Annotated in this window: 52 protein-coding genes (2 of these 52 cut by a window edge); 22 read left to right on the top strand and 30 right to left on the bottom strand. The window is 64.6% G+C overall.

The window, feature by feature from the left end; all coding sequences use genetic code 11:
• The 8 genes from rseP to U0C82_RS11275 all read right to left on the bottom strand — a co-directional run.
• Positions 1 to 369, bottom strand: the beginning of a protein-coding gene (gene rseP, locus U0C82_RS11310; RefSeq protein WP_322187217.1) for an RIP metalloprotease RseP. Its footprint begins 777 nt before the window's first position; 369 of the gene's 1,146 nt are visible here — the first part of the coding sequence; the start codon lies at positions 367 to 369; its stop codon lies off the left edge, out of view.
• 277 nt (positions 370 to 646) lie between these two features.
• Complete coding sequence (locus U0C82_RS11305) at positions 647 to 1,501, bottom strand: phosphatidate cytidylyltransferase (protein ID WP_322187216.1); 855 nt, start codon at positions 1,499 to 1,501, stop codon at positions 647 to 649.
• Between the two features lie 10 nt (positions 1,502 to 1,511).
• A complete protein-coding gene (locus tag U0C82_RS11300; RefSeq protein ID WP_322187215.1) occupies positions 1,512 to 2,249 on the bottom strand; it encodes an isoprenyl transferase in 738 nt (245 codons plus the stop codon).
• A 29-nt stretch (positions 2,250 to 2,278) separates the two neighbouring features.
• On the bottom strand, positions 2,279 to 2,836 hold the full coding sequence (gene frr / locus U0C82_RS11295) for a ribosome recycling factor (protein WP_322187214.1): 558 nt from the start codon (positions 2,834 to 2,836) through the stop codon (positions 2,279 to 2,281).
• Between the two features lie 47 nt (positions 2,837 to 2,883).
• Positions 2,884 to 3,603, bottom strand: a complete 720-nt coding sequence (gene pyrH / locus U0C82_RS11290; protein ID WP_322187213.1) for a UMP kinase — start codon at positions 3,601 to 3,603, stop codon at positions 2,884 to 2,886.
• Positions 3,604 to 3,794: 191 nt separating this feature from the next.
• The gene (gene tsf, locus U0C82_RS11285) at positions 3,795 to 4,718 is read right to left on the bottom strand and encodes a translation elongation factor Ts (protein WP_322187212.1); all 924 of its coding nucleotides are present in this window, start codon (positions 4,716 to 4,718) and stop codon (positions 3,795 to 3,797) included.
• A 147-nt stretch (positions 4,719 to 4,865) separates the two neighbouring features.
• On the bottom strand, positions 4,866 to 5,681 hold the full coding sequence (gene rpsB, locus U0C82_RS11280) for a 30S ribosomal protein S2 (RefSeq protein WP_322187211.1): 816 nt from the start codon (positions 5,679 to 5,681) through the stop codon (positions 4,866 to 4,868).
• A 189-nt stretch (positions 5,682 to 5,870) separates the two neighbouring features.
• Positions 5,871 to 6,785, bottom strand: coding sequence for an EipB family protein (locus U0C82_RS11275; protein ID WP_322187210.1), 915 nt, complete (start codon positions 6,783 to 6,785; stop codon positions 5,871 to 5,873).
• Positions 6,786 to 6,907: 122 nt separating this feature from the next.
• Between U0C82_RS11275 and U0C82_RS11270 the strand changes: the two genes are divergently transcribed.
• The 3 genes from U0C82_RS11270 to U0C82_RS11260 all read left to right on the top strand — a co-directional run bounded on the left by U0C82_RS11270 (position 6,908) and on the right by U0C82_RS11260 (position 9,466).
• On the top strand, positions 6,908 to 7,375 hold the full coding sequence (locus U0C82_RS11270; protein WP_322187209.1) for a RidA family protein: 468 nt from the start codon (positions 6,908 to 6,910) through the stop codon (positions 7,373 to 7,375).
• A 2-nt stretch (positions 7,376 to 7,377) separates the two neighbouring features.
• Positions 7,378 to 8,100 carry a glycerophosphodiester phosphodiesterase family protein gene (locus U0C82_RS11265; protein WP_322187208.1) on the top strand — a complete coding sequence of 241 codons (723 nt, stop codon included), beginning with the start codon at positions 7,378 to 7,380 and terminating at the stop codon, positions 8,098 to 8,100.
• 181 nt (positions 8,101 to 8,281) lie between these two features.
• Positions 8,282 to 9,466 (top strand): GNAT family N-acetyltransferase, encoded by a 1,185-nt coding sequence (locus tag U0C82_RS11260; RefSeq protein WP_322187207.1) that lies wholly within the window; start codon positions 8,282 to 8,284, stop codon positions 9,464 to 9,466.
• 288 nt (positions 9,467 to 9,754) lie between these two features.
• Here the strand turns inward: U0C82_RS11260 and U0C82_RS11255 are convergent, their stop codons facing one another.
• The gene (locus U0C82_RS11255) at positions 9,755 to 10,423 is read right to left on the bottom strand and encodes an outer membrane protein (RefSeq protein ID WP_322187205.1); all 669 of its coding nucleotides are present in this window, start codon (positions 10,421 to 10,423) and stop codon (positions 9,755 to 9,757) included.
• Between the two features lie 164 nt (positions 10,424 to 10,587).
• Positions 10,588 to 11,370, bottom strand: a complete 783-nt coding sequence (locus tag U0C82_RS11250) for a phosphatase domain-containing protein (RefSeq protein ID WP_322187204.1) — start codon at positions 11,368 to 11,370, stop codon at positions 10,588 to 10,590.
• 319 nt (positions 11,371 to 11,689) lie between these two features.
• Between U0C82_RS11250 and U0C82_RS11245 the strand changes: the two genes are divergently transcribed.
• Positions 11,690 to 12,109, top strand: a complete 420-nt coding sequence (locus tag U0C82_RS11245) for an HIT family protein (RefSeq protein WP_322187203.1) — start codon at positions 11,690 to 11,692, stop codon at positions 12,107 to 12,109.
• Between the two features lie 3 nt (positions 12,110 to 12,112).
• On the opposite strand, the gene U0C82_RS11240 is transcribed toward U0C82_RS11245, so the two are convergent.
• Both U0C82_RS11240 and U0C82_RS11235 read right to left on the bottom strand, forming a co-directional pair.
• Positions 12,113 to 12,481, bottom strand: a complete 369-nt coding sequence (locus tag U0C82_RS11240; RefSeq protein WP_322187202.1) for an AzlD domain-containing protein — start codon at positions 12,479 to 12,481, stop codon at positions 12,113 to 12,115.
• Positions 12,478 to 13,227 (bottom strand): AzlC family ABC transporter permease, encoded by a 750-nt coding sequence (locus tag U0C82_RS11235; RefSeq protein ID WP_322187201.1) that lies wholly within the window; start codon positions 13,225 to 13,227, stop codon positions 12,478 to 12,480. The genes U0C82_RS11240 and U0C82_RS11235 overlap by 4 nt, the downstream gene beginning before the upstream one ends.
• Positions 13,228 to 13,649: 422 nt before the next feature.
• Here U0C82_RS11235 and clpS point away from each other — a divergent pair, with 422 nt between their 5' ends.
• Together clpS and clpA are read left to right on the top strand one after the other, a co-directional pair.
• Positions 13,650 to 13,976, top strand: coding sequence for an ATP-dependent Clp protease adapter ClpS (clpS, locus tag U0C82_RS11230; RefSeq protein WP_322187200.1), 327 nt, complete (start codon positions 13,650 to 13,652; stop codon positions 13,974 to 13,976).
• Positions 13,977 to 13,984: 8 nt separating this feature from the next.
• Entirely contained in the window at positions 13,985 to 16,474 is a 2,490-nt protein-coding gene (clpA, locus tag U0C82_RS11225) for an ATP-dependent Clp protease ATP-binding subunit ClpA (RefSeq protein WP_322187199.1), read from the top strand.
• Positions 16,475 to 16,656: 182 nt separating this feature from the next.
• Here clpA and U0C82_RS11220 read toward each other — a convergent pair whose 3' ends face one another.
• The 4 genes from U0C82_RS11220 to pcsA form a co-directional block, all read right to left on the bottom strand.
• Positions 16,657 to 17,814, bottom strand: a complete 1,158-nt coding sequence (locus tag U0C82_RS11220; RefSeq protein WP_322187198.1) for a Gfo/Idh/MocA family protein — start codon at positions 17,812 to 17,814, stop codon at positions 16,657 to 16,659.
• Between the two features lie 337 nt (positions 17,815 to 18,151).
• Complete coding sequence (gene glgX, locus U0C82_RS11215; protein WP_322187432.1) at positions 18,152 to 20,404, bottom strand: glycogen debranching protein GlgX; 2,253 nt, start codon at positions 20,402 to 20,404, stop codon at positions 18,152 to 18,154.
• Positions 20,405 to 20,561: 157 nt separating this feature from the next.
• Complete coding sequence (locus U0C82_RS11210; protein WP_322187197.1) at positions 20,562 to 21,539, bottom strand: quinone oxidoreductase family protein; 978 nt, start codon at positions 21,537 to 21,539, stop codon at positions 20,562 to 20,564.
• Positions 21,536 to 22,291, bottom strand: coding sequence for a phosphatidylcholine synthase (pcsA, locus tag U0C82_RS11205; protein WP_322187196.1), 756 nt, complete (start codon positions 22,289 to 22,291; stop codon positions 21,536 to 21,538). Before pcsA ends, U0C82_RS11210 begins: the two co-directional genes overlap by 4 nt.
• A 183-nt stretch (positions 22,292 to 22,474) precedes the next feature.
• Between pcsA and U0C82_RS11200 the strand changes: the two genes are divergently transcribed.
• Positions 22,475 to 23,698, top strand: a complete 1,224-nt coding sequence (locus U0C82_RS11200; RefSeq protein ID WP_322187195.1) for a UbiH/UbiF family hydroxylase — start codon at positions 22,475 to 22,477, stop codon at positions 23,696 to 23,698.
• Here U0C82_RS11200 and U0C82_RS11195 read toward each other — a convergent pair.
• On the bottom strand, positions 23,651 to 24,613 hold the full coding sequence (locus U0C82_RS11195; protein ID WP_322187193.1) for an AEC family transporter: 963 nt from the start codon (positions 24,611 to 24,613) through the stop codon (positions 23,651 to 23,653). The two genes, U0C82_RS11200 and U0C82_RS11195, sit on opposite strands and share 48 nt — an antisense overlap.
• 119 nt (positions 24,614 to 24,732) lie before the next feature.
• Between U0C82_RS11195 and hspQ the strand changes: the two genes are divergently transcribed.
• The 4 genes from hspQ to U0C82_RS11175 all read left to right on the top strand — a co-directional run bounded on the left by hspQ (position 24,733) and on the right by U0C82_RS11175 (position 27,974).
• Positions 24,733 to 25,056, top strand: a complete 324-nt coding sequence (hspQ, locus tag U0C82_RS11190; protein ID WP_322187192.1) for a heat shock protein HspQ — start codon at positions 24,733 to 24,735, stop codon at positions 25,054 to 25,056.
• Between the two features lie 200 nt (positions 25,057 to 25,256).
• Complete coding sequence (locus tag U0C82_RS11185) at positions 25,257 to 25,844, top strand: PilZ domain-containing protein (RefSeq protein ID WP_322187191.1); 588 nt, start codon at positions 25,257 to 25,259, stop codon at positions 25,842 to 25,844.
• Positions 25,845 to 26,238: 394 nt separating this feature from the next.
• Positions 26,239 to 26,769 (top strand): DUF421 domain-containing protein, encoded by a 531-nt coding sequence (locus tag U0C82_RS11180; protein WP_322187189.1) that lies wholly within the window; start codon positions 26,239 to 26,241, stop codon positions 26,767 to 26,769.
• 599 nt (positions 26,770 to 27,368) lie between these two features.
• Positions 27,369 to 27,974 carry a transglutaminase-like cysteine peptidase gene (locus U0C82_RS11175; protein ID WP_322187187.1) on the top strand — a complete coding sequence of 202 codons (606 nt, stop codon included), beginning with the start codon at positions 27,369 to 27,371 and terminating at the stop codon, positions 27,972 to 27,974.
• A gap of 168 nt (positions 27,975 to 28,142) precedes the next feature.
• Here the strand turns inward: U0C82_RS11175 and U0C82_RS11170 are convergent, their stop codons facing one another.
• The 4 genes from U0C82_RS11170 to U0C82_RS11155 form a co-directional block, all read right to left on the bottom strand.
• Positions 28,143 to 28,352: a DUF3126 family protein gene (locus U0C82_RS11170; protein ID WP_322187186.1), complete on the bottom strand. Its 210-nt coding sequence runs from the start codon at positions 28,350 to 28,352 to the stop codon at positions 28,143 to 28,145.
• A gap of 155 nt (positions 28,353 to 28,507) precedes the next feature.
• Positions 28,508 to 29,296, bottom strand: a complete 789-nt coding sequence (gene murI, locus U0C82_RS11165; RefSeq protein WP_322187185.1) for a glutamate racemase — start codon at positions 29,294 to 29,296, stop codon at positions 28,508 to 28,510.
• Entirely contained in the window at positions 29,293 to 30,102 is an 810-nt protein-coding gene (locus U0C82_RS11160; RefSeq protein ID WP_416186664.1) for an RNA methyltransferase, read from the bottom strand. Before U0C82_RS11160 ends, murI begins: the two co-directional genes overlap by 4 nt.
• Before the next feature lie 178 nt (positions 30,103 to 30,280).
• Entirely contained in the window at positions 30,281 to 31,786 is a 1,506-nt protein-coding gene (locus U0C82_RS11155) for a carboxylesterase/lipase family protein (protein ID WP_322187183.1), read from the bottom strand.
• A 150-nt stretch (positions 31,787 to 31,936) separates the two neighbouring features.
• Between U0C82_RS11155 and U0C82_RS11150 the strand changes: the two genes are divergently transcribed.
• Both U0C82_RS11150 and U0C82_RS11145 read left to right on the top strand, forming a co-directional pair.
• Complete coding sequence (locus tag U0C82_RS11150; RefSeq protein ID WP_322187182.1) at positions 31,937 to 33,154, top strand: NADP-dependent isocitrate dehydrogenase; 1,218 nt, start codon at positions 31,937 to 31,939, stop codon at positions 33,152 to 33,154.
• 181 nt (positions 33,155 to 33,335) lie between these two features.
• A complete protein-coding gene (locus tag U0C82_RS11145; RefSeq protein WP_322187181.1) occupies positions 33,336 to 33,707 on the top strand; it encodes a PRC-barrel domain-containing protein in 372 nt (123 codons plus the stop codon).
• Between the two features lie 123 nt (positions 33,708 to 33,830).
• On the opposite strand, the gene alaS is transcribed toward U0C82_RS11145, so the two are convergent.
• From alaS to U0C82_RS11125, 4 genes are all read right to left on the bottom strand, one after another.
• Positions 33,831 to 36,509, bottom strand: coding sequence for an alanine--tRNA ligase (gene alaS / locus U0C82_RS11140; RefSeq protein ID WP_322187180.1), 2,679 nt, complete (start codon positions 36,507 to 36,509; stop codon positions 33,831 to 33,833).
• Positions 36,510 to 36,647: 138 nt separating this feature from the next.
• Complete coding sequence (gene recA, locus U0C82_RS11135) at positions 36,648 to 37,721, bottom strand: recombinase RecA (protein WP_322187179.1); 1,074 nt, start codon at positions 37,719 to 37,721, stop codon at positions 36,648 to 36,650.
• Positions 37,722 to 38,039: 318 nt separating this feature from the next.
• A complete protein-coding gene (cckA, locus tag U0C82_RS11130) occupies positions 38,040 to 40,502 on the bottom strand; it encodes a cell cycle histidine kinase CckA (protein WP_322187178.1) in 2,463 nt (820 codons plus the stop codon).
• Positions 40,503 to 40,528: 26 nt separating this feature from the next.
• A complete protein-coding gene (locus U0C82_RS11125; RefSeq protein WP_322187177.1) occupies positions 40,529 to 40,828 on the bottom strand; it encodes a hypothetical protein in 300 nt (99 codons plus the stop codon).
• Here U0C82_RS11125 and U0C82_RS11120 point away from each other — a divergent pair.
• The gene (locus U0C82_RS11120; protein ID WP_322187176.1) at positions 40,806 to 41,168 is read left to right on the top strand and encodes a flagellar biosynthetic protein FliO; all 363 of its coding nucleotides are present in this window, start codon (positions 40,806 to 40,808) and stop codon (positions 41,166 to 41,168) included. The two genes, U0C82_RS11125 and U0C82_RS11120, sit on opposite strands and share 23 nt — an antisense overlap.
• A gap of 264 nt (positions 41,169 to 41,432) precedes the next feature.
• Here U0C82_RS11120 and dksA read toward each other — a convergent pair whose 3' ends face one another.
• Positions 41,433 to 41,849, bottom strand: a complete 417-nt coding sequence (dksA, locus tag U0C82_RS11115; RefSeq protein ID WP_322187175.1) for an RNA polymerase-binding protein DksA — start codon at positions 41,847 to 41,849, stop codon at positions 41,433 to 41,435.
• Between the two features lie 325 nt (positions 41,850 to 42,174).
• Between dksA and U0C82_RS11110 the strand changes: the two genes are divergently transcribed.
• Positions 42,175 to 43,215, top strand: coding sequence for a cysteine synthase A (locus U0C82_RS11110; protein ID WP_322187174.1), 1,041 nt, complete (start codon positions 42,175 to 42,177; stop codon positions 43,213 to 43,215).
• Between the two features lie 80 nt (positions 43,216 to 43,295).
• A complete protein-coding gene (locus tag U0C82_RS11105) occupies positions 43,296 to 43,985 on the top strand; it encodes an alanyl-tRNA editing protein (RefSeq protein WP_322187431.1) in 690 nt (229 codons plus the stop codon).
• A gap of 61 nt (positions 43,986 to 44,046) precedes the next feature.
• Here U0C82_RS11105 and ilvN read toward each other — a convergent pair whose 3' ends face one another.
• Entirely contained in the window at positions 44,047 to 44,619 is a 573-nt protein-coding gene (gene ilvN / locus U0C82_RS11100) for an acetolactate synthase small subunit (protein ID WP_322187173.1), read from the bottom strand.
• A 150-nt stretch (positions 44,620 to 44,769) separates the two neighbouring features.
• Here ilvN and U0C82_RS11095 point away from each other — a divergent pair, with 150 nt between their 5' ends.
• The gene (locus tag U0C82_RS11095; RefSeq protein WP_322187172.1) at positions 44,770 to 46,257 is read left to right on the top strand and encodes a hypothetical protein; all 1,488 of its coding nucleotides are present in this window, start codon (positions 44,770 to 44,772) and stop codon (positions 46,255 to 46,257) included.
• Between the two features lie 136 nt (positions 46,258 to 46,393).
• Here U0C82_RS11095 and murJ read toward each other — a convergent pair whose 3' ends face one another.
• From murJ to U0C82_RS11080, 3 genes are all read right to left on the bottom strand, one after another.
• Positions 46,394 to 48,001, bottom strand: coding sequence for a murein biosynthesis integral membrane protein MurJ (gene murJ, locus U0C82_RS11090; RefSeq protein ID WP_322187171.1), 1,608 nt, complete (start codon positions 47,999 to 48,001; stop codon positions 46,394 to 46,396).
• A complete protein-coding gene (locus U0C82_RS11085; RefSeq protein ID WP_322187170.1) occupies positions 47,998 to 50,892 on the bottom strand; it encodes a [protein-PII] uridylyltransferase in 2,895 nt (964 codons plus the stop codon). Before U0C82_RS11085 ends, murJ begins: the two co-directional genes overlap by 4 nt.
• 159 nt (positions 50,893 to 51,051) lie before the next feature.
• A complete protein-coding gene (locus tag U0C82_RS11080) occupies positions 51,052 to 51,873 on the bottom strand; it encodes a GGDEF domain-containing protein (RefSeq protein WP_322187169.1) in 822 nt (273 codons plus the stop codon).
• Positions 51,874 to 52,420: 547 nt separating this feature from the next.
• Here U0C82_RS11080 and metX point away from each other — a divergent pair.
• The 5 genes from metX to U0C82_RS11055 form a co-directional block, all read left to right on the top strand.
• Positions 52,421 to 53,608 (top strand): homoserine O-acetyltransferase MetX, encoded by a 1,188-nt coding sequence (gene metX, locus U0C82_RS11075; RefSeq protein WP_322187168.1) that lies wholly within the window; start codon positions 52,421 to 52,423, stop codon positions 53,606 to 53,608.
• Entirely contained in the window at positions 53,605 to 54,258 is a 654-nt protein-coding gene (gene metW / locus U0C82_RS11070; RefSeq protein ID WP_322187167.1) for a methionine biosynthesis protein MetW, read from the top strand. The genes metX and metW overlap by 4 nt, the downstream gene beginning before the upstream one ends.
• A 120-nt stretch (positions 54,259 to 54,378) precedes the next feature.
• Positions 54,379 to 55,749 carry a sensor histidine kinase gene (locus tag U0C82_RS11065; protein WP_322187166.1) on the top strand — a complete coding sequence of 457 codons (1,371 nt, stop codon included), beginning with the start codon at positions 54,379 to 54,381 and terminating at the stop codon, positions 55,747 to 55,749.
• Positions 55,746 to 56,387 (top strand): response regulator transcription factor, encoded by a 642-nt coding sequence (locus U0C82_RS11060; RefSeq protein ID WP_322187165.1) that lies wholly within the window; start codon positions 55,746 to 55,748, stop codon positions 56,385 to 56,387. The genes U0C82_RS11065 and U0C82_RS11060 overlap by 4 nt, the downstream gene beginning before the upstream one ends.
• Before the next feature lie 616 nt (positions 56,388 to 57,003).
• Positions 57,004 to 57,233, top strand: partial view of a PQQ-dependent catabolism-associated beta-propeller protein gene (locus U0C82_RS11055; protein WP_322187164.1) — the 5' end (the start) only. Its footprint extends 748 nt past the window's final position; only the first 230 of its 978 coding nucleotides appear in the window; it begins with the start codon at positions 57,004 to 57,006; the stop codon falls past the right edge of the window.

Raw genomic sequence — 57,233 nt, 5'->3', positions numbered from 1 at the left:
GGCAGCGACCGTGGCCGCGCGGCGCGAAACCGAGGCGGTCGGGAAGGCTTCCCGCTTCTCCTCCGCGCTCATCTGATCGACGGCGCCGCGATCGGGAGTCGAGGCGGCGTTCTCGTCACCGAGGAACTTGACGTAGCCACCGAGCGGGATCGCGCTCAGCTTCCAGCGCGTTCCATGCTTGTCGTTGAAACCGATGATTTCGGGGCCGAAGCCGACCGAGAAGGCCAGTGAGCGGATGCCGCACCAGCGCGCGACGAGATAATGGCCGAGTTCGTGGAAGAAGACGATGATCGTCAACACGAACAGGAACGGGAGGACGTAGATGAGACCGCCGCTCCACAAGCTCCCGAAACCAAATCCGCTTTCCATCGACGACCCCTCGCGCGCGGCATCCGCCGGGCCCGGCGCTGGGCACGAGGCTCGACGAACGCATATCCATCAGGGCCTTTAATGCCTCAAACTGGCCGCCATGATGGCGATCGGTTCGCCGAACCGGGCGATTAAGCCGAAACGTTGCAGGGAAGCATCGCTCGGCGGGCGCCGCGATGATCAAACGGAGGACGAGCGAGCCCCAAGACGCCTGTCGGCGAGCGGGCCGACCGCTTCGCGGCCCGCCCACGAACCCGGGCACATCATGCCGGCTTGGTCAGCGCGCGAACAGCCCTTGCGCCGGCTCGAAGAACGCGCCGTTGAACGCGCCGACCAAGTAGGCCGCCGCGACAGCGAAGACGAGCGCGTCGATCCGGTCCATCACGCCGCCATGTCCGGGAATGATCCGGCCGGAATCCTTCACCCCGAAACGCCGCTTCATCCAGGATTCGAAAAGGTCTCCGATCTGGCCGAGCACCGACAGTCCGGAGGCGAGGAACAGCAGCCCCAGGCTGAAGCCGGGCGCGAACACGGCGAGATAAAGACCGGCGAACACGACGCCGGCGACGAGGCCGCCGAGCGCGCCGGAGATCGTCTTGTTGGGCGAGACCGAGCGCATCAGCTTCGGCCCGCCGAGGCTGCGTCCGGTGAAATAGGCGAAGATGTCCGTCGCCCAGACGACGACCGTGACGAAGCCCAGCGCGATCAGGCCGGTCCAGTCGTCCGATCTCAAGAAGCCGAGCGGCAGGGATGCGACCGCGGCATAGAAAAGGCCGCCGAGCGTCCAGTAGGCGCGCTTCTCGAAGCGATCGACGAATGCGATGAACGCCATGCCCGCCGCCAGCACGCCGAGCGCAAGTCCGTTCAGCCCGAAGACGAAAAGAAGAAGCGTGAGATAGAGACAGCGTTTGGCGAACGGGTGGATGGCGCCGCCGCGGCGCGAGGATCTCGTCATCCGCGACCATTCGTCGAAGACGATCACGCCGATGGCGGCGCACAGGATCCGGAAGGGAAACCCGCCGAGGATCGTCAGTGCGATGACGAGGATCGCCAAAAGCAACGCGGAAAGAAACCGCGCCTTCAAGTCGCCCCAGCTCTTCATCGCCCTGAGGCGGTTGCGCAAATCTGCCATTCGTATCGAACTAGGACGCGATTTCGCGGGACAAACCCCCGAACCGGCGATCGCGCGAGCGATATTCGTCGATCGCGCCTTCCAGCGCACTCTTGTCGAACTCCGGCCAGTTCATCGGCACGAAGACGAATTCGGAATAGGCTGCCTGCCAGAGGAGAAAATTGGACAGGCGGATTTCGCCGCTCGTGCGGATGATGAGGTCCGGATCGGGAATGCCCGCAGTGTCGAGATGCGCGGTGATCGCCTCGTCATTGAGGGAACTCGCCTCGAGTTCGCCGCAGGCGACCTTCGTGGCGATCCGCTTCACCGCTCTCGCGATCTCGTCGCGCGCGCCATAGTTGAAGGCGACGATCAGCGTCTGGCGCTCATTGTGGCAGGTCAGGTTTTCCGCCTCTTCCAGAAGCGACAGGATATCGGGCTCGAGATTGTCCCGCGCCCCGACGATGCGGACCTTGACGCCTTCCTTGTGGAGATCGGCAAGATCCCGGCGGATGAACATTTTCAGGAGACCGAGCAGCTCGTCCACCTCTTCGGCCGGGCGCTGCCAGTTTTCCGAGGAGAAGGCGAACAGGGTCAGATATTCCACGCCGAGCTCGCCGGCGGCACGCACGGTGGCCCGCACGGCTTCCACGCCGCGCCGGTGACCGACGCTGCGCGGAAGACCCCGAGCGCGCGCCCAGCGTCCATTGCCGTCCATGATGATGGCGATGTGTCGGGGATGTCGCACCGGGGCAGACCCTTCTTCCATAAACAGATCCTCGTGCTCGCCGCGCCCTTCTAGACCTGCATGATCTCTTGTTCCTTGGTGCCGAGCGTGCGGTCGATGTCGCTCACGGCCTCGTCCGTCATCTTCTGGACACGGTCGGACATCTGCCGGTTGTCGTCCTGGCCGATATCGCCGTCCTTCTCCATCTTCTTCAAGGTCTCCATGGCATCGCGGCGAACGTGCCGAACGGCGACCTTGGCGCTCTCGGCATATTGCTGGGCAACCTTCACCAACTCCTTACGGCGCTGCTCGTTCAGTTCGGGAAGCGGGATGCGCAGCGTGGTGCCGTCGGTGATGGGATTGAGGCCGAGATTGCTCTCGCGGATCGCCCGCTCGACCTTGCCCACCATCTGCTTGTCCCACACCGTCACGGACACCATGCGCGGCTCGGGGATGGATATGTTGGCGACCTGATTGATCGGCGTCGGCGAACCATAGGCGTCGACCATCACCGGATCGAGCAGGTTGGGAGACGCCCGTCCCGTGCGAAGGCCCGCAAGATCGCTCTTGAACGACTGGATCGCTCCGTCCATGCGTCGTTTCAGGTCGTTGAAATCAAATTCGGCCATCATGCCGCTCCCATGCTTTTTTCAGATCGGGGGTCGCGTTTCCACCGTCAGTCGCTGACGACGGTCGCACGTCCTGTCCCGGACAATATCCTCGCCAATTCGCCCTTCTCGTGGATCGAGAAGACGACGATCGGAATCTTGTTTTCGCGCGTCAACGCGACGGCCGCGACATCCATGACCGCAAGGCCGCGTCCCAGAACGTCGTCATGGGTCAGCTTTTCATAGCGCGTGGCATTGGGGTTCTTCTTCGGATCTTCCGAATAGATCCCGTCCACCTGGGTCGCCTTGAAGAGCGCGGCGGCGCCCATTTCCGCGGCGCGCAGCGCACCGGCGGAATCGGTCGTGAAGAACGGATTTCCGGTTCCACCCGCGAAGATCACGACCTTGCCGGATGCCTGGTGCGCAAGCGCCTTGAGTTGCGAGAAGCTCTCGCAGATCTCCGGCATCGCGATCGCCGACAGGACCACGGCGTCGACCCCCAGCTTCACCAGGGACGTGCGCAGGGCAAGCGCGTTGATGATCGTCGCCAGCATGCCCATGTGGTCGCCGGTCACCCGGTCGCCGCCCTTGGAGGCGACGGCGACGCCCCGGAAGATGTTGCCGCCGCCCACGACGACCGAGATATCGACGCCGAGCTGCCGCGCTTCCCTGATGTCGCCGGCGATCCGATCGGCCACCGACACGTCGATGCCGAACCCCTGATCCCCCATCAGGGCCTCGCCGGATACTTTCAGAAGGATCCGCCGATATCTGATGCCAGGGGTCATGGTTCACTCGCTTGATCGATGGCAATGGAACGGCGCGCCGCACTGCGGAGCCGGACCGATCATCCATCCTGGATTAGGTCGCACTTGTCGCGGGTTCCGCCCTGAGGTGGAACGGTCCCTGCGATACATTAAGGGCGCCCGCTTGTGAAGCGGACGCCCTTTGAACTCACGATAATTCGCCGATCTTGCAATCAGCGACCGGCGGCTGCGGCAACCTCCGCCGCGAAGTCGCTTTCCTCGCGCTCGACGCCCTCGCCGAGGGCGAAGCGGACATAGCCGGTGATCGTCGCCGTGCCGCCGGCGTCCTTGGCCGCTGCCTCAAGCGCCTTTTCGACGGTGAGGTCGGGGTTCAGGACGAATGCCTGCTTCAGCAGCGCGACCTCCTCGTAGAACTTGCGCATGCGGCCCTCGACCATCTTCTCGATGATGCTCTCGGGCTTGCCGGATTCGCGTGCCTGATCGGAGAAGATCGCCTTCTCGCGCTCGGCGACGCTCGCATCGACCTGGTCGGGCGACAAAGCGAGCGGGTTGGTCGCCGCGACATGCATCGCCACCTGACGGCCGAACGCCAGCATCTTCTCCTTGTCGCCATCGGTCTCGATGGCAACGAGGACGCCGAGCTTGCCGAGGCCGTCCGCGACCTGATTGTGGATGTAGGTCGCGACCGCGCCGTTGGTGGCGCTGAGCTGAGCCGTACGACGCAGCTGCAGGTTCTCGCCGATCGTGCCGATCCGGTCCTTGATCGTGTCGGAAACGCTCTTGCCGGCGTCGGGATAGGTTGCACCGGACACGGCTTCGAGCGAGCCGTCCGTCGACAGCGCGACGCCGGCGATGGTGCGCACCAGCGTCTGGAATTCGTCGTTACGCGCAACGAAGTCGGTCTCGGAGTTGAGCTCGACGACGACGGCCGTGCCGGCTTCGGACGCGACGCCGATCAGGCCTTCGGCCGCGGTCCGGCCGGACTTCTTGTCGGCCTTGGCGATACCCTTGGTGCGCAACCAGTCGATGGCTGCTTCCATATCGCCATTGTTCTCGTTCAGCGCGGTCTTGCAGTCCATCATGCCTGCGCCGGTCTTCTCGCGCAGCTCTTTTACCATGGAAGCGGAAATAGCCATCTCATAGTCCTTGTGTCGATATGAATGACGCACCGCGTCGGTTGAACGGGTGCGCCGGAAATGTGCCTCTGTCTGTCCGGCCGCGCGAAGCGACCCTGGCCCCCGTCCATCTCGGGACGGGAGCCCTGGTTCATGTGCCTGCCGCGATCAGCTGGCGCGGGCTTCGGCCGGCTGCTCTGCGGATGCCTCGGCAGGCGCCTCGTCGGCAGGGGCCTCGTCGAGCACCTCGACCGGGGCCTCCTCCATGGAACCGATGTCCATGCCGCTGTCGCCCTGCTGGCGCGCGATGCCGTCGACGGCGGCGCGGGCGATCAGGTCGCAGTAGAGCGCGATGGCGCGCGAGGCGTCGTCATTGCCCGGAATCGGATAGTCGACGCGAGCCGGATCACAGTTCGAATCGACGATGGCGACGACCGGGATCTTCAAGCGGCGCGCTTCGTCGATCGCGATCGACTCCTTGTTGGTGTCGATGATGAACATCATGTCGGGCACGCCGCCCATGTCGCGGATACCGCCGAGAGCGCGCTCGAGCTTGTCGCGCTCGCGGGTCAGCGTCAGGCGTTCCTTCTTGGTGAAGCCCGAGGCTTCGCCGGACAGAAGCTCGTCGAGCTTGCGAAGGCGCTGGATCGAATGGGAGATCGTCTTCCAGTTCGTCATCATGCCGCCGAGCCAGCGGGCATTCACATAGTACTGGGCCGAACGGGTCGCCGCATCCGCGATGATGTCCGAAGCCTGGCGCTTGGTGCCGACGAACAGCACGCGGCCGCCGCGGGCGACCGTGTCGGACACGGCCTGCAGGGCGCGGTGCAGAAGCGGAACCGTCTGCGCCAGATCGAGAATGTGGATATTGTTGCGCGCACCGAAGATGTACGGCGACATTTTCGGGTTCCAGCGATGAGTCTGGTGACCGAAGTGAACGCCTGCCTCGAGCAGCTGGCGCATGGAATATTCTGGAAGTGCCATTTCTTTGCCTTTTCCGGTTTGACCTAGCACGGGAGCAAGCGAAGGGTTCGCCACCGGTGGAAGGGAGCGGCTTCTGCAAGCCGTTCAAATCCGTTCCCGTGTGTGGAATGAGCGCGCCGGTACAGCATCCAGCCCGATAAGGCAAGTCGCATGCCGCTATGGCGCACGGCCTACCTGGGCTCTGACGGCCTAGTTTTCAACAGCGGGAGGCCCGCAATCGGGGGCCTGGAGAGCCGTGAACTCGGTCATCGAGCCGGTGAGGCTGTAACCTTCGAAATTCAGCGTGAGCTGGTCGGAGACGCCGTTTTCGTAGAGCGTGTAGCTCGTCGAGAAGTCGGGGCCGCCGTCCGGCGTGCCGTCCCGGTCATAGTAGGATTCGCTGACGCGCCAGCGCTCGAGACCGGCGAGTTCGGCCGCACCGGGCTTCGGTGGCGCCGTCCCGGACGTCTCGGGCGATGCATCCGCCCCGTCCTCTGCGCGCGCCTCGCCCGGATCGGCGGCGCCTCCCGCGTCGCCGGGATCCGCGCTCACGTCGGAGATGATGGAGGTCGAGCGGGTCTGGCGTTCGGCCTCCGGATCACCGTCGAAGATTTCCGCCTCGTAGACGAACGCGCCCTGCTTTGCCGCATCGATGAGGTTTCGCGTATGGCCGATCGGGAAGGATGCGGCCGGAATCTCCACCGTCTTGTCGTCCGGCTTGTCGTAGGCGACCCGCGTCATGCCCTCCCCCGTCACGGCCTCGCCCACCGAGGCCTGGTCGGCAAGTCCGTCCACCGTCGAGACGTTCGAGAAGGCGAGCCTCGCACCGTCCAGCGCTTCTTCGAGCTCGATCCGCTGATCGACGACGATCAGTTCCTGATTGCCGACGAAGCGCGCGACGAAGCGATATTCCAGCTGGTAGGCATCGCAGGCCTCGCGCGTCATCTCGACCACGATGCGCCCGTCGACCGTCTCGAAATCGCCGCTCGGCTCACCGCTGAGTGCGAGATCGTAGACCGCGCGGTGGGTGAAGAGATCGGCGCTCAGGGCACTGCCCGAGGGGCCCGCAATGGCTGTCGACACGCCCAGAAGCACGCAGGACGCTCGCTCGCACAGTCTCTTCATTCGTCTTCACTCTTTCGCCGGAAACGCGCTTCGGTTACGCCTCCTCGAAGACGAAACAACCGGGCCCCTGGCGAAAGACCTTACAGGGGTTCGGTGCAATGCGACAGAAGAAGGCGCTTGTCATGGCTCATAAAATCGAAACACGGCTCGAAGAGGCCGGAATCACCCTGCCGGCCGCGGCGGCCCCGGCGGCGAACTACGTCTCCTATGTCCGCTACGGCTCACTGATTCAGACCTCCGGCCAGCTGCCGATGGAAAACGGCGCGCTCGCCGTCACCGGCAAGCTCGGCGGTTCGGTCTCGCTCGATGACGGCCAGCGCGCCGCAAAGCTGTGCGCGATCAACATCCTCGCCCAGGCGAAAGCCGCCGTGAACGGCGATTTCGACAAGATCGGCCGGCTCCTGAAGCTCACCGTCTTCGTCGCGAGCGAGCCGTCTTTCGTCGAGCAGCACACGGTCGCCAATGGCGCGTCGGACTTTCTCGTCGAGATCCTCGGCGAGCTCGGCCACCATTCGCGCTCGGCCGTCGGCGTGCCGAGCCTTCCGCTCGACGCGGCGGTCGAGATCGAAGCCCTGTTCGAGCTGGCATAAGCATGGCGAACGCTCCGGCCTGGCTCACGGCAAAGCCCTTCGCCCATCGCGGGCTTCATGACGGCAACGACCAGGTGCCGGAGAATTCGCTCGCGGCCGCGCGCCTTGCGATCGCGGGCGGCTACGGGATCGAATGCGATCTCCAGCTGTCGTCCGACGGCGTGCCGTTCGTCTTCCACGACGACGAGCTGGCGCGGCTGACGGGAGCCGGCGGCGATGTCAGAGCGCTCGACGCGGCCGCCATCGGCGCCTTGCGCCTGATCGGCGGCGAGCCGGTTCCGACGCTGGCCGAGTTCCTCCGCCTCGTCGGTGGCCGCGTGCCGCTCCTCATCGAGTTGAAGGGCCGCAGCGCGGCCGCCGACGCGACCTTCGCGGCGGCCGTCGCGCGCGATCTCGAGGGCTATGAAGGCGCCGCGGCGCTGATGTCGTTTGCGCCTCACCTCGTGACCGCGTGCAGGAACACCTTCGGGAAGCGGCCGGTGGGCCTGACGGCGGAGGGGCAGTCGGACGACGAACTCGCCGAGCATCGCCGGCTCGCCGCGGCCAGCCTCGATTTCGTCTCCTATGACCATCGCCATCTGCCGAACGCCCTCACCCGTTCGCTGCGACAGGATGGCATTCCGGTGCTCTCCTGGACGATCCGGTCTGCCGAGGAGGCGCACAGGGCGCTCGCTTATTGCGACCAGATCACCTTCGAGGGGTTCACGCCTTCGCGCGCCGGGTGAAGCCGGTTTGATCGGGACGGTCCCGCGAAAGCCGTGATGTCGGGCAAGGACGGTGCGCGACCGGACGAGGAAGCGTCGGCAGCGCGTCCGCGGCCGAGACTGAGGCGAATGGAAGCGCTTGCCGCACCGCCGTGAGCTTCATACCTTCGTCCGCATGACCGAAGCCGCACCGACAGACGCCATGTCCCTCAGCCTCCGCGTCGCGGACGACATCCACACGGTCCCGTCCGCGATCTGGGATGGCCTGGCCGAAAACGATGCGGCACGCGCCGAGGCGCCGGATGCGGCCTCGGGGCCTTCCAATCCGTTTCTCAGCCACGCCTTCCTGTCGGCGCTGGAGGATTCGGGATGCGTGGGCGGGCGGACGGGCTGGCATCCCCAGCATCTGCTGCTCGAAGACGAGACCGGCACGGTGCGCGGCATCGCGCCGGCCTATGCCAAGACCCACTCACAGGGCGAATACGTGTTCGACTATGGCTGGGCGGACGCCTTCCAGCGCGCGGGCGGGCGCTATTATCCCAAGCTCCAATTGTCCGTGCCGTTCACGCCGGCCGGCGGTCCGCGCCTGCTCGTCGGGCACGGCGACCTTGCCAACCTCTTTCGCGCAGGGCTGATCCAGGGGATCGAGGCCTATTGCGATCAGACCAACGCGTCGTCCGCCCATGCGACCTTCCTGCGCGACGCGGATCTGGCCGTGATGGAAAGCGCCGACTGGCTGCACCGGACCGACCAGCAGTTCCACTTCATCAATCGCGGCTACGCCACCTATGAGGACTTTCTCGCCACCCTCGCCTCGCGCAAGCGCAAGGATCTGCGCAAGGAGCGCGCCAAGGCCGTCGAGAACGATATCGAGATCGTCCATCTGACGGGCGGCGATCTCGACGAGGCGGCCTGGGACGCCTTCTACCGGTTCTACATGGACACCGGCGAGCGCAAATGGGGCCGGCCCTATCTCAACCGCCGCTTCTTCTCGCTGATCTCCGAGCGCATGAGCGAGCGCATCCTCCTCGTCATGGCGAGGCGCGAGGGCCGTTACATCGCCGGCGCGCTCAACTTCATCGGCGCCGACCGGCTCTACGGCCGCAACTGGGGCTGCATCGAGGAGCATCCGTTCCTGCATTTCGAGGTCTGCTATCATCAGGCCATCGACTTCGCGATCCGCCACAGGCTCGGCGTCGTGGAGGCCGGCGCGCAGGGACAGCACAAGATCGCCCGCGGCTACGAGCCGGTGACGACCCACTCCGCCCACTATATCCGCCACAAGGGCCTGCGCGCCGCCATCGCGGATTATCTGGAAGGCGAGCGGGACGAGGTGGAGCGTATGAACGAGTTGTTGGAAGAGCACACGCCGTTCAAGAAGGGGTGAGTGGGTGGGCGCTGGAACCGGAAGGGTGGCCATGAAGGGCAAGACCGACCGGGCCGCGCGGATTACTGGCCAATTGCAGGTTTTTCGAAAGGGCCACGGCCTATCGCCCGGCAAAGCCGTTCATTTCGCGCCCGGCCTTCGTGGTTGACGCTGGATGCGCGCTGCAAAGGCTGAAAAGAGAGGCGGCCAGCGATTGCTGGAACCTCCGCGTCCGGCTCTCTCAAACTCGACGAAGGCAGATCGCGGCCTGAGCCGCCGCCGATGCGACCGCGCCGGCAAGGGTGTTTTTCACTGTCCGAACTTGAAACTCGCGCCCACGATCAGCTGATTGGTGAAGATGTCGGTCTTCAACGATCCGCCGTTGACGAGGTCGGCATCGTTCGAGGTGTAGCTGAGTTTGTATTCGCCGAAGACCGATAGGGAATCGGTCACCGCGACATCGACGCCGGCCAGCCCCTGGATCGCAGGTCCGGTCACCTGATATTCGAAGGTCTCCGGTCCGCCCGTCTCGCGATATTCCACATGGGGGATCGAGATGCCGGCCCCTGCCCCGACATAAGGGGTCAAGCGACCGCCCGTCTCGAAGCGATACAGGGCGTTCAGCGTCAGAAGATTGAGGCCGTCGGTGAATTCGAGCACCTCGACGCCGGCCGGAAGCGGTTCCGCCGCGACCTTGGCGTGTGAAAAATCGATCGCGACACCGAGGTCCGGCTTGCCGAAATCGTTGAGCCACCATGTGCCGCGGACACCGTAGAAGGGCGCGCCCTTCTCAAAGCTCTTGCCGTCCCATTCAACATCATAATGGCGCGTCGATGGGCCGTTCGCGACATCCACATCGCCGTCGAACGAGAAATTGTAGCCGCCATAGGCCGAGATCACATATTCGGCCCGCGCTTGCGTTCCCGACAGGGCGATCAGCAGGGTGGACAGACAGACGATCGTTCCATGAACGAACATTTGGCGCTCCATGATAATCGAGACAAAAGAGCATCGAACCTTGGCAAAGCTGGTCAGCCCATTCGAAAAAAGCGTAAGCGGGCTGTGTGACAGTCGTGCAAAGAATCGATGCAGGTCCGCAACAGGCCGATCGATCGGCGATTGCGGGTCGGCAGCGCCGCCGGTCAACGCGCCTGTCGGGGCACGATGGTGATGCGAGGACGCTGGCTGGCAGAAGCGGCGCGAGCCGTTGACGCGTAGGCGACATCGACCCGCAGCAATTCGGCGCTTCTGCGATCGAGGCCATCCTTGACACGAGCCCTCTGGCTCGATGCGGTCTCCGCCAGCTTGACGAAGGCGGGCTTGAAGCCCTCCGCCTCTTCCCAGCGCGCGATTCGCATCTGATAAGCGCTCCAATCGCTGGCGAAACGGTCGAACGCCAGGTCCATGGCGCGGGTCTCGCTGCCGAACCAGGGAAAATGGCCATAGGCGAAGGAGAGCATGCGTCTGGCTTCGTCCTTCGGCACCCCCTCGACCACAAGCCGGTAGATCGCAGAGGCCAAGCCCGCGCGATCGGCCCCGGCCTTGCAGTGGATCAGGATCGGTTTCGGCAGATCGGCGAGTTCAAACGCCAGATGCATCAAGGTTTCTTCGGAGGGAACCTCTGTTGCCGAAATCGGGATCGCCGCAAAGGTGATGCCACGATCGGCGAGGAATGTCTTCTGCGCATCGTACCAGTCGAGCCCTTCGCCGCCCCGCAGCGTGAGGACGCTCCTGATCTTCTTGTCGGCAATCAGATCGCCCAGCCGCTCCGGGGACAGGGTCGCCGACCGATAGGCAACGCCGTCCACGATGGTCGCGATATTCCCGGTTGCATTGAGATATAAGGCCCACCCCCCGATCAGCAGCGCGATCGCGATCACGACCAGCCAGAAACCGACGGTAATTTTCCCGATGACGCGAAACATCGCAAACCCCCTCTTCAGCACTCTGAGCCGATACGGTCGGGACGCGAGAGCAGAATGTCAGTTCGATGTCGGCTCGACGACAAAGCCGGCCAAGTCGCGAATCCTGCGAACAGATTGCGAACAGACGGGGCCGCGGATCGATTTCGGGGGCGCCTTCAGGGGTTCGGGATCCGTAGTTTTCGTCGTGGGCAGACTCAAAGCCGATTTCGTTTGCAACGAAGGTTCGATATAGAAACCGCAGGACCGCCCTGCTCCACGCGCGGAAGAAACTCGCCCCTCCTCACGACATGTCTCACCACGAGCCAACGAGAACACAGTCATGACCGCCTACGACGACAGCAACATCTTCGCCAAAATGATCCGGGGGGAAATCCCGGCGATCAAGGTCCACGAGGACGCCGATACGATGGTCATCATGGACATCATGCCGGAGACCAAGGGACATTGCCTGATCATTCCGAAGGCGCCGAGCCGCAACCTGCTGGATGCGTCCGACGAGGCGTTGGCGAAGACGATCCCGGTGGTCGCGAAGATCGCGCGCGCGGCCCGCAAGGCGTTCGATGCCGACGGAATCCAGATCATCCAGTTCAACGAAGAGGCGGCGGGCCAGACCGTGTTCCACCTGCATTTCCACGTGATCCCCTCCTACGAAGGCGTGGCGCGCAAGAAGCATGCGATGGGCGAGGTCGATCAGGACACGCTGAAGGCCCATGCCGAGGCGATCCGGTCCGCGCTCTGAGCGTCAGGCCCACAGGCTGAACGCGATCCAGCCGAAGATGACGAGTTCGGCCGCCGCGATGCCGGCGAGGATCCGGCGGCCGACGCCGAGATAGACGCCGAAACCCGCCGCCATCGCCCCGATCCGGACGATGGCGGGAATGTCGGCGAGCGAGCCCGTCGGGTAGAAGACGAGTTGCCCGATGACGGCGGAGACGAGCGCGGTGGCGACCGTCCGCGAGATCGCCGCGACCGGCGAATGCTCGTCCAGCTTTCCCGACGACAGGACGCCGAGTGTCCGCCAGATGTCCGTCGGCAGCCAGCCGGCGAGAAGGATGAAGGCGAACGGCCACCAGTCGGCGGCGATGCCGTAATAGCTGAGGTCCTCGCTCATCGCAGGCGCCGCCCCTCGGCGATGCGGCCGGCGAAGTAGGCCCCCGCCCCTCCGAGAAGCCCGGCGACGAGGATTTCGAACCCGGGCGCCAGAGCATGGGCGATCGGCAGGACGGCCATGCCCGAAAACAGGGCGATCCTGCCGGACAGTTCGCGCGCCGATCCGTACAGCGAACAGAAGAAATAGACCGGCGTGAGGAAGGCCAGCGCACCGGTGGCGAGCGCCGGCAGATTGTCCATCAGGTTGAAGACGACCGCGACGAGGATCGTGTTGAGCACCGTCAGCGGCACGGCGAACCCGGCGAAATAGGTTGTGCGATAGGCACGCGGCACGTCTGTCAGCCGCTCCATCGCGAACACCCAGCCGGTGATCGCCACGAAGTGCGACAGGAAGAGAAGCGTCGGCGTGCGCGTCCTCGGCCCGCGCAGTTCGGGCATCAGGGCAACGACCATCGGCATCAGCCGTACGGACGAGAGCAGCACGGCGAACGCCGTGGCGAGGAGCGATGTGCCCGCGACACTTGCCCCCACGAGAATGATCTGCGCCGGCAGTGCCCAGATCGTCGCCGTCATGAATGCGGCCTCGATCCAGGTGAGGCCGGCCTCGCGGCTGAGACCGGCAATGCCGACGAATGCGGAAAACAGGATGAAAGCCGGCGGCGTCATGAGGCCCTTCGCCCCTTGCGCGAACCAATAGAGCCCGCGCCGATCGGGCGGCCCGTCCGTCCGCATCTCGTTCTCGTTCAATGTCGGCCTTTCCGGTGCGTGACCGGCCGCGCGCGGCGACCGTGCGGACCGCCATTCTCGGTCGGCGTCGCGACGCTCGGCATCCGGGTTGTGTTCGTCTGAAAGCCCCTTCAGACAAAATGCTTACCGCGACAACCCCTGCCGGCGCATGAAACGCCTTCACGTTTTCGCGTGCGGGCCCTATCATCGCAAGCTGAGGAACGATGCCGATGGATCGCGGTTTTTCGGGTGCCCGGATTGGGTTTGCGCATCGAGGACCCGGGATCGGACCCTTCGGCCGGCGAGCGAAAACGGCCGGCGTTTTGTCGCGCGCATCGTTCGGACTTCAAACCTGTTTCACAATGCATACATACGGACCGATGAGGAAATCAGCCATACCCCTTCACCCGTCTCGCGCGGCTCCCGTTCGACCGGCACCCGTCATGCAGACGGATGGCGACGACGACGAGAGCGGCACCGGTACGTCGGTCATCACGCGATCGAAACCGAAATTGCAGAAACCGAGCCTTTACAGAGTCCTTCTTCTGAACGACGATTACACTCCGATGGAGTTCGTAATCCATGTCCTCGAACGGTTCTTCCAGAAGGACCGGGAGGCGGCGACGCAGATCATGCTGCTTGTCCATCGTCATGGGGTCGGGGAATGTGGTGTGTTCACATACGAAGTGGCCGAGACCAAAGTGACCCAAGTGATGGATTTCGCTCGTCAGCATCAACATCCGCTGCAATGCGTGATGGAAAAGAATTGAGGTGAAGCTTGCCGACATTTTCTGAAAGCCTGGAGAAATCGCTTCATCAAGCGTTGACGCTGGCCAATGAGCGCCAGCAGGAATTTGCCACCCTGGAACATCTGCTCCTGGCACTCGTCGAGGACAGCGATGCGGCGGCGGTCATGCGCGGCTGCAACGTCGATATCGCGGCGTTGAAATCCAATCTCGTCAGCTACGTCGACAACGAGCTCTCCAATCTGGTGACCGGCCACAGCGACGAATCCAAGCCCACCGCCGGGTTCCACCGGGTCATCCAGCGTGCCGTCATCCACGTGCAGTCGTCGGGCCGCGAGGAGGTGACGGGCGCGAACGTGCTCGTTGCGATCTTCGCCGAGCGCGAGAGTCATGCCGCCTATTTTCTGCAGGAGCAGGAGATGACGCGCTACGACGCCGTCAACTTCATTTCCCATGGCATCGCCAAGCGTCCGGGGGGCTCCGAGAGCCGCCCCGTCAGCGGCGTCGAAGAGGATCAGCAGACCGTGGGACAGGACGAGGACGGCAAGCGCAAGGGACAGGACGCCCTCACGGCCTATTGCGTCAATCTCAACGAGAAGGCGCGCAACGGCAAGATCGACCCGTTGATCGGACGTGCGAACGAGATCAACCGGACGATCCAGGTGCTCTGCCGCCGCTCCAAGAACAACCCGCTCTACGTGGGTGATCCGGGCGTCGGCAAGACGGCGATCGCCGAGGGGCTCGCCAAGCGCATCATCGACGGCGACGTGCCCGAGGTCCTGTCCGACGCGACCATCTTCTCGCTCGACATGGGCACGCTGCTCGCCGGCACGCGCTATCGCGGCGATTTCGAAGAGCGTCTGAAGCAGGTCGTGAAGGAGCTCGAGGACTATCCGGGCTCGGTCCTCTTCATCGACGAGATCCACACGGTCATCGGCGCGGGTGCGACGTCGGGCGGCGCCATGGACGCGTCGAACCTCCTGAAGCCGGCGCTGTCGTCCGGGGCGATCCGTTGCATCGGCTCGACGACGTTCAAGGAATATCGCCAATTCTTCGAGAAGGACCGGGCCCTCGTCCGGCGCTTCCAGAAGATCGACGTGAACGAGCCTTCCGTCGAGGACGCGATCTCGATCCTCAACGGCCTGAAGCCGTATTTCGAGGACTTCCACAAGGTGAAGTTCACGAGCGATGCGATCAAGTCGGCGGTGGAGCTTTCCGCCCGTTACATCAACGACCGCAAGCTGCCGGACAAGGCGATCGACGTGATCGACGAGACCGGCGCCTCGCAGATGCTGCTGGTCGAATCCAAGCGTAAGAAATCGATCGGCGTGAAGGAAATCGAGGCGACGGTCGCGACGATGGCGCGGATTCCGCCGAAATCGGTCTCGAAGGATGACGAGGAAGTGCTGTTCAATCTCAGCACGCAGCTGAAGCGCGTCGTCTACGGACAGGATGCGGCGATCGAAGCCCTGTCATCGGCGATCAAGCTGTCGCGTGCGGGCCTTCGCGAACCGGAGAAGCCGATCGGCTCCTACCTGTTCTCGGGTCCGACCGGCGTCGGCAAGACCGAAGTCGCGCGCCAGCTCGCCTCCACCCTCGGCGTCGAACTCATCCGGTTCGACATGTCGGAATATATGGAGCGGCATACGGTCTCGCGCCTCATCGGCGCGCCTCCCGGCTATGTCGGCTTCGACCAGGGCGGGCTTCTGACGGACGGCGTCGACCAGCACCCCCACTGCGTCCTTCTTCTGGACGAGATCGAAAAGGCCCATCCGGACCTCTTCAACATTCTCCTTCAGGTCATGGACCATGGCCGGCTGACGGATCACAACGGCAAACACATCGATTTCCGCAACGTGATCCTCATCATGACGACCAATGCCGGCGCGGCCGAGATGCAGAAGGCGGCCATCGGCTTCGGCAACTCCAAACGCACCGGCGCGGACGAGGACGCGATCAACAAGATGTTCACGCCCGAGTTCCGCAACCGGCTCGACGCGATCATCCCGTTCGGCTCGCTTCCGACCGAGATCATCCATCAGGTGGTCGAGAAGTTCGTCATGCAGCTGGAGGCACAGCTCTCCGAGCGGAACGTCATCTTCGAACTCTCGCCCGAGGCCGTCGCATGGCTCGCCGAGAAGGGTTATGACGAGCAGATGGGTGCGCGCCCGCTCGGCCGCGTCATCCAGGAGCACATCAAGAAGCCGCTCGCCGACGAGGTTCTGTTCGGCAAGCTCAAGCGCGGCGGAACCGTCAAGGTGTCGATCACCGAGGACGAGACCGGTGCGAAGTCGATCGCGCTGGAATCGATCCCCGACGACACCGCGCCCAAGCCGAAGCCGACGAAGCGCAAGCGGGATCTGGTTGCGGCCGACGGCTCCACCATCGAGGAGTTCGATGAGGGGGACGATGAGGGCGAGGAGGACGAGGCAGATACGATCGGCGAGAGCGAGGCCGCCGCGCCGAAGGCACGCGCGGCAGCGCCAAGCGGGCTGCCGAAGGTTCCGCCGAAGACCAGCTGACCGACACCGACAATGCGCGGTGCGCCGCGCATTCGCCCCATCGTGGAAAACGAAAAGACCCCCGGGCTTGTCGCCCGGGGGTCTTTTTCGTTCCGCGATCAAGGCGTCGGTTCGCCGATCCCGACATCTCTGCGAGCGCCCGACCGGATGAGCGATTTCGATTGCAGGCGCTCGCGCCGGCCTTATCGGAACATGGGCGGACGCGCATCGCACCATGCACCCGCGTTCCGGCCGCTCTGCGCGACAGCGAAGATCGCCGCCATGGACCGAAGGCCATCCTCCGCCCGCGGATAGAGGTTCGCCGCAGGATCCATCGCACGACCCTCCTCGCGGGCGCGGATCGCCTCGGCGAGGTCGGCGTAGAGATTGGCGAAGGCGAGCGGCATGCCTTCCGCATGACCGATGGTGACACGGGTCGCGCGATCGGCTTCCGGCGACAGGTTCGGCTCGCCGCGCTCGATCACCTGGAGCCGACCGCCGAGAGGCATATGGTAGAGCTGGTTGGGCTGTTCCTGGGCCCAGCGAAGACCGCCCTTCTCGCCGAACAGCTGAAGGCTGAGACCATGCTGGTTGCCGAGCGCGATCGAGCTCGTCCAGAGCCGGCCCACCGTTCCGCCGTCCATGCGGAAGTTGACCATGGCATCGTCTTCCAGCTCGCGTGTCGCGATGCAACTGACCGTATCGGCCGAAAGCTCGGTAACGGCCTGCCCGGTGACGAAGCACGCCATGTGCAGCGCATGGATGCCGCAATCGGCGAACTGCGCCGAAACGCCGGCCTGCGCCGGGTCGTACCGCCAGCGAATGCGCGGATTGTCGGCGTCCGTCGCATCGGCATGGTGACCATGGGCGAATTCGGCCTTCACGAGGCGGATCCGACCGAGATCGCCGCGCGCGACCATCGCCCGCATGTGCCGCACCAGCGGATAGCCCGAATAGCCGTAATTGACCGCGCAGATAAGATCGCACGCCGCCGCCAGCCGGACGATTTCTTCCGCCTCCTCGATCGTCATCGTCAGCGGTTTTTCGCACAGGACATGGAAGCCGGCTTCGAGAAACGCTTTGGTGATCGCGAAATGGGTCGCGTTGGGCGTCGCCACCGTCACGAGATCGACCCGGTCCGAGCGTGTCCGTTCCCCGGCCAGCATGTCCTGCCACGTGCCGTAGGAGCGGTCGTCCGGAAGTCCGAGGGACCGGCCGTAGGCCACCCCGTCGGCGGCCCGGTGATCGAGCGCGCCCGCCGCGAAGGCGAAATGGCCGTCGAGACCTGCGCCCAGCCGATGCGCCGGTCCGATCTGGCTGCCCGCGCCGCCCCCGATCATACCCCATGTCAGTTTCGCCATGATTGGGTCCTCCCCCTTCGTCCCGTCCCCATTGCCCGCAATCTCGTCGCGAAACGGTGGTTTGCCAAGCTTCGCCGCACAATGGCAGCGCCACGCCATTTCGGCGAAATGACCCTGCCGGTGTCGCAGACGCGCGTCGCGACGCGCGGCGCCTTTCACGCCGATGCCGGAGAGTGCGGCCTTCGCCGGAACGGATGCGACCGGTCCGCGACCCCGGGAAGGACCGGGCCGGACGCATGTCCGGCCGTCCGCCGGCGCACAGGCCTCAGCCAACAAAAAGCCGCCCGGTTTCCCGGACGGCTTGAAAGTCTCCTCGACAGCAAGGACAGAAGCGCCCTTACAGCGGAAGCGGGTCGCCCGCAGCCTTTGCGAGGGCCTCGCGGATATAGGCGAAGGATTTGATCGCCTCCTCCTGCCCGTCCTCGTTCTTGTCGGGCTGCAGCAGGAACATCAGGAACGACCGCGCCGTCGTCATGTAGTCGTGGCCGATGTCGAACGGCTCGAACTCGAACTCCTCCGGCATGTTGGTGTCGAACACGCGCTGCCAGCGAAGACCGCCCGGTGCTTCCGGCAGCTTGAAGTTCACGACGTCGTCATGGGAGTTCATGACGAGCAGCATGGTCGCGTCGTTGCCGGGACGGCGAATGCCGGTCGACTGGGCGCGCCCGTCGAGCAGCACGCCGAAGCACTTGGCGCCCTCGTCCGCCCAATGTTCGTCCCTGAACTCCTCGCCCGTCGGCTGGATCCAGGCGACGTCCTTGACGCCGAGTTCGTCGTCGAAGGTCCCGTGCAGGAAGGTTCCGCGGCGCAGCATGGGCAGGCTCTGGCGCAGCTTGATCAGGCGCTGGACGAACCGTGCGAGCCCGCGCGATTCCTCCGGCGCGTTCCAGTCGACCCAGCCGATCTCATTGTCCTGGGCATAGCCATTATTGTTGCCGCCCTGCGTGCGGGCGAACTCGTCGCCCGCGAGGATCATCGGTGTTCCGCGAGAGAACAGGAGCGTGGCGAAGAAATTGCGCATCTGCCGGAAGCGCGTTTCGTTGATCTCCGCGTTTTCGGTCGGGCCCTCTTCCCCGTAATTGTACGAGATATTGTGGTCGTGGCCGTCCCGATTGTCCTCGCCGTTCGCCTCATTGTGCTTTTCGTTGTACGAAACCAGATCGTTGAGCGTGAAGCCGTCATGGGCGGTGATGAAGTTGACGCTCGCCCACGGCTTGCGGCCGCGCTTGTCGAAAAGGTCGGCCGAGGCCGACAGCTTGCCGGCGAGCTTCGGAATGAAGCCCTCGTCGCCGCGCCAGTAGCCCCGCACCGTATCGCGATAGCCATCGTTCCATTCGGCCCAGCCCGGCGGGAAGCGGCCGACCTGATAGCCGCCGGGACCGCAGTCCCACGGCTCCGCGATCAGTTTGACCTGGCTGAGCAGCGGGTCCTGCATGCAGGCGTGAAGGAAGCTCGATTCCTCCGAAAAGCCCGACGGTTCGCGGGCGAGGATCGTCGCCAGATCGAAACGGAACCCGTCGACGCGCATGTCGCCCGCCCAGTAGCGCAAGGAGTCGGTGACCAGCTGCATCACCCGCGGATGGGAGGTGTTGACGGTGTTTCCGGTACCGGTGTCGTTGATATAGAAACGTGGCTCGTCCGGCATCAGGCGGTAATAGGTGGCGTTGTCGATGCCCTTGAAGGAGAGCGTCGGGCCCTTCTCGTTGCCTTCGGCCGTATGGTTGTAGACGACGTCGAGAATGACCTCGAGCCCGGCATTGTGGAAGGTCGCCACGAGTTCCTTGAACTCGTTGATCACCGGCGAGGCGAGATAGCGCGGATCGGGCGCGAAGAAGCCGATCGTGTTGTAACCCCAGTAATTGCGCATGCCCTGTTCGACCAGATAGCTGTCGTCGACGAGGGCGTGGATCGGCAGGAATTCGACCGAGGTCACGCCCAGCGAGCGGATATAGTTCACGACCTCGCGGTTCATAAGCCCGGCGAACTTGCCTCTGTCCAGATCGGTGACGGCCGGATGGCGCTGGGTGAAGCCCTTGACATGGGTCTCGTAGAAGATCGTCCGGTCCCACGGCACGTTGGGCTTGCGCTCGTCGCCCCAGGTGAAGGCCTGGTCGACGACGACGCAGCGCGGCACGAAGGGGGCCGAGTCCCGCTCGTCGAAGGACAGATCCTCGTCGGCGTGGCCGATCGTGTAGCCGAACAGCGCGTGATCCCAGACGACCTCGCCCTTGAGCTGCTTGGCGTAGGGGTCGATCAGAAGCTTGTTGGGATTGAAGCGATGGCCGGCATCCGGCTCGTAGGGTCCATGCACGCGGTAGCCGTAGATCAGGCCCGGGCGGGCTTCCGGAAGATAGCCGTGATAGATCTCGTCGGTATATTCGGGCAGCTCGATGCGCTCGATCTCCGACTTGCCGTCGGCCGAGAAGATGCAGAGCTCGACCTTGGTGGCGTGCGCCGAAAAGATCGCGAAATTGACGCCGAGGCCATCCCAGGTCGCACCCAGCGGATAGGGACGTCCCTCACGAACGCGCCAGTCCCGTTTGCCGGCGGTCGGCTGGTGAGTGGCTTTGGTGTTGGGGGTGATGTGAATGGTCAATCGCGTGCCTCGAGACGGAGGAAAGGTGTCACGCTAACAACATGCCATCGGCAGCGCGCGTTCCATTGTGCAGTGCGAAATATTCTCGATCGAACGGCGGGGTGGAGGATCGCCGTTCGATCGCGGTTCGGCCGGCCGTTCGGACGAGCGATCAGTCGATCGTCAGAACCGTCTGCCCCGTGGTCTTGCGGTCCTGCAGGTCGCGATGCGCCTGGACGGCCTGCGACAGGGGATAGGTCTGGCCAATGTCGATCTTCACCGCGCCGGACTTGACGACTGCGAACAGATTGTCGGCACAGTCGAGCAGTTCGGCCCGTGTGGCCGTATAGTTGAAGAGGCTCGGGCGGGTCAGGAAGATCGAGCCCTTCTTGCCGAGGATCGCAGGCGCCATGGGCGGCACGTTGCCGGACGATTGTCCGAAGCTGACCAGCATGCCGAGGCGCTTCACGCAATCCAGGCTGCCATCGAACGTGTCCTTGCCGACGGAATCGTAGACGACGTCGCATTTCCGGCCGTCCGTCAACGCGGCGACGCGCTCGACGAAGTTCTCCTCGCGGTAGTTGATCACGTGATCGTAGCCGTTCGCCCTCGCAAGCTCGCACTTTTCCGCGCTGCCGGCGGTGCCGATCACCGTCGCGCCGAGATGCCTCGCCCACTGGCCGGCGATCAGCCCGACGCCGCCGGCCGCGGCGTGGAACAGCAGCGTCGTGTCCTTGCCGACCTTGTACGTGCGGTTCAGGAGATATTCGGCGGTCATGCCCTTCAGCATCATCGCCGCGGCTGTCCTGTCGTCGATGCCGTCGGGAATCGGGACGACCTTGTCGGCCGCGATGATCAGGTGCTCGGCATAGGAGCCTTCGGCCGAGGCGTAGGCGACCCGGTCGCCCTGCCTGACATCCGAGACGCCCTCGCCGACCGTCTCGACGATGCCCGCGCCTTCCTTGCCCGGCGTGAAGGGCAGGCTCGGCGCCGGATAGGTCCCGTCGCGGAAATAGGCGTCGATGAAATTGACGCCGACGGCGGTCTGGCGAACGCGAATCTCACCTGGGCCGGGTTCGGCAAGCTCGACATCTTCCCACTTCATCACGTCGGGCGCGCCGGTCTCGTGGATGCGCATGGCTTTGGTCATGATGTCATCTCGCTCATCGTGTCGGTGTCGGTATCGTCGTCGAGGCGTCCCTTCATCCAGTCGTAGAACTGGAGAAGGCCGCCAATGGCAAACAGGTAGAGTCCGGACAGGACCAGTCCAACCTTCACCCACAGCGACGGCTCCAGCCCCTCGAAGAGCGCGACGATGCCGAGCACCGACCAGACCGCGAAGACCGCGAGGTTGACCGTGCGCCAGCGTGTGACTCGCACCGGATGCAGGAACTTGATCGGCACGAACGTCGTGACGGCGCAGAAGACGACGAAGGCGAACGCGGTCAGCTCGTTGGGATGGATCGCGAACAGTGTGAAGACGAGCATGTTCCAGCAGACGGGGAAGCCGCGGAAGAAATTGTCCTTCGTCTTCATGCGCATGTCGGCATAGTAGATCGCGCTGGTGATGACGATCAGCGCCGCGGCCACGAAGGAGAGCGGCCTGCCGATGATGCCGGAATGATAAAGGGCAACGGCGGGAATCAGGCTGAACGTCGAATAGTCGATGACGGAATCCAGCATGTCGCCCGACCAGTTCGGCAGACGGCGCTTGATTTCGAACTTGCGCGCGATCGGCCCGTCGATCCCGTCGACGAACAGTCCGACCCCGAGCCAGAGGAAGCAATCGACGAAGCGCCCCTCGCCTGCGGCAATCAGCGACAGGAAGGCGAAGAACGCTCCTGTCGCGGTCAGAATGTGGACGAGAAAGGCGCGCCACTGGGCAAAACGGCTCAGATCCATGGCCATAGCTTCGAAAAAGCCTCGTGTCTTCGGTTCAATCGCTGCAATCTGTCGCTGCATAAAGCGTTCATGCCCATATGGACATAGCGGCCTCGGCTCGTAATTCCCGATCGTGCGCGGAACGAATGCCGGTTTGTCCGTTTCACTTCAAGAACATGCCAATCGAACAAGCGGGAATGCTCCATGGAAAGACGCGATATCGCAGTGATCGGCGGCGGCCTTGCGGGAACCGCGACCGCCATCGCCCTGGCGCGCGCAGGCTTCGACACGGTGCTGGTCGCACCGCCCGGATCGCCCGACAAGCGCACGACCGCGCTCATCGGTTCCTCGATGACGTTTCTTTCGCGCATCGGCCTCGAACATGCGGTTCGCGCGGTCAGCGAGCCACTTGCCGTCATGCGCCTGATCGATGACACGGACCGCCTGTTTCGCGCACCGACCGTCGAGTTCAAGGCCTCCGAGATCGATCTGCCGGCCTTCGGCTACAATGTGCTGAACGCGGATCTGGCGGACGTCCTCGACAAGGCGGCGGGAAACGAAAAGCATCTGGAGCGCATCGAGAGCGCCGCGACCGATTTCACCGTGGACGCGGACCGCGCGACGGTGAGCCTTGCGGACGGCTCGCACCTTTCCGTCTGCCTCGTGGTGGCGGCGGACGGGCGCAAATCCGCCATGCGCGAAGCGGCCGGCATCACGACGCGCGGGTGGCGCTATCCGCAGACCGCGATGGTGATGAACATCTCGCACGCCGTGCCGCATCATTCGGTCTCGACCGAGTTCCATACCCGAACGGGACCGTTTACGCAGGTGCCGATGCCGGGCCGGAACTCGGCGATCGTCTGGGTGGAAAAGCCCGAGCGCGCCGAACTCTACGTCGATCTGAAGACGGAGAAGCTCGAACGCATCATCGAGGACAAGATGCATTCGATCCTCGGCAAGGTTTCGCTCGAAACCGAGATCCAGGCCTTTCCGCTTTCGGGCGCCTCGGTCGATCGGCTCATTGGCGAGAGGATCGCACTGGTCGGGGAAGCAGCTCACGTCTTCCCGCCGATCGGCGCCCAGGGGCTCAATCTGGGCCTTCGCGACTGTGCCGTGCTCCTCGATTGCCTCGAGGAAAGCCGGGACGATCCCGGGCGCCGCGCGACCCTTCGGCGCTTCGAGGCCAAGCGACGGACCGATGTGACCAGCCGGACGCTCGGCGTCGACGCGCTGAACCGTTCGCTCCTGACCGACTTCCTGCCGGTCCAGTTCGGCCGGTCGGTGGGGCTGACGGCGATGGCCTCGTCTTCGGTTCTCAGACGTTTCGCCATGCGCGAGGGGGTCTCGCCGGGCGCCGGCGTCTTCGGCTTGCCGAAGCCCTTAAGACAATGGGCTCACAGGCAGCATGCCATGGGCGATGAGGTATAGCAGCCCGGCGACGGTGAAGACCGAAATCGCCGTGGACACCAGAACCGCCGCGGACGCGCGCTCGACCCAGACGTCGTATTGCTGGGCGATGACGAAGACGTTAGTGGCCGCTGGCAGCGACGCCAGCAGCATTGCCGTATGCACCCAGACCGGATCGACGCCCGGCACCAGGCCGAGCAGGAGCCAGACGAGCAGCGGGTGAACGACGAGCTTGATCGGCACGAGCCAGGCGAGCTCAGGCGGAACCCGCTTCAGCCGCCGCAGCGCGAGCGTCACCCCCATCGCGAACAGGGCACATGGCGCGGCCGCGTTCGACAGGAGAACGAGGAACCGCTCCGCCGGCTCCGGCGGCTCGAAACCGGCGATGGCGGCTGCGACGCCGAAGATCGTCGCGACGATGAAGGGGTGCGAGAAAATGCGCCAGAGCGCGCCACGCACGATCGCGAGGACGGATCCGCCCTTGCCGCCGGCCAGTGCCATCAAAAGCGGCGCCATGACGAAGTGCAGCGTGTTGTCGAAACAGAAGATCAAGGCGACCGGGACGGCCGCGCCGCTACCGAATGCCGCAAGCGCCAGACCCGGGCCCATATAGCCGATATTGCCGTAGGCACCCGCGAACCCCTGGATCGTCGATGCGGCGAGATCGCCGCGCGTGCGCCAGAGGCCGAGCGCGACAGTCCCCGCGAACGCCAGGAAGGTTCCGGCCGTCGTCGCGGCGATGAACCCGATCCGCGTCAGTTCCTCGACCGGCGTCTTCGACAGGATCTGAAAGAACAGGGCCGGCAATGCCAGGTAGACGACGAAGACGTTCAGCCAGGCCAGTCCCGAGACCGGATGATTGACGAGACGGCCTGTCAGAAACCCGAGCGCGATGAGACCGAAGAAAGGGGCGATGAGGCCGAAAATTTCCAGCATGGCCGCGTACGCTATCCTTCCGGTGAGACGGGCCGGCCGCAGGGCGAAAACCGGATCGCTCCTTGCGCTGCCTTGAAGAACTTGGCATTTGCGGGCGAGGTAACGGAGTTGTCGTCTCGATGCAAACCGCACGTTTTTTCATAGGCCAGATCGTCAGGCACCGGGTCTATCCGTTTCGGGGCGTGATCTTCGACGTCGATCCGGTGTTCGACAATACGGACGAATGGTACGATTCCATTCCGGCCGAGGTCCGGCCGCGCAAGGACCAGCCCTTCTATCACCTCTTCGCGGAAAACGCGGAGACCGAATATGTCGCCTATTGCTCCGAGCAGAACCTCGTTCCCGACGAAAGCGGCCAGCCCGTGCGCCATCCGCAGATCGCTGAGATCTTCGACGGGCCGGTCGACGGTGCCTACAGGCTGCGATCGCCGAACCACAACTGATCGGGCCGCCCGGGCCGGCGCATCGCGGGCCGTGCTCTGCGGCCTTCCCGCCGTACCCGCATGCTCGCCGGTCAAAAAGGCGTGCAAACGCACATTCGCCGCCGCCGACGCCACGACTTGTTAACCACGACCGTCCACATTGCTGGCTTGGACGGGACGCTGCGATCGCGTCCGGACCGAATGTTCAGGGAGCTGCGGCGTTGTCGTTTGATATTTCCACATCGGACGGCGATTTCAACGCCGTCTCCGTCGATATTCTCGGCCGTTTCATGCGCTCCGACCAGAGCGAATTCCCTTGCCGCATCGACGAGATGTCGCCGGGCTCGGCGCAGGTGCTCGCGCCCGTCCAGCCCGATCCCCAGGAAACGATCATCCTCTACGCCGACCATGTCGGACGCCTCGAGGGCGAGGTCATCGATCTGTTCGAAGGCGGCTTCGTGCTCAAGACCAAGGCATCCGAGCGGCGCCGCGAGAAACTGGCCGCGAAGCTGACCTGGCTCACCAACCGCCAGATCCTCAATCTACCCGAAGATCGCCGGCATGCGCGTGTCCATCCCGAAAATCCCTTCCGCGACATCGTGCTGGACGACGGCCGACGCTATCAGGTCAAGATCATCGATCTGTCGCTTTCGGGTGCCGCCGTCCAGGCGAAGGTCCGCCCGGTGCTGGGAACACCCGTCACCATCGGCGCGATGCCCGGGCGCATCGTGCGCTATCTCGAAGACGGCTTCGCCATCGAATTCTCCAGCGTCCTCGGCGAGGATTCGCTGCAGCGCCTCTTCCGCTGAAGCATCCGCCGCAAGGAGGCGCGGGATGCTCCCGGCGCGAACTCGCGCCGCTCGCATGACGGGACCAATACGGGCCGGCTCCTGCCGGCCTTTTTCGTGCGTCCCTTCAAGAATGCCGGCGTCCCGGCGCGCGGCGCGTGCTCCGATCCGCCCGGACGTTCGAAGCCTTCGCGTCCTTGCCCCGGAACGTCGCCGCCCGTCGAACGTCTCCTCTCGAGCGCCGCAGCGAGAAACGGTCCGTCCCGCGACAGTCAGGAGCCGGCTCGAGCGATATGGCTGGCCGGCCCGTCGTGGCCGAGCCCGGCAACCGGAGTTCGGATCGAACCGTCCCGCTTCATCCTTGCGCGCGCAGACGGCGAACGGCACCGTTGGCCGAAACCAAAGGAGATACCGCATGGACTGGTCCGAGATGTTCTTTCAAAGCTGGAGCGGAATTGCCCGCACGCTGATTGTCGGCACGATCGCCTATATCTTCCTCGTCGTCTCGTTGCGGGTCTCCGGCAAGCGGACCCTTGCCAAGCTCAACGCGTTCGATCTGATCGTCACCGTTGCCCTCGGTTCGACGCTCGCGACCATCCTGCTCAGCGAAAGCGTCGCCCTTGCCGAAGGCGTGACCGCGCTCGCGCTCCTCATCGCTCTCCAGTACGCCGTGACGGCCCTGTCGGTGCGCTCCGAACGGTTCGCAGGCGTGGTGCGCTCCGAGCCCTCGCTCCTGCTTCGTGACGGCAAGCCGCTGCACGAGGCCATGCGCAAGGCGCGCGTGACCAAGGCCGAGCTCGACACGGTGGTGCGCACGGAAGGCCAGCGCGGGCTGGAAGACATCGCCGCGGTGATCTTGGAATCCGACGGTTCGTTCTCGGTCATCGACGGAGAGCAGAAGAAGACCGCGCCGCATGCGGACGCGCGCACCGGCGGACCGGCGTGATCGCGCCGCGAGAGGCGGCGACGAACAGGAAGAACCGATCGTCGCAACGGCCGCGAGGCCCGGCGTGTGGATCGCCGTCGTGGCACCCCTGCCCGTTTGGCCATCGGGTCCGGCATCGGCGCTCGCGGCGGGTCTCGCCGGGCTGAAAACGGCAAGGTTCGGGAAACCATGCGCGCGACAAGACCGGCCCGGCGCGTGCGGGAGACAGGAGCGGACAGCGTGAACGCCGCCGCAACGGACAGGGTTTCGAACAAGTAAATCTAAATCTATATTGATTTTATCTTGAACGCTCGTTTTGTTCCGGTTTACCCTTTCCGATCCGGCGCCACTCGCCCAAAGCCCTGTGTCAAAAGGCTTCTCATTGATTTCCTTCGCTTCGGCTCGGTCGATGGCGGGCGTTAGGTTAGGGCATTCTTACGCGCGCACGAGCGTTTGCACCCATCCGGGTCACGCTTTGGCAAGACAAATAAAGCGTTCTTTACACGTATAAACCCCCATAAAGGGTCGTTACCAAAGTATATCCTACAATTTGACGGAAATTCTTCGGTCTCAGGCAAAACAACAGGCGCACAGTCTCTCCAACACAGGGAGAGATCGCCATGCCCCACCGCATCCAAACCGTGACCGCCATCGTCCTTGCAGCCATCGCATTCACGAGCGTTGCGGACCGTGCCGAAGCCCGTCCGATCCATATGCCGACCACGGAGATCACCTCCCAGCCGATCGGCCATTACGAGTTCTGCCGGCGTTACGCCGAGCGCTGCGCGCCGCAACGGGCCTCCGGCCCGATCGGCCTCAACGATGCGCTCTGGAACAAGCTGGTGGAAGTCAACGCGGCCGTGAACGCCTCGATCTTTCCAAGGGAGGATATCGAGATCCACGGGCAGCCGGATGTCTGGTCCTATCCGTCGGTCGAGGGCGACTGCGAGGATTATGCGCTTTTGAAGCAGTACATGCTGGAGCGGGCCGGCATTCCCGCATCCAACCTTCTCATCACGGTCGTTCTCCAGACGAACGGCGAAGGCCATGCGATCCTGACCGTCCGCACCGATCGCGGCGATCTCGTCCTCGACAATCTGTCGGACCGCATCTCGGTCTGGAACGAGACCGAATACACCTATCTGAAGCGCCAGTCGGAGCGCCATGCCGGCCAGTGGATCGGCATTACCGACGATCGCTCGATCCTCGTCGGCAGCCTTCGCTGAGAAACCAGTCTCCGGCCGGGCATCTCGCCCGGCCAGAGGTCCCGGATGGCAAGCCTCGTCCCGGCTGGGGCGCAGGGAGCCCCCTTTTCGCGGCCCCACACCCGAAACGACAAGGCCGGCTCACGAGACTTCGTGGCCGGCCTTGTCGTTTCGGGTTTTCCAGGACCCCTATTCGAGATCGATGTCGAGGATGGTCATGGTCAGGTGGTAGGAGAGTTCGCCCTCGTCCGTATCCTTGGTCAGCGTGCCGACGAACTCGTCGGCGACGTAGACCTCCGCTGTTTCCGCCTGCTTGGGAAGCGGCTTCACCTTGATGTCCGCACTGGAGAACGTGCGCTTCAGATAGGCGTCTAGCTTTCGAATTTCGTCGGGCTTCACGGCGGTCGTCCCTTTCATCTCATGTGTCGATGCAGATGATGCAGCATCGGCATCATTCAACCGGTTTCGCGCATCCATTCCCGGCCTCGACATCAGAACGGGCATGCGTCCGACCGGCGTGCGAACAGGCGGCGGCGCCGGACGCTTCGCGGCGTTCATTCCGTGCGAAGGCCGAAGCCGTGCACGATCCGCCGGGTCGCATGGTCGGGGTCCCCCGACGTGAAGACCGCCGGGTCGAAATCTCCGCTCATCGATCGGTTGCCGCTATCGGCGACGACGCGCGCCACCTGGCGTGCGATGGCTTCGGCCGGGTCCAGCCAGTCCACGGGCCAGGGGGCGGTCTTGCGCATCCGGTTGGCAAGGAACGGATAGTGCGTGCAGGCAAGGACGATGATGTCGGTGCGCCGCTCGCCCTTCTCGATGAAGCAGGGCCGGATCTCGGCGAGAACCGCGCTTTCGTCGATGAAGCCGCCGCGCATATACTGCTCGGCCAGCCCCGCCAGCGCCACGCTGCCGTGCAGCGTGACCTCGCATCGCGCGCCCCAGGCCCGAATGAGATCCTGGGTGTATTGCCGCTTGACCGTACCGGGCGTCGCAAGCACCGAGACCAGCCCCGAGCGCGTGCGCTCGGCCGCAGGCTTGATGGCGGGCACGGTGCCCACGAACCGCATGGACGGATAGTTCTGGCGCAGGACGTCGAGCGCCAGCGTCGAGGCCGTGTTGCAGGCGATCACGCAGGCAAGCGGCGCGTGGGTGTCGATCAGCGCGCCGAACAGCGCCACCAGACGATCCTTCAGCGCCTCCTCCTCCCAGTTGCCATAGGGAAAGCCCGCATCGTCGGCGACGTAGACGAACCGGCGGTCCGGCATCAGGACGCGGGCCTCGCGCAGCACGGTGAGGCCACCGACGCCGCTGTCGAAAACCAGGATGGGTGCATCGGTCACGCGGGACGTCCTTCGCCTTCGTTTTCGCCTTCGCCGGCGTCGACGGGACGCTCCAGCGACCGGATGACACCGCGCAGGGTGCGCACCTCCTGCTCGGAGAAATGCGCCTTGGTCAGCATGGTCCGCAGATTCTGCAACAGCGCCTCGCGCTTGTGCGGCGGAAAGAAATAGTTCCGCTTGTCGAGCGCCCCTTCGAGATGATCGAACAGGCGGAAAAGATCGGCCTTGTCGGCCTGCTGCGTCGGCGGGGCGGAAAAGCGGGGCGCGTGGCTCGGATCGGCCGCCGTCCGGAAGGCGTAGCTGACCAGAAGCACGGCCTGCGCGATATTGAGCGAGGCAAAGTCCGGATTGACCGGAAAGGTGACGATCTCGTCGGCCCGGCCGATCTCGTCGTTTTCCAGACCGTACTTTTCCCGTCCGAACATCACGCCGGCCTTGGCGCCGGTGGTCGCATGGGCGACCAGCCGTTCGGCGGCCTCCTGCGGCCCGCGCACCGGCTTGTAGCTGTCACGGGCCCTGGCCGTCGTCGCATAGACGAGGGACAGTCCGGCCAGCGCATCCTCGAGACGGTCGAAGACCCGGGCACTATCGAGCACATGGTCGGCCCGGCTCGCGGTCGCCCGCGCCCGCTCGTTCGGCCAGCCGTCGCGCGGCCTGACGAGGCGCAGGTCGGTGAGGCCGAAATTGGCCATCGCGCGCGCGACCATGCCGATGTTCTCGCCCATTTGCGGCTCGACGAGGATGATGGCCGGCGGGCCCGGCGGTGTCGTGGTTTCGCTGATCTGGCTCACGCCTGACGCTCGCATTCGTTCGTTTCTTCCCGGTCCGGCGCCGTTGCGAACGAGCGACGGTGTTCGCGCCGCGATTCACCCCTCGCAAAGGCCCGCGTTCCTATAGACCAAGAATGCCCCGGCGGTACACCGGACGCATGATCATGATCGCTCGCCCCTTCGATGGCGGCGGGACGGGTCGCTGGCGGCCGGGTCACGGAACGAAGCCGTCGACACCCGTCCAGGCGAGGCGCCGATCGCGCGCCGGATCGGCCTCGACCGAATCGGTGAGATCGAAGATCTTGGTCATGCGCGTTTCCGGTCGATAGGCGGGCCACGAGCGGCCCGGATCGCCGTCCCGGACGAACGCGGTCCAGTGATCCTGCATCCTCAGGCTCAGCGCCCGCCGCTTGGGATCTGGCAGGATCCCGAGATAGCTGCTGCGGAAGGGCACGAGAAATCGGTCGAAGATCAGCGGCAGGTCGACCGAATGGGTGGCGCCGAGCTTGGCCAGCGCGCCTTTCGCCGTCCAGTCCAGCCGGTAGACGAATGTCGGTGCCTTGGCGGCGTGATGTTCGGCGAGGTGGCTTGCGGCGATGCGGAACAGGATATCGGTGCCCAGCTGCGTCGATCCCCTCCCGTCGCGCGAATAGAGCGAAAGGATCTCGCGCGCCTTCTCCGCCCCCGCCGTGCGCGTCACCCAGGCGCTGAGATCCTCCGGTCCGACAGCTAGGCCGAACCCGGGAAGGTCGACGAACAGGGTGAACTCGTCGCGATTCGTGCCGATCAGGAGCGGCACCGGTTTGGATCTTTCGTAGAGCGTCGGCAGAGGCAGTTCGGGCAGTTCCGTCCCGTCGATATAGGGCATGGTCGGAAGGCCCTGAAACCTGGCCGAAAGCTTCCGGAACGCTTCGACGAACGTCCGCGCCGGCAGCGCGAACAGGGCTTCGCGGTCGCCGCCGGGGGCGAGCATCGACAATGCGACATCGGCGATCGCGCCCGCCCCCTTGCGGGTGTGGAACATGTTGATCGCGCCGGACTGGCAGATGGCGCGCTGGTAGAGCGGCTTCGAGCGTTCGGCCACGAGGTGGAAGCCGACGGACGCCGCCCCGGCCGATTCGCCGGCGATCGTCACCCGCCGCGGATCGCCGCCGAACGCGCCGATATTGTCACGCACCCACTCGAGCGCCATGCGCTGATCGAGAAGACCGGCATTCGCCGCGAACCGTTCGTCGTCGGCGAAGCGTTCGGCAAAGCCGTTGAAGCCGAAGAGGCCGAGCCGGTAGTTCAAGGTGACGACGACGATGTCGCCCCGGCGGGCCAGTTCGTCCCCCGGATATTGCGATCCGGAGCCGAGGAAGAAGCCGCCGCCGTGAATGAAGACGAGGACGGCGCGCTGTCCGGATATGTCCGGCGTGAAGACGTGAAGGTTGAGACAGTCCTCGCTGAACCGGCGTGCGAAGCTGGCGAGATGGGCGACGGCGCCGGGAAGCGCCTCGCGCTGCGGCGCCGAGGGACCGAACTTCAGCGCCCGGAACGTCGAGGCGAAGGGCGGCTTGCGCGCCGGTGCGGCGAACCGCCGTTCGCCGACCGGGGCTTGCGCGTAGGGGATTCCGAGAAATCGGCAGGTGCCGCCGAGCCGCAGCCCTTCGACGAGACCGCACGGCGCCTTGACGAAGACCGCGCGCCGGGCGGTTCGATGGAGAATTGGATTTTTCATACGTCTCGCGTCTATCCCAAGGCCGGCGCTGCTTTGCGTCCGCACAGGTGGGTGGTATAGGGCGCTCAGAGTAGTCCGGCGCGGGTCAACCGCGTCGTCTTGCCCCGGCGGCCTGCGGCCGCCGTACTGTTTTTGCGAAGGAAGGCACCGATGGCGAAAATCAAAGTCGAGAATCCAGTGGTCGAACTCGACGGCGACGAGATGACCCGGATCATCTGGCAATTCATCAAGGAAAAGCTGGTTCATCCCTATCTGGACATCGATCTCGAATATTACGATCTGGGCGTCGAGCATCGCGATGCGACGGACGATCAGGTCACGGTCGATGCGGCGAACGCCATCAAGCGCCATGGGGTCGGCGTCAAATGCGCCACGATCACCCCGGACGAAGGCCGCGTCGAGGAATTCGGCCTGAAGAAGATGTGGCGTTCGCCAAACGGCACCATCCGCAACATTCTGGGCGGCGTGATCTTCCGCGAGCCGATCATCTGCAAGAACGTGCCGCGGCTCGTTCCCGGTTGGACCAAGCCGGTCATCGTCGGCCGCCACGCCTTCGGCGACCAGTACCGCGCGACGGATTTCCGCTTTCCCGGCAAGGGCAAACTGACGATCAAGTTCGTCGGCGAGGACGGCGAGACGATCGAGCACGAGGTCTACGACGCGCCCAGCGCCGGGATCGCGGTGGCGATGTACAATCTCGACGAATCGATCAAGGATTTCGCCCGCGCGTCGCTGAACTACGGCCTGCAGCGCGGCTATCCGGTCTATCTGTCGACCAAGAACACCATCATGAAAGTCTATGACGGGCGCTTCAAGGACATCTTCGAGGAGATCTACCAGGCCGAGTTCAAGGACCAGTTCAAGGCGAAGAAGATCACCTACGAACACCGCCTGATCGACGACATGGTCGCCTCGAACCTGAAATGGTCGGGCGGCTACGTGTGGGCGTGCAAGAACTATGACGGCGACGTCCAGTCCGATACGGTCGCCCAGGGCTTCGGCTCGCTCGGCCTGATGACCTCGGTCCTGATGACCCCGGACGGACAGACGGTGGAGGCCGAGGCCGCCCACGGTACGGTGACGCGTCACTATCGTCAGCACCAGAAGGGCGAACAGACCTCGACCAATTCGATCGCCTCGATCTTCGCCTGGAGCCGCGGTCTTGCCCACCGCGCCAAGCTCGACGGCAACGACGATCTGAAGACCTTCGCCGATACGATGGAAGAGGTCTGCATCAGCACCGTCGAACGCGGCTTCATGACCAAGGATCTCGCGCTCCTCATCGGTCCCGATCAGCCCTGGCTTTCGACGACCGGGTTCCTCGACAAGGTCGACGAAGGTCTCCAGAAGGCGATGGCGAAAGCCTGATCGCGACGCTTCTGGCGCAACGCCGCCCCAGACATCGAAAGAGGCCGGATCGATGATCGATCCGGCCTCTTTCGCTTGCCGCATCCATCGAGAATGCCCGTCAGACGGGAACTTCTCCCAGCAACGATGTCCCGCCCTGCGTGTTTGCACTGCGACAACGAAACGACAGGAGATGTCCCGCATGTTGAAACGCACCGGAACCGCCATCGCAGCAGCCCTCCTCTTCGGCGGCACGGCCCTCGCTCAGAGCGAGCAGTATGTCGAGGTGAACGACAGCGTCATGGTCGCCCCGTTCAATCTCGCCGTCGACGATGTGGACGACAGAAACGTCTACGATGCTTCGGGAACGGAAGTGGGCGAAGTCTCAGAAGTTCTCGGCTCGGACGACCAGACACCGACCCATCTCGAAGTCGACTTCGAGGATGACGATTCCAGCACCTATCCCGACCGTGACGACGTGATCGTCCCGATCGCCGATTTCAGTTTCACCAACGACCAGATCGTCATCAATCTCACTCCGGAAGACGTGACCGCCCTGCCGACACGGAACTGATCCGGATCGATCTCGCAAACGCCGTTCGACGAGAAAAGGGCGGAGCGCTTCGGGTGCTCCGCCCTTTCCTTGTCCGTCGTCGTAGGTCCGCTCGCGAAGGCGTGCCCTTCGAAGCCCGTCCCCTCAGGCGGCGTCCGCCTGCGCCAGTTCGGCTTCCACGGCCGCGATCGCATCGTTCGCCTTGTCGGCGTCCGGTCCGCCTGCCTGCGCCATGTCGGGCCTGCCACCGCCGCCCTTGCCGCCGATGGCGATGCTGGCGGCACGGACGAGCGCGACGGCGTCGAAGCGGTCGGTCAGATCGCCGGTGACGCCGACGACGACCGAAGCCTTGCCGTCGGCAACGCTCGCGAAGGCCACCACACCGGATTCGACGTTCTTCTTCGCCTCGTCCACCAGACCCTTCAGATCGCGGCCCGACACCCCGTCGAGGACGCGCCCGAGAAACGACACGCCGCCCACCGTTCTTGCCGTGGGCGCAGCGCCGCCGCCGTCGGCGGGATCGCCCGCGAGCGCAAGACGCTTGCGCGCCTCGCCGAGCTCCCGCTCGAAGCGCCGGCGCTCTTCCACCACGGCCTCCAGCCGGGCCAGCGCATCCTCCGGCGACGCCTTCAGCAGCGCCGCCATCTTCTTGACCCGCGCATCCTGCTCGCGAAGATAATCGCGTGCCGCTTCTCCCGTCAGCGCCTCGATGCGGCGCACGCCCGAGCCGACGGCGCTTTCGCCGACGACATGCACGAGGCCGATCTCCCCGGTCGCGGTGACATGGGTGCCGCCGCACAGTTCGACGGAGTAGGCCTTGCCCGCTTTTTCGCCTTCCTCGGCCGTTCCCATCGAGACGACACGAACCTCGTCGCCGTATTTCTCGCCGAACAGCGCCATCGCGCCCGACGCGATCGCATCGTCCACCGCCATGAGACGCGTTGAGACGGGGGCATTCTGGCGGATGATGCCGTTCGCCAGACGCTCGACCGCGTCGATCTCCGACCGCTCCATCGGCTTGGGGTGCGAGAAGTCGAAGCGCAGCCGTTCGGGCGCGACCAGCGATCCCTTCTGGGCGACGTGCGATCCCAGGACTTCGCGCAGGCCCTCGTGGAGGAGGTGGGTCGCCGAATGGTTCGAGCGGATCTTCGCCCGCCGACGGTGCTCGACTTTCAGATCGAGCGAGTTGCCGACGGCGATCGTTCCGGACGACACCTTGGCGCGATGCACGAACAATCCGTCGGCCAGCTTCTGCGTATCGACGACCTCGATCTCCACCTCGCCGTTCGACATGGTGCCGGTGTCGCCCAGCTGTCCGCCGGACTCGCCGTAGAACGGCGTCTGATTGACGATGATCGCAACCTCGTCGCCTGCCGCGGCCGACTTGACCTCCGCGCCATCGCGCACGAGGGCGACGACGGATGCGCTTGCCTCATGCGTGTCGTAGCCGAGAAACTCCGTCGCTCCCACCCGCTCGCGGATCGGGAACCAGACCTTCTCCGTCGCAGCTTCGCCCGAGCCGGTCCAGCTCTTGCGGGCCTCGGTCTTCTGGCGCTCCATCGCCGTATTGAACGCGTCGAGATCGACGGCAATCCCGCGCTGGCGCAGGGCGTCCTGGGTAAGGTCGAGCGGGAAACCGTAGGTGTCGTAGAGCTTGAAGGCGGTCTCGCCGGACAGTTTCGCCCCTGCGTCCATTCCTTGTGTCGCATCGTCGAGCAGCGACAGACCGCGATCGAGAGTCAGGAGAAAGCGTTTCTCCTCCAACTTCAGGGTTTCTGAAATCAGGGCTTCGCCGCGAACGAGTTCGGGGTAGGCCCGCCCCATCTCGGCGACAAGGGCCGGCAGCACCTTGTAGAGCACGGGTTCGTTCGCGCCCAGAAGTCGGGCATGGCGCATGGCGCGGCGCATGATGCGCCGCAGGACGTAGCCGCGCCCCTCGTTCGACGGCAGGACCCCGTCGGCGATCAGGAACGCGGTCGAGCGAAGATGATCGGCGATGACGCGGTGGCTGGCCGTCTGCCTGCCTTCCGCGCGCGAACCGATCGCCTGCTCGATGGACGCGATGAGGGTCCTGAAGAGATCGATGTCGTAATTGTCGTGAACGCCCTGCAGCACCGCCGCGATCCGTTCGAGCCCCATTCCCGTGTCGATGGACGGACGCGGCAGGTTCAGGCGTTCGTCCGCCGAAACCTGCTCGTACTGCATGAAGACGAGGTTCCAGATCTCGATGAACCGGTCGCCGTCCTCGTCCGGACTGCCGGGAGGGCCGCCGGGAATATGGTCGCCATGGTCGAAGAAGATTTCCGAGCACGGACCGCACGGACCGGTCTCGCCCATCGTCCAGAAATTGTCGGACGTGCCGATCCGGATGATCCGGTCGTCGGACAGGCCGGCAATCTTGCGCCACAGGCCCGCGGCCTCGTCATCGTCCGCATAGACGGTGACGAGAAGCTTTTCTGCGGGCAGGCCGAACTCCTTGGTGATCAGGTTCCACGCCAGTTCGATGGCCCGGTCCTTGAAGTAATCGCCGAAGGAGAAGTTTCCGAGCATCTCGAAGAAGGTGTGGTGCCGGGCCGTGTAGCCGACATTGTCGAGATCGTTGTGCTTGCCGCCCGCCCGCACGCATTTCTGCGACGTCGCGGCGGTGGCGTAGGGCCGCTTTTCCTCGCCCGTGAAGACGTTCTTGAACTGCACCATGCCGGCATTCACGAACATCAGCGTCGGATCGTTACGCGGCACGAGAGGCGAGGACGGCACTTTCTCGTGCCCGTTCTTCGCGAAGTAGTCCAGAAACGCGGACCGGATTTCGTTGACGCCACTCATCGTCGCAACCTTTGGAGAATCAGCCTATCGGGCGGCCGGGCACACTGCATGCCGGCCCGCCCGTTTCGACGCCGTTCTACAAACACCGCTCGCCGCTGTAAATCGAAGACGCGGAGCACGGCATGCGAAACATCAGGCTCACGCGTCGTCGCCCTCGCCCGGCGTGTCGTCTTCCAGAAGCTTCTCGGCCAGAATTCCGGCGTTCTGGCGAATGGCCAGCTCGATTTCCTCGGCCGCGGCCGGATTGTCGCGCAGGTACTGCTTGGCGTTCTCGCGGCCCTGGCCCAGTCGCTGGCTGTTGTAGGAAAACCATGCGCCCGACTTCTCGACGATGCCGGCCTTGACGCCGAGATCGACGAGTTCGCCCATCTTCGAGACGCCCTCGCCATACATGATGTCGAACTCGACCTGCTTGAACGGCGGGGCGAGCTTGTTCTTGACGACCTTCACCTTGGTCTGGTTGCCCGTCACCTCGTCGCGATCCTTGATCGAACCGATGCGGCGGATGTCGAGACGTACGGAGGCATAGAACTTGAGGGCGTTGCCGCCGGTCGTCGTCTCGGGCGAGCCGAACATGACGCCGATCTTCATCCGGATCTGGTTGATGAAGATGACCATGCACTTCGAACGCGAAATCGAACCGGTGAGCTTGCGCAATGCCTGGCTCATCAGGCGCGCCTGCAGGCCGGGCAGCGAATCGCCCATCTCGCCCTCGATTTCGGCACGCGGCGTCAAGGCCGCCACCGAATCGACGACGAGAACATCGATCGCGCCCGAACGCACCAGCGTATCGACGATCTCGAGCGCCTGCTCGCCGGTATCCGGCTGCGAGACCAAAAGGTTTTCCAGGTCGACGCCCAGCTTGCGGGCATAGATCGGATCGAGCGCATGCTCCGCGTCGACGAATGCGCAGATACCGCCCTTCTTCTGGGCTTCCGCGATCGTGTGAAGTGCGAGCGTGGTCTTGCCCGAGCTTTCCGGGCCGTAGATCTCGACGACGCGCCCCTTCGGCAAGCCGCCGATCCCAAGCGCGATATCGAGCCCCAGCGAGCCGGTCGACACCGTGTCGATCTCGATGCTCTGATTGTTCTGCCCGAGTTTCATGATCGAACCCTTGCCGAAGGCACGTTCGATCTGAGAGAGCGCGGCGTCCAGCGCCTTGGTCTTATCCACGGAGTTTTCCTCGACGAGCCTGAGGGCATTCTGGGCCATACAACCGCTCCTTAATGCATTGGGCGCCACGGGCGCAACGCTGACGACAGACCCTATCTATGTACATGCTTTGTTCCGGTCAAGGTTTTTGTTTCCATTTTGTTCTCTTGCTTGACGCTCGTCGAACCGCGACCGGCCCGACCGCGGCTGAGGGGCGACGAGCGGCGGCCAACTCGATCAGGGCGGGCCAGGCCGCCCGCCACGCATGTTCCGGACGCGAGGGGCGAACCGGTCAGGAATCGATCCTGAAGCCCCTCGCCGCCGCGGTTTTGCCGCCGAGCTCGGCCCTCGCCCCTGCCGGTCGGTCTGCCGCAGGTTTCAGTCCTTGCTTTCGAGCATCTGCTTGACGGTCATCGCCAGTTCCTTCTGGGAGAACGGCTTCGACAGGAACCCGAACTTCTCACCGACCGGGAGGTTCTTCGCGAACGCTTCCTCGGCATAGCCCGACACGAAGACGAATTTCATGTCCGGTCTGATCTTGCGCATTTCGCGAAGCAGCGTCGGACCGTCCATCTCGGGCATGACGACGTCGGAAACCACGAGGTCGATCTTGCCGTCCAGCGCTTCGAGAACGTCGAGCGCATCGAGGCCGGAATCGGCCTCGTGGACGTCGTACCCCTTGAGCTTCAGGGCGCGAACGCTTCCGGCGCGGACATAGTCCTCGTCTTCCACGAGAAGAATGGTCGCGGTGCCCGACAGATCGATCTTTTCCGGCGTTCCGGTGGGCTTCGTCTGGTCCGGCATCGTGACGGCGACATCGGGCACGTAGCGCGGCAGGAAGATCCGGAACACCGTTCCCTTTCCTTCGGTCGAATCGACGTAGATGAAGCCGTTCGACTGCTTGATGATGCCGTAGACCATGGACAGGCCGAGGCCGGTGCCCTTGCCGATCTCCTTGGTCGTGAAGAATGGCTCGAAGATCCGTTCGGCGACATCGGCGGGCATTCCCGTTCCGGTGTCGGCGACCTCGACGAGGACATAGTCGATCTTCGGCATTTCCGGATGTTCGTAGGTCGGCGCCTCGGCCGCATCGACGTTTCGCGTCGCGATCGAGATCGTGCCGCCGTTCGGCATCGCATCGCGCGCATTGCCCACCAGATTGGTGATCACCTGCTCGAACTGGCCGATATCGGCCATTACCGGCCACAGGTCGCGGGCGTGGCGGCGCTCGAGCTTCGTGCGGTCGCCGGCGATCCGCTTCAGCAGAAGGTCGAGATCGGCAACGACATCGGTAAGGCTCAGCATCTTCGGACGCATCGTCTGGCGCCGCGAATAGGCGAGAAGCTGGCGCACGAGCGAAGCGGCGCGGTTCGCGCTCTGCTTGATCAGGAGAAGATCCTGGAAAGCCGGATCGCCGGGCTTCTGGTTCATCAGCAGGAAGTCGACCGATGCGGTGATCACGGTCAGGACGTTGTTGAAGTCGTGGGCGATGCCGCCCGCCAGATTGCCGACCGCCTGCATCTTCTGCGCCGTGGCGAACTGATCCTCCAGCGCGCGCTGGTCGGTGATGTCGACGGCGTAGAGGATGATCGTCTCGTCTTCGCTGGTATCGCGGTCTGGAATGACGTTCAGATAGATGCGCGCCGAGCGTGGCTTGTCGCCCCGCATCGTCACGTCCACCGGCGCGATCTCGGCCTCGCCCTCGCTTGCGGCCTGAAGGCGCTCGCGCATTCTCTCGGCGCTCTCGTCGTTGAGGAGCGTGAGGAACGGGACGGCCTCGCGCGAGGCCTTTTCGCCGAACAGGCGCGCGAAGGCCGGATTGGACCGTCTGCTCTCGAACTTGTCGTTGAGCGACGCGATCGCCATCGGCGCCGCATTGAAGAAGCGATTGAGCCGTGCGCCCGCAGCTTCCGCATGGCTGCGCTGGGGCGAGGTTTCGCTGAGGATGATCGCGCGAAGCCCGGCGCTGCCATCGCGCTCGCGCGCCTTCTGGACGATCATCTTGACCGGCAGGATGCGCCCCTTGCCCGTCGTCAGGTCGAGCTCGATGGTCTGGATCGCGCCCTCCTCCAGCGGCCGCGTCCGGGCGACGAGCTCGGTTCGGGCAGCTTTCGGAAGGAATTCGGTCAGGGCCGTCCGGCCGGGCTGGAAATCGCCGAGATCGGTGTCGAGCCAAGTCGCGAGCGTCGCATTAAGATAGGTGAGATTGAGGTCGGCGTCCGAGGCGAAGAAGCCGACGGGCGCCTTGTCGAGATAGTCGATCGCATCCTGAAGGGTGCGGAACGAGGCCTCCTCCTCGCGCCGGTCCGCCGTGATATCGGCGATCTGCCAAGCTTGCAGCGAGCCCGTGCGCGCCTCGATGGGGCGAACCGACACGCGGTACCAGCGCGCATGGCTGTCCTCCCCGGACAAGGGCGAATCGAGCCGAAACTCACGGTGCCCGCCATTCTTCTCCCGCGCCGCCTTGGCCAGCCAGTAGACATCCTCCGCCGCGCCCGCATGGCGCGCGAGAAGCTGGACGGGCGGCGGAACGCTCGCCCCCTCTTCCTTGCCGATCAGCCGGCCATAGGATCGGTTCGCATAGACGACGGCGCCCTTCCGATCGACGAAGACCGCGCCCTGGCGCGCGCCGTCGAGAAAGCTGCGGGCCGCCGACCCGTCATCGGTCTTGGCGCTGAGCGAGAGGAAACCGAGCGCCAGACCAAACAGGGCGACGATGCCAATGGCTGCGAGAAGGGAAAACAGAACCAGGAGCGCCACGCGCCCATTGTCGTTTCCGAAAAGGGCAAGACCTGCCGCAACCAGGATCAGACAGCCGCCGAAGAAAAGCAGACGCCGCACATTACCCGCTCGTTCCGTTTGATCGATCAACGGCTTTTCGAGTGCGTTGGCCATCGTTTCCGTCCGTATCTGTCCAGTTCATGCGGCATGGCATTCTGGATCTGGAGAGCCGCGCGGCGGGCGGAATCCGGCTTCGGCTCCTGCTCGCATTCCACGGCCATGTTGCAATTCTGCCGGGGACCATAGAGGAAATCGACACATCCGTCGCGCGTTAACGCCGTCAGGCTTGCACCAAGCTTTTCGCGCAACACGCGCATCCGGCCGATCGTCTCGCGTCCCGTCCTCGAAAGGAGAATTGCACCGATGCCGAACTGGTTCGCGACCATGGTGGGGGAAACCTTCGCGCCCATTCTATGGGTTCTCTTCGTCGCCACGATCGTCTGCGCACTGGCGGTCGTCACGCTTCTCACCATCCGAAAGGCAAGCGGCTCGCCCTCGCTGATGATCGGCGCGAAGGCGCGGGCGCCGCGGCTTGCCGTCGTCGAAATGGTGAGCATCGGGGATCGACGCCGCCTTGTCCTCATCCGGCGGGACGATGTCGAGCATCTCCTCCTGATCGGCGGAAGCGGCGATCTCGTCATCGAAAGCGCGATCGGCACGCCGGGGGTGCGGCAGACAGATACAGGACCGACAGACCGGGACGAGATCAGACAGGCATCGCGATGAGGACGGGCGAAGCCTGTGTCATGACCGGTCGGCGAAACGGGCACTCGCGCGCCATTCGTTCGGACGGCGCCGCCCGAAGGCGTGCGGGCAGGTCGAATGCCGTCGAGAATTCGAAATGAGACGTCCCGCCTCGAGCGCCCCTATCGAGGCGCATGACGACAGGAGGCGGTCCTGTTCGGCTTCCCGACGAGGCGAGCGGTCGTCGAGGCGCACGGCCGACCGTTGCGGACCGTTCGAGACGCCGCGCTTCCGAAGCGTCAGCGGTCAGTCGTCGCGATAGATCTTCTCGCGGCGCTCATGGCGTTCCTGGGCTTCGAGGGACAGGGTCGCGATCGGCCGGGCGTCGAGACGCTTGAGAGCGATCGGCTCGCCGGTTTCCTCGCAATAGCCGTAGGTGCCTTCCTCGATCCTCTGCAGCGCCGCATCGATCTTGCCGACCAGCTTGCGCTGCCTGTCGCGCGCCCTCAGCTCGATCGAGCGATCGGTCTCCGAGGATGCACGATCGGCGGCATCAGCCTGGTTCGGGCTCTCGTTCGCGAGCGCCTCGAGCGTCTCGCGCGACTCGCGAAGAATATCGGCTTTCCAGGCCTTGAGCTTCTGCTTGAAATACTCCCTCTGGCGCTCGTCCATGAACGAACTATCCTCAGGCAAAGATGTTACGACTTCAAGGGCTTCACTCATACGGTCCTCCAACGCCAAGCGTCCGGCTTATAACTGCGTGGGTTTTTCGAGACAAGCGCAAGTCTGCCGCACTTTGAGGTAAAAATAGCCATCATCCGAGTTGTCGCCCATCGCCCAAAATGCGTATTTCCACATATTCTTCAAAGTCCTGACAGGGGGCCGGGTGCCTGGATGCGAACCGGATCCCGTCCCAATCCGATGGATCGATCGCGTCCCGCACCTTATGCCAGTCGTCACTTGCTTGAGCCTCGCCCATGGAACACCATGCGCTAGTCTTTGTTCATCCTCATCCACCGACCGCCAATCCAGAAAGCCCCGGAGACCCATGTCACGCTTCAATTCCGTTCTCGATGCGATCGGCAACACGCCCCTCATCCGACTTCATCGCGCATCGGAAGAAACCGGGTGCGAAATTTACGGGAAGGCCGAATTTCTCAATCCGGGCCAATCGGTGAAGGATCGGGCCGGTCTGTTCATCATCCGGGACGCCGAGGAAAAAGGCCTGCTTGAGCCCGGCGGCATCATCGTGGAGGGAACGGCCGGAAACACCGGCATCGGCCTCTCGCTCGTCGCCAACGCCTTGGGCTACAGGACCGTGATCGTCATCCCGGAGACCCAGAGCGAAGAGAAGAAGGACGCTCTCCGGTTGATGGGCGCCGAGCTGATCCAAGTGCCGGCGGTGCCCTACAAGAACCCGAACAATTATGTGAAGCTTTCGGGGCGACTGGCTGAAACCATTGCGAAATCCCACTCAGCCGGCGCGATCTGGGCGAACCAGTTCGACAATGTCGCCAACCGCGATGGCCATGTGGTGACGACGGCGGAGGAGATCTGGCACGACACCGGCGGGGAGATCGACGGCTTCGTGTGCGCGGTCGGCACCGGCGGCACCCTGGCCGGCACGGCGCTCGGCCTCAAGCGCCATTCGGGCCGCATCAAGATCGCGATCGCCGACCCGATGGGCGCGGCGCTCTACAACTATTACGCTCATGGCGAGATGAAGTCGGAAGGCTCTTCGATCACCGAAGGCATCGGCCAGGGTCGGGTGACCGCGAACCTCGAAGGCTTCGAGCCCGACTTCGCCTACCAGATCGGGGACCCGGAAGCTTTGAAGATCGTCTTCGACCTCGTGACCGAGGAGGGGCTTTGCCTCGGCGGATCGTCCGGCATCAACATCGCCGGCGCGATCAGGCTCGCGAAGGAAATGGGACCGGGGCACACGATCGTGACGATCCTGTGCGACTACGGCAACCGCTACCAGTCCAAGATGTTCAACCCGGCCTTCCTCAAGGAAAAGGGTCTTCCGGTACCCGATTTCGTCACGAAGGCCCCGCAGTTCGACGTTCCGTTCGAGACCGTGGACTGACGCAGGTGGGTGAGACCGTGAACGCCGAAGGGCTCGCAGAGACCGAGCGGGTCTATCAGCACGACGCCTATCTTTCGACCATGGAAGCCCGTCTCGTCGGCCTTTCGGGGGCAAGCGGACTCGTCTTCGACCGGACGAACTTCTATGCCGCGAGCGGCGGGCAGCCGGGAGACAGCGGCTTCGTCGAACGCGGCGACGGCACCAAGACGCGGATCGTCGATACGGTCTTCTCGCCCGGCAAGCAGCAGGTCGTCATGATCGCCGAACCGGACGCTGAACTGCCCTCGCCCTGCGAAACGCTGACGCTGCACGTCGACTGGCAACGACGCTACCGGCTGATGCGCATGCACACGGCCTGCCATCTCCTGTCCGTTGTCTGCCCCTTCCCGATCACGGGAGCGGCGGTGGGCGAGGCGGAAAGCCGGATCGATTTCGACTGGCCGGAGGCGGAGGCCGACAAGGCCGCGATCTCCGCGCAGCTGATGGACCTCGTGACGGCCAATCATCCGGTCTTCGTCCGCGATATCACCGAGGCCGAACTCGACGCCAATCCCGGACTGGTGAAGTCCGCCAACGTCAAGCCGCCGCGCGGCGTCGGCACGGTCCGGCTGGTCTGCATCGGCGAGGCGTCATCGGTCGACGCGCAGCCCTGCGGCGGCACGCACGTGTCGGAGACCGGCGAAGTCGGCGAGATCCACATCGGAAAGATCGAGAAGAAGGGCAAGGCGAACCGACGGCTCCGCATCCGGTTCGGCGCCCTGCCCCGATAGGCCGACGTTCCGTCCCATGAGGCCTGGCCTTGCCGGATCGCAAGGCTCGTCTCCGGCGGCGTCAGTCGCCGCGCGGGCCCCGCGACAGAGCGGCGACGCCCGTCCGGCAGATCTCGACGAGCCCCAGCGGTTCAAGGATCGCGCAGAAGCGATCGATCTTGCTCGGACGGCCGACGATCTCGAACACGAAATGCTCGATCGACGAATCGACGACCTGCGCACGGAAGATGTCCGCAAGGCGCAGCGCCTCGACACGCTTCTCGCCCTTGCCCGCGACCTTGATGATCGCGAGCTCGCGCTGGATCGGCTTGCTCGCCTCGTCGCCGCCGCCGCTCAGGGTGAGGTCGATGACGCGGTGCACCGGCACGATCCGGTCGAGCTGGCTCTTCAACTGCGCGATGACATGAGGGAAGCCGCGCGTGACGATCGTGATCCGTGACAGATGCTTCTCGTGCTCGGTCTCCGACACGGTCAGGCTCTCGATATTGTAGCCGCGTCCCGAGAACAGACCGATCACCCGTGCCAGGACGCCCGGCTCGTTGTCGACGATGATCGACAGGGTGCGCGACTGCGTCTCTTCCTGTTCTGGCGTGATGAAATAGGCCGAAGCAGGCGGCTGGACGGGCTGGGTCATGGGTCAACTCGATCAATGCGGGAAACAGGGCTGCCGCACCATAACGAGGCCAGCCTAAAAGAAAAGACCGCCGGTTCGACTTGCAGAAGCCGGTCCCGGTGCAATCTTCTTGAAGGAAAACAGCAAAAGACATTGGGCAAGGACATGGCGATGAAACCCTGGACATCCATGATCGCAGCCGGCACGGCGCTTGCGCTGCTTCCCCAGACGGGCAGCGCCCAGGAGACCGACCGGCAGTGCAACATGGTCCCGAACGCCTCGGGAATCGAACTCCTGATCTCGGTGGAAGGCATACCGGGCCGCTACGCGCTCACCTGCCGCAACGGCGCACTCGTCGCTGTGCCGGCAGAGGCCGCCGGGCTCGTCTCCGCACCGACCCCGCAGGCGCAGGCGACCCGGAGCGCGGCACGCACCGTCGACGCGCTGATCAGCGGCACGACGCCGCCGGAAACCGAAATCGGCCGCAACATGGCCGGCATCACGTCGCAGGGCGACACGCCGGCACGCGGCGAAACGGCACCGGCCTCGGCCGATTCGCAGGGTTCGGGTGAACCAACCGCGCCGTCCGATGCCGCGCCGCAGGACCCGGTGGCGGGCGATATTCCCGCCGTGGCGACCGTCGATCGATCGACCGGAACCACCGACGAGCCTCCCGTCGTCTCGGCGCCGCCACCGTCGGTCACGACCAAGAGCGGGCCGGGTTCGATGGATGCCCAGAAGGCGGCCGCCGCCGCGGTCTCCGATCGAGCGAACGCGCCAGCCGGTGCCGGCGCCCCGGCCACCGGAACGTCGGACGCCGCCAACACGCCGGAGAAGCCGGACGCGGCAACCGAAGGACCTCGCACGCCCGGTGCTGCGACCGGCGCCGCCGAACCACGCCCGTCCGGCGCTCCGCTTGAAACCGGGCCCGGCGCGCTTGCCGAACAGATGGCCGCCGCGACGTCCGGCGCCCCGGCGAGCGGCTCTGCGCCCGCGCCATCGAAGACGGGGCCCGGCAGCCTCGACGAGCAGAAGGCCTCCGCCTCCCGCGCAGCGCGGCAGGACGCGCCGAACGGCGCGGCGGTGCGGCCCCCGTCGGACACGGCGTCCTCGGCACGGAACGACGATGCGGGCGCGTCGACCACACCCGATGCAACGCCGGAACCGGACAAGACGGCCGTTGCCGCTCCGAAGGCGGACGCCGTGCCCGATCTTCGCGTCACCCCCGGCGGCACGAAGGCTGCGGGAGACGAAGAAGAGGCCGACATGATCGCAGTCCCGGCGAACGTCATCGCCAGCGCGAAGCTCGCCCTTCCCGGCGTTACCTTCAGCTCGGTCTCGATGCGCGAGGTCGAGGACGGCCAGCTGTTCGCGCTACGCGGACAGACCGAGACCGGAACGCCCGTCGCCATCGCCGTCGAGCCGGAGGGCCGGATCGTGAGCGTCGATCGTCCGATCGATCCTGCCCAGGTTCCGGACATGGTGGACCGGATCGCCAGGGCGCTCCTGCCCGACCGGTCGGTGGAGGACGTCCTGCTTTCGACGCGGGATAATTATTCGAGCTACTTCATCTTTCGCGGGGTCGACGATCAGGCGGTCCCGTTCGCTCTGGAGGTTCGCTCGGACGGTCAGGAATCGCGTTTCGTCACGCCGAACTGAGGCGACCGCGCCGCGGACTGCCGATGAAACGAAAACACCGCCCGCCGTCTCGGCAGGCGGTGTTTTTTGTAAGTGACGGGCCGGGGGCGACGGACGGGTCATCCGGCTCCCGGGCGCACGCGCCGGATCGTGCGTTCTAAGGCTTCGGGCGTCGACGCCTGACAAGGCCCATGACGAGTTTGCGATCGGCCGCGCCGGTCGCGAACGCGAGGGCGAAATAAACCAGCATGGCAACTCCCACGAGGATCAGGATCGCCAAGACCTGCGTCGCCACGGCATCGTTCGGGTCGAGCCAGTCGCCGAGCTCCCACATCATCGCGACCAGGGAAACCCCCATTACTCCCGCGCAGACCAGCACGAGCAGGCAGCGTTTCATCAGTTGCCGGTCGATCTCCCAGAGGCCCTTTCGATAGAGACCCCAGAACAGGAGGCCGGCGTTCAGCCATCCCGCGATCGTGGTCGCGAGCGCGATGCCCTGCTCGGCCATGACCTGAAAGAGCGCCAGGGACAAGACGATGTTGGCGACCGCCGAGATCATGGTCGCGATCATCGGGCTTCGCGTGTTCTCCCGGGCGAAATAGCCCGGCTGAAACACTTTCATCATCACGAAAGCCGGCAGGCCCAACGCGTAGAGACCGAGGACGCTGGCGACGAGAGGCGTCGCGGTGGGCTCGAACTCGCCGCGCTCGTAGATGACGCGGATGATCGGCTCGGGTATGATGAACAGGGCGATGGCCGCCGGCACGGTCAGGAACAGCGCGAACTCCAGGCTCCGGTTCTGGGTGTGCTGGGCTTCCTTCAGCCGGCCGGCCTTGAGGGCGCGGGCGAGCTCGGGCAGGAGCACGACGCCGATCGCGACCCCGACCATGCCGAGCGGCAGCTGGTAGGGCCGGTCGGCATATTGCAGGATCGAGACCGCGCCGGGCTTGAACGAGGCGATCGCCTGGCCGACGAAAAGGTTGATCTGGGTGATGCCGCCGATCAGCGCGGCCGGTCCCGCAAGGACCAGCAGCCGCTTCAGCCCCTTCGTCCAGCGCGGCATGCGAAGCGATACGGAGAAGCGGGCATGCCGCATCGCGATGACGACGATCGCAAGCTGCAGGAACCCCGAGGCCAGCACGCCCCAGCTCATGAGGAACCCGGTCGTCGCCTTGTCGTAATCCATCATCAGCGCGTAGCTGATCACTCCGATGAGAACGAAGTTCAGGACCGTCGGCGCAGCCGCGGCCGCGAAAAACAGCCGGAACGCGTTGAGAATGCCCGACACCATCGCCATCAGCGACATGCAGGCGAGATAGGGAAACATGATGCGCGAGAAGGTGACGGTGATGTCGAACCGGGCCGCGCACGACAACGCCTGCGCCCCGATTTCTTCATCGACGCAATAGGCAAGGCCCGGTGCGATGATGGTCTGGACCAGAAACGGCATGAAGATCCACGCCACGACCGTGAACACGGTCAGGATCGCGAACAGGGTCGAGTAGATCTCGGACGCGAACCGGCGCGCGCCCTCCGATCCGTCTTCTTCCAGCGAGCGCGAGAACAGCGGAATGAAGGCGGCGTTGAACGCGCCTTCCGCAAACAGCCGCCGAAACAGGTTGGGAAAGCGGAACGCCAGATTGAAGGCGTCGGCGACCGGTCCGACGCCGAGCGCCGACGCCATCAGCATTTCGCGCCCGAAGCCGAAGACGCGCGACACCATGGTCGCGCCGCCGACGGTCGCAAACTTGGAGATGAGGCTCATATGCTTTGATAACCGAACGACTTCTGGACCGGCACGGTCTTCACCGAGGACACCTCTCCCTCCGCGCTCTCAAGGACGTTGAGCAGCCGCTTCTCGATACGGGCGATGCGCGTATCCGACGTCACCTTCATGCCGAGCAGATCGGTCACGTAGAAGGCGTCGATGATCTTTTCGCCGTATGTCGAAACGTGCGCCGAGCGGATGTCGAGATTGAGGTCGGAGATCGCTCCGGTGATGTCGGCCAGAAGCCCCGTCCGATCGAGCCCCTCGACCTCGATGACCGTCACCCGGTTCGACAAGCCGTTGTCGACCGTGATCTTGGGTTTGACGTCGAAGAGATCGGCGTGGCGAACGGCCCGCCGATCGGCGATCAGGCGCGACATCACGGTTTCGCCGCTCAAGAGCTTGCGGATATTGTCGCAGATCCGGCCCGCCCGGCGCATCTCGTCGTCCTCGGCCTCGAACGAGCGCGAGATCGTCATGATGTCGAGCGCGCGTCCGTCGGTCAGCGTGAAGATCTGCGAATCGGCGATGTTGGCATCGGATCCCGCGCAGGCGCCGGCGAGCTGCGAGACGAGGCGCGGGTGGTCGGGCGCCAGCACCTTGATGCGCGTCACCTGCCGGAACGCATCGGTCCTGACCTCGGTCGCGAGCGGATCCTTTGTCCCGGAACGGCGGATGAACTCGGCGTCCGCCACCTGTTCGTCGATCGGGACGGTGAGGAAATAGTTGGGATAATGCAGATCGAGATAGCTGCCGCGCTCCGCCTCGCTCCAGTCCTGAAGACGGTCTTCGAGGCGCCGGCGCGCGGCGGTCAGCCGCTCCTCGCGCGATGTCTGCGTGAATCCGCCCGACAGGGTCGGTTCCGTCTCGAGATAGAGCGTGCGCAGCAACTGGCCTTTCCAGCCGTTCCAGACGCCCGGCCCGACCGCCCGGATATCGCAGACCGTGACGACGGCAAGAAGCTTCAGCCGCTCCAGAGTGCGAACCTTCTCGGCGAAATCGACGATCGTCTTGCGGTCGGCGAGATCGCGTTGCTGGGCCGTCATCGACATGACCAGATGATCCTCGACGAGCCAGGAGACGAGTTCGGTCGCCCGCTCGTCGAGACCGAAGCGCGGACAGAGCCGCCTTGCGAGCCGCGCGCCGGCGACCGAGTGATCCTCGGGCCGGCCCTTCGCGATATCGTGGAGGAACAGCGCGACGTAGAGCAGCCGGCGATCGCGCAGCGTGCCGACGATTTCGGTGGCGAGCGGCAATTCGTTCGCAAGCTCGCCGCGCTCGATCTTCGACAATTCGGCGATCGAGCGCAGCAGATGCTCGTCCACCGTGTAGTGATGGTACATGTTGAACTGCATCATCGCGACGATCTTGCCGAATTCGGGCACGAAGCGTCCGAGAACGCCGGCCTCGTTCATCCGGCGCAGGTGCAGTTCGGGATTGTTGCGATCGGTCAGGACGTCGAGAAACAGCGCGTTGGCCTGCGAATTGGCCCGCAGATCGCCGTTGATCAGGCGCAGCGAGCGGCGGATCAGCTTCAGCGCGTCGGGATGATATTCGAGATCGTGCATCGCCGCGAGACGGAAGATGCGGATGATGTTGACCGGATCGATCTTGAACACGTCGCGCGAGACCGCGTTGATCCGGTTGTTGTCGATGTGAAAGTCGAGCGTCCCGGCGATCGATTTCGCCCGGTTGCGCAAGGATCGCACGAATCCCCTGAGGCCGGGCGCGTCCTTGGCTTCCTCTTCCTCCAGCGCGGCGCAGAAGATGCGCGTCAGGTCGCCGACATCCTTGGCGATCAGGAAGTAATGCTTCATGAAGCGCTCGACGGCCTGCAGGCCCGGATGGATGTTGTAGCCGAGACGCTCGGCGATCAGGGGCTGCAGATCGAAGGAAAGCCGCTCCTCGGCCTTGCCGGTCTCGAAATGCATGTGGCAGCGCACCGCCCACAGAAAGTCCTCGGCCTTGGCGAACACGGTCTGCTCGCGGCGCGAAAACACGCCGGCCTTCACGAGGGCCTCCGACGTATCCACCCGGTAGTGATATTTGGCGATCCAGAACAACGTATTGAGGTCGCGCAAGCCGCCTTTGCCTTCCTTCACGTTGGGCTCGACGAGATAGCGCGTATTGCCCGACTTGGCGTGCCGCGTGTCGCGTTCGGCAAGCTTGGCCGCGATGAATTCGCGGCTCGTGCCCTGCACCACGTCCCGGGCGAAGCGCTCGTCGAGCTCGCTCGCCAGCTCGGCCGATCCCGCCACGAGCCAGCGCTCCAGGATCGAGGTGCGGATCGTGAAATCGTCCCGGGCGAGCGCGATGCAGTCCTCGACGCTGCGCGATGCGTGGCCGACCTTGAAGCCGAGATCCCACAGAAAATAGAGAAGATATTGCGCGACCTGCTCACCGACCGAGGATGTGCGGGCCGGCAGCAGGAACAGAAGGTCGATGTCGGATCCCGGCGCCAGCGTTCCGCGCCCATAACCACCCACCGCGAGGATCGCGATGCGATTGTCCGGGTCCATCGGCGCGATCTTGAAGACGTGCTTCACGGCGACGTCGTAGATGATGCGGATGAGTTCGTCCTGAAGGGCCGCGAGGCGGCGCGCGCACAGCGCGCCGAGATTGTCCTCGAACAGCATTTCGCGGATCGCGGCGCGTCCTTGCGAAACGACGCTCTTCAAGCGCTCCAGAAGCTGCAGCCTGATGTCGGAACAGTCGGCGCTGCGGGCCGTCGCGCACAGGGCGTCAAACTCCTGCCTGACCGCCTCGACGTCCAGAATGCCGTCCAGCGAGACCAGGGGGTCCTCGGTGGTGAAGGAAGCGCTGCCGGCGCCGGCAAGAGTTCTGGGTCTTGTCGTCGCGCGCTCTGCGGACACCGCGTTCTCACTCATGCCGAACCTGATCTCTTCGAAACCTCGCGCGCCGATCGCGCGCTGCCATCGGTCCTATAGACCAAAGCCCATGGAATTGCGAAGCTCGAACGCGGGCGCAGGCGTGCGGTTCGCGCGCGGACGATACACGCGGACCGACCCCGCCCGGCGCCCGGCAGCTTACGCGCAGACCCTGTTCCGGCCGGTCTGCTTGGCATGATAAAGGTTCACGTCGGCTCGCTTGTAGAACTGGCCGACGTCGTCCTTCCGCTGGGACACGGCGACGCCGATCGAGACCGTGACCCGCAGATGCACATTGCCCGTCCTGATGACCAGCTTGCCGATCGCCTCGCGGATGCGATCGGCGAAGGCTTCGCAGTCCGTCCTGCCCATGTTCGGCGTCACCACCGCGAATTCCTCGCCGCCAAGGCGCGCCACGATGTCATGATGCCGCGTGACCTCGAAGAGACAATTGGCCACCGCCTTCAGGACTTCGTCGCCCACATCGTGTCCGTGGGTGTCGTTGATCGCTTTGAAATGGTCGAGATCGAGCAGCATGAAGCCCAGCGGCCGGCCGATCTTCTCGAACTCGTCGAGATAGTAGCGCATCGCCTCGTCGAAGAATCGGCGATTGTGCATGCCTGTCAGGGCGTCCGTCAAAGCCGCGGTTTCCAGATCCTGCGAGCGGCGTTCGAGCGCACCGGTGAGGGTCTGCAACTTCCCCTGCTCCTTCGACTGGCGACGCATCTTCGGCAGGATCCAGAAGGCTCCGATCGCGACCGTCGCCGTCATGAAGGCCGCGCTGAGCGCTGCGGCCAGGACGATCAACGCCCGATCGCCGCCCTCCATGTAGACCAGCAACGGTTGGCCGAGGACAACGAGAACAGAAAGGCTGACCGCGGAGAATACCGCAGTACTCAAGCACATCAGCGCAGAAACGTCCGGGCGCACGGTTTTCATCGGGGAATGGGCTTCTTCGGTCTTGGCAGGCTTCGTTGCCAAGATGTACCCGCGCTTCCCTTAATACTGCGTTTCGCAACGCACTGTGCACCGGCTGAAAAAGCCCTCGAAACCCCGCATATGCGGGCTTGTGGCGAGCCCGTACCATCAATTTTCGAGGTCTCGAACCGATCCGGCCGGTCGCTGCGAGACTGGCCGAAACGCACCCCCCGCATGCGGCGCGAAGGGTGCTCGTGACGGCCCGGTCATGCCAACGGGGACGGCCTGCGGGCGAGTGAAGGGACTGGAACGGAAAGCAAAAGCGGACGATGCCGCAGTCCCGCGCGGGCGTTTGCGCGAGCGGCCAAGATAGCCCCGTGCCGGCCGGGTGGCTCGGGCCGACACTGTCCGTCGGACGATCGGCCTTGCGGGATCGCGGCGCGAACGGGTCGCGGCATGCGCGCGGACCGGTCGCCGGCATTCGATCGCTTCCATCCGCCAGAAGTCCGCCATTTCCCCGCGCGCTTCGATAGGATAGTGCGTAGGCGACCGGCGAGGCGAAACCCCGCCCCGAACCGAGAGCCCTGACAAAGACAGTCGCGATACTCCCATGAGCGAAACCGCACCCGACCCAAACGTGATCCGCGCGGCCGGTAGCCGCGAAATCTATCATCCGTCCAGCGATGTCGTCGATTTCGGACATGACAAGCCGCTCGCGCTCGATGCCGGCATCGATCTCGCCCCGTTCCGGATCGCCTACAACACCTACGGAACGCTCAATGCCGACAAGTCGAACGCGATCCTGATCTGCCATGCCCTGACGGGCGACCATTATTGCGCGTCCCCCTCGCCCATCACGGGAAAGCCCGGCTGGTGGAACGGACTGATCGGCGAGGGAAAGCCGGTCGATCTCAGCCGTTACTTCGTCATCTGCTCGAATGTGCTGGGCGGCTGCATGGGGACGACGGGTCCGGCCTCGATCGATCCGGAGAGCGGACAGCCCTACGGCATCGATCTTCCGGTGCTGACCATCCGCGACATGGTGCGCGCCCAGAAGATGCTCGTCGAAAGCTTCGGCATCGAAACGCTGTTTGCCGTCATCGGCGGGTCGATGGGCGGCATGCAGGTGCTGCAGTGGACCGTCAGCTATCCCGACATGGTGTTCGCGGCGGTGCCGATCGCCACAGGAGCGCGCCATTCCTCCCAGAACATCGCCTTTCACGAGGTCGGGCGCCAGGCGGTGATGGCCGATCCCGACTGGCGCGGCGGGCGATATTACGAAAAGGGCGTTCGCCCCTACAAGGGGCTCGCCGTCGCCCGTATGACCGCCCACGTCACCTATCTTTCCGAACAGGCGCTCCACCGCAAGTTCGGACGCAACCTCCAGCACGGGCAGAAGCTTGGCTTCAAGTTCGATGCGGAGTTCCAGATCGAGAGCTATCTGCGCCATCAGGGGTCGACCTTCGTGGAGCGGTTCGACGCGAACTCCTATCTCTACATGACCCGTGCGATGGACTATTTCGACATCGCGGCGGATTATGACGGCCTCCTCGCCAACGCGTTCAAGGGTTCGAGGACGCGGTTCTGCCTCGTCTCGTTCTCGTCCGACTGGCTGTTTCCGACATCGGAAAGCCGGGACATCGTCCATGCTCTGAACGCGGCGGCCGCCTCGGTTTCGTTCGTGGAGGTCGAGACGGACAAGGGCCATGATTCGTTCCTTCTGGACGAACCGGATTTTTACAGGGCGATGGAGGGGTTCCTCTCGTCCGCCGCCCGTGCACGGGGGCTGATTGCATGAGCATGTCCGAAAACGAGCACCATGTCGCCGAGAGCGTCGCGGCGACGTTGAGCACGCGCCTCGATCTCGACATCATTGCCGAACTCGTGAAGCCGGGCAGCCGCGTTCTGGACGTCGGCTGCGGCGACGGCTCGCTGCTTCAGCTTCTGGAAGTGCGGCGCCAGGTGGACGGGCGGGGCGTCGAACTGTCCCAGGCCGGCGTCAACGATTGCGTCGCGCGCGGCCTGTCGGTCATTCAGGGCGATGCGGACCGCGACCTGATCCATTACATGGACCAGTCCTTCGACTATGTGATCCTGTCCCAGACGATTCAGGCGACCCGAAACCCGAAGGAGGTTCTCACCCAGCTCCTGCGCATCGGCAAGCGGGCGATCGTGTCGTTTCCGAACTTCGGCCATATCGCGGTCCGCGCCTCGCTGATGTTTCGCGGGCGCATGCCGGTGACGGCCAATCTGCCCCAGCCCTGGTACGACAGTCCGAACATTCATTTCTGCACGATCCGCGATTTCGTGGCGCTCGCCGAGGAGATCGGGGCAAAGGTCGAAACCGCACAGGCGATCAACGCGACGGGCCAGAAGATCGCGATGACCATGCCCTGGTCGTTCTGGAACCTGTTCGGCCAGCAGGCGGTCTTCGTTCTCAAGCGCTGATCTCGCGGGACCGGAAACCCGGACCATCCGCGCGGCTGTTTCGCGCGCGCAAAGACACTCCTTCGTGCGGGGGCGCCGAAACGCTTGCCTCCGCGCCGATAACCCGGCAACAGATGAGCCGTGTCCCTGAATTCGCGCCTCGCCCTGACCCTAGCCATCGCCTTTCTCGCCATCCTGACGATCGGCGGGATGGTCAGCTATTTCCAGGCGCGGGAATCGATCGCGGCCGAAATGGAGGCCGCCGAGATCAGCGCCAGCAACCGCGTCTCGCTGCTCATCGCCGAGCTGCCCGCGACGCGGGACGTGCAGGGCAAGCTGCAGGGCTTCGTTCGGTCCCACAATGGCGACCGCGACGTGCGCATGATGCTCATCGACACGCTCGGCGTGATCCGTGCCTCGTCCCAGCCATCGACGAACTATCGCGGCCTGCCCGAATGGTTCGTCACCCTCCTTGCGCCGCCGCAGCCGACGCGGATCATTCCGCTCAGCGCCCTCGCCGCGCCGTCCGTCGCGGTGGTGGTGTCGATCGATCCGCGCAACGAGATCGCCGAGACGTGGAGCGAGGCCGTCCACGGCATCGCGATCCTTCTCACCTTCGTTCTCGTGACCTTTGCGGCGATCTGGATCGTCGTCGATCACGCCATGCGCACGCTCGGCCCCATGAAGAACGCGTTCGAGCGCATCGGCGCCGGCGAAGCGGCGGTGCGTCTCGTGCCCGATGGCCCGCCGGAGATGCGCGACCTTGCCCACGGGCTCAACCGGATGGCCGACCGGCTCGACGATGCCTCGATCGCCAATCGCCGCCTGTCCGAGCAGCTGCAGCGGCTTCAGGACGAGGAGCGGGCGGCGCTCGCCCGCGACCTCCACGACGATGTCGGACCGCTGCTCTTCGCGATCGATGTGGAGGCCGGGGCGATCGCGCGCACGCTGCCCGCAAACGACGAGACCGGCGCCACGGAACGGGCGGCCGCGATCAAGCAGAGCGCGGCCCAGGCGCGCAAGGCGGTTCGCCGCATCCTCACTGAGCTGCGCCCGGGGGTGATGCCGGGTCTTGGCCTCAAGGCCGCGCTCGAGGATCATCTCGCGACGCTCGGCGAACGCCATCCCGACATCGCCTTCCGGATGGATGCGGACGATGCGACCTATTCCGCGCCCGTCGAGACGACCGCCTTCCGCGCGATCCGCGAGGCCGTCCACAATGCGCTGAAGCACGGCTTGCCGTCGCGCATCTCGATCAGGCTCGCCGTGCGCGGCGACATGCTGCATTTCACGGTTCTCGACGATGGCGGCGGTTTTGCCGAGGGCAAGCACCGCAAGGGTTTCGGCCTCATCGGCATGGCTGAACGTCTGGAATCGGCCGGCGGTGCCCTGACGGTCACGGAGGTCCTTCTTCCCGCTGGCGTTCGCGTCGAAGGTCGCCTACCTCTTTCCCCGAACATCTCGGCGAACCAGGCGGGCGCATTCGAGGATGCGCAGGAGGCAAAGCTTTGAAACTACTTATCGTCGACGACCATACGGTGGTGCGCGACGGGGTGAAGCGCCTCGTCGATACGCTGGGCGTCACCGAATTCGGCGAAGCGGAGACCCCGTCCGAGGCGCTTGCCGAATTTCGCAGGCTGCGTCCCGACATCACCGTTCTCGACATCAATCTGAAGAACGGCAGCGGCCTGGAAGTCCTGCGCCGCCTGAAGTCCGACACGCCGAACGCCAGGATCGTGGTGTTTTCGATGTATTCCGACATTGCCTATGCCGCATCGGCGCGCCGCGAAGGGGCGCTCGGCTACGTTGCCAAGAGCGCGCCCTCCGACGAACTGCTGATCGCCATCGAAAAGGCGCTGGAGGGCGAGCCCTATACCGATCGCGAGACCGCGGCGCTGATGGAGGAACAGCCGAAGAATGCAGGGCTCGAACAGCTCACGCGGCGCGAGCTTCAGATTTTGCAGATGCTCGGCGAAGGCAACAGCCTGTCGGACATCGCCGACGGGCTCGGCATCGCCTACAAGACGGCCGCCAACACGGCGACCAAGCTAAAGGAAAAGCTCGGCCTCGACCGCACCGCTGATCTCGTCCGCTTCTCGCTCGAAACCCGCGGCGGTCGAATGCTGGCCGGGCAGAAGACCGAATCCTGAGGACCGCGTCACAGCCGTCAACACGGGAAGTAATCCCGTTGCCTGCATGCGGTCGACACGACATCTTCCTTGTGGTTGCCGCTGCCATTTGCCACTCCCAAGGTGAAAATGGTGGTGGCGCCACTTTATACTGCTCCGATCCGGTTTCCGGAGAGCGCGTTTGGGCGAGGCTGCCAGGTTGGGGCGCGATGCCATCTTCGTGGAACATCGACGCGGCGCCCGACATCTTGAAGACCGAATGCGTTCTGTTTGGCGGAACGCAGCTTGGCGGGGCCACGCCATGCGGCGCGGCGATCCGGACGCGGATTTCGGGCATGGGGGTGCTGCGGGTCGCGGGGTGCCGCCGGAACCTGGTGCGCGACGGGAAAGAGGGTCGGAGGATCGGAAGCGTCGCGGAGAAAGGCGCCGACCGGTCCGCCGTGCCGGTGCGATGCGGGCGCCGATCGCAAGGACACCGAACCGGACGACCGGGCCAGGATCGCGGTGACCTCGCGCGACGAAGCGTCCGGGGCGCCCTTCGAGGCTTCCGGCCCCGCGACGCGGTCAGCTTGCATCTTTCGCAATATCGAGACAATGGACCGGCATCGACATCGGCGTCGTCCTAGTGGGAGGAAAAATGAAAAACCTGTTGATCTCCAGCGCCTTGGTGGGAACGCTCTTCGTTTCTGCGACGCCGGCCCTCGCCTACAAGATCTTCGTGTCGAACGAGAAGGGCAACGATATCACCGTTCTGTCCTCCGAGGATTTCGAGGTGATCGATACGTTCGACGTGGGCCAGCGGCCGCGCGGCATTGCGGTCAGCCCGGATGGCAAGAGCCTCTACGTCTGCACGTCGGACGACGACAT

It is taken from the genome of Fulvimarina uroteuthidis (assembly GCF_034321785.1).
In the GTDB taxonomy this organism is placed as follows: Bacteria; Pseudomonadota; Alphaproteobacteria; order Rhizobiales; family Rhizobiaceae; genus Fulvimarina; species Fulvimarina uroteuthidis.
The sequence above is the reverse complement of the archived record's forward strand: the minus strand, read 5'-3'. Positions and strand labels throughout refer to the sequence as shown.

Coding starts and splice junctions, on each gene's coding strand:
- U0C82_RS11305 (WP_322187216.1), bottom strand. CDS start 1,501: ATGGCAGATTTGCGCAACCGCCTCAGGGCGATGAAGAGCTGGGGCGAC.
- U0C82_RS11300 (WP_322187215.1), bottom strand. CDS start 2,249: ATGGAAGAAGGGTCTGCCCCGGTGCGACATCCCCGACACATCGCCATC.
- frr (WP_322187214.1), bottom strand. CDS start 2,836: ATGGCCGAATTTGATTTCAACGACCTGAAACGACGCATGGACGGAGCG.
- pyrH (WP_322187213.1), bottom strand. CDS start 3,603: ATGACCCCTGGCATCAGATATCGGCGGATCCTTCTGAAAGTATCCGGC.
- tsf (WP_322187212.1), bottom strand. CDS start 4,718: ATGGCTATTTCCGCTTCCATGGTAAAAGAGCTGCGCGAGAAGACCGGC.
- rpsB (WP_322187211.1), bottom strand. CDS start 5,681: ATGGCACTTCCAGAATATTCCATGCGCCAGCTGCTCGAGGCAGGCGTT.
- U0C82_RS11275 (WP_322187210.1), bottom strand. CDS start 6,785: ATGAAGAGACTGTGCGAGCGAGCGTCCTGCGTGCTTCTGGGCGTGTCG.
- U0C82_RS11270 (WP_322187209.1), top strand. CDS start 6,908: ATGGCTCATAAAATCGAAACACGGCTCGAAGAGGCCGGAATCACCCTG.
- U0C82_RS11265 (WP_322187208.1), top strand. CDS start 7,378: ATGGCGAACGCTCCGGCCTGGCTCACGGCAAAGCCCTTCGCCCATCGC.
- U0C82_RS11260 (WP_322187207.1), top strand. CDS start 8,282: ATGTCCCTCAGCCTCCGCGTCGCGGACGACATCCACACGGTCCCGTCC.
- U0C82_RS11255 (WP_322187205.1), bottom strand. CDS start 10,423: ATGTTCGTTCATGGAACGATCGTCTGTCTGTCCACCCTGCTGATCGCC.
- U0C82_RS11250 (WP_322187204.1), bottom strand. CDS start 11,370: ATGTTTCGCGTCATCGGGAAAATTACCGTCGGTTTCTGGCTGGTCGTG.
- U0C82_RS11245 (WP_322187203.1), top strand. CDS start 11,690: ATGACCGCCTACGACGACAGCAACATCTTCGCCAAAATGATCCGGGGG.
- U0C82_RS11240 (WP_322187202.1), bottom strand. CDS start 12,481: ATGAGCGAGGACCTCAGCTATTACGGCATCGCCGCCGACTGGTGGCCG.
- clpS (WP_322187200.1), top strand. CDS start 13,650: ATGCAGACGGATGGCGACGACGACGAGAGCGGCACCGGTACGTCGGTC.
- U0C82_RS11220 (WP_322187198.1), bottom strand. CDS start 17,814: ATGGCGAAACTGACATGGGGTATGATCGGGGGCGGCGCGGGCAGCCAG.
- U0C82_RS11210 (WP_322187197.1), bottom strand. CDS start 21,539: ATGACCAAAGCCATGCGCATCCACGAGACCGGCGCGCCCGACGTGATG.
- pcsA (WP_322187196.1), bottom strand. CDS start 22,291: ATGGATCTGAGCCGTTTTGCCCAGTGGCGCGCCTTTCTCGTCCACATT.
- U0C82_RS11200 (WP_322187195.1), top strand. CDS start 22,475: ATGGAAAGACGCGATATCGCAGTGATCGGCGGCGGCCTTGCGGGAACC.
- U0C82_RS11195 (WP_322187193.1), bottom strand. CDS start 24,613: ATGCTGGAAATTTTCGGCCTCATCGCCCCTTTCTTCGGTCTCATCGCG.
- hspQ (WP_322187192.1), top strand. CDS start 24,733: ATGCAAACCGCACGTTTTTTCATAGGCCAGATCGTCAGGCACCGGGTC.
- U0C82_RS11180 (WP_322187189.1), top strand. CDS start 26,239: ATGGACTGGTCCGAGATGTTCTTTCAAAGCTGGAGCGGAATTGCCCGC.
- U0C82_RS11175 (WP_322187187.1), top strand. CDS start 27,369: ATGCCCCACCGCATCCAAACCGTGACCGCCATCGTCCTTGCAGCCATC.
- U0C82_RS11160 (WP_416186664.1), bottom strand. CDS start 30,102: ATGCGAGCGTCAGGCGTGAGCCAGATCAGCGAAACCACGACACCGCCG.
- U0C82_RS11155 (WP_322187183.1), bottom strand. CDS start 31,786: ATGAAAAATCCAATTCTCCATCGAACCGCCCGGCGCGCGGTCTTCGTC.
- U0C82_RS11150 (WP_322187182.1), top strand. CDS start 31,937: ATGGCGAAAATCAAAGTCGAGAATCCAGTGGTCGAACTCGACGGCGAC.
- U0C82_RS11145 (WP_322187181.1), top strand. CDS start 33,336: ATGTTGAAACGCACCGGAACCGCCATCGCAGCAGCCCTCCTCTTCGGC.
- alaS (WP_322187180.1), bottom strand. CDS start 36,509: ATGAGTGGCGTCAACGAAATCCGGTCCGCGTTTCTGGACTACTTCGCG.
- recA (WP_322187179.1), bottom strand. CDS start 37,721: ATGGCCCAGAATGCCCTCAGGCTCGTCGAGGAAAACTCCGTGGATAAG.
- U0C82_RS11120 (WP_322187176.1), top strand. CDS start 40,806: ATGCCGAACTGGTTCGCGACCATGGTGGGGGAAACCTTCGCGCCCATT.
- U0C82_RS11125 (WP_322187177.1), bottom strand. CDS start 40,828: ATGGTCGCGAACCAGTTCGGCATCGGTGCAATTCTCCTTTCGAGGACG.
- dksA (WP_322187175.1), bottom strand. CDS start 41,849: ATGAGTGAAGCCCTTGAAGTCGTAACATCTTTGCCTGAGGATAGTTCG.
- U0C82_RS11110 (WP_322187174.1), top strand. CDS start 42,175: ATGTCACGCTTCAATTCCGTTCTCGATGCGATCGGCAACACGCCCCTC.
- U0C82_RS11105 (WP_322187431.1), top strand. CDS start 43,296: ATGGAAGCCCGTCTCGTCGGCCTTTCGGGGGCAAGCGGACTCGTCTTC.
- ilvN (WP_322187173.1), bottom strand. CDS start 44,619: ATGACCCAGCCCGTCCAGCCGCCTGCTTCGGCCTATTTCATCACGCCA.
- U0C82_RS11095 (WP_322187172.1), top strand. CDS start 44,770: ATGAAACCCTGGACATCCATGATCGCAGCCGGCACGGCGCTTGCGCTG.
- murJ (WP_322187171.1), bottom strand. CDS start 48,001: ATGAGCCTCATCTCCAAGTTTGCGACCGTCGGCGGCGCGACCATGGTG.
- U0C82_RS11085 (WP_322187170.1), bottom strand. CDS start 50,892: ATGAGTGAGAACGCGGTGTCCGCAGAGCGCGCGACGACAAGACCCAGA.
- metX (WP_322187168.1), top strand. CDS start 52,421: ATGAGCGAAACCGCACCCGACCCAAACGTGATCCGCGCGGCCGGTAGC.
- metW (WP_322187167.1), top strand. CDS start 53,605: ATGAGCATGTCCGAAAACGAGCACCATGTCGCCGAGAGCGTCGCGGCG.